Below are 45,404 nucleotides of genomic sequence, written 5' to 3'. Positions count from 1 at the left end.
TCCGGCGTCGGCACGTCCAGGAAGGCCTCGTGATCGGGTCCGCCGACCGTCGTGAACCCGTACGCCCGCATGGCTGCTCCCTCGCCTCGCCCGATCCACCTGCAGCACCGGATCGTCGCACCGGGCCGGATCCGGCGCTCTCAGGGCGGACCCGGGTCGACGACGGCGGGTGCGCGCGGCCGCGACCGCTCCGCACCCGCCGTCGGGGTCAGCCGGCCTGGGTGAAGTCGAACGCGACGGTGCCGCCGTCGACCGACGTCACGGTGGCCACCAGCTGGCCGGGCGCACCGTCGATCGTGCCCGAGCAGGTCATCTGAGCGCGGACCTGGGCCGGGAGCGAGCCGGGGCAGTTCACGTCGGTCACGCGACCGCCGGACTGGGCGGTGATCTGGGCCGCGACCTCGCCGTTGTCGACCGCGTTGCTGAAGCTCGCGGCCAGGGCGAAGATGCCGACGAGCGTCGCGATGGAGATCACCACGAACACGATGCTCAGGACCAGGCCGGCGGTCGCGAGCCCGCGGCCGCCCTCGCCGGTCCTGGCGGTCTGCTTGCGCCCGATGATGCCGAAGACGATGCCGAGCGGCGAGAACACGAACGCGAAGACGATCGCGAGGATCGCCATCGTGTTGGTGCCGCGGGCGGGAGCAGGAGCCTGCGGGGCCGCGCCGTACGGCTGCTGGGTCGGCTGCATCGGCTGCTCGGGGGACGCGGGAGGCATCTGCTGGGTCATCGGAGGTCCTCACGGGACGTGGGTGCGGACCGCCGCGGCGCCGGGCGACCGTGTGGGCAGTATCAAGTCACGGTCGGTTACATTGTAGCCAGAGCATTCACCCTGATGGGCTAATAAATAGGAGTGGAGTCGCAGACTCTCTCACTCCCTGTCGTTGTAGTCGCGTACACGGCCCGTCTGCCGCCGAGTCAGCGCATCATCATGCCGAGCGCGATCGGAGCCGTCATCGGCTCGTCGGCGGCGGCATGGCGGCCGGAGGTACGGGCCGCCGGGACGCGCGCTGCGGGCGCCGCGGGTCGTGCAGGCGTGGCGGTCGGTGCGGGCGATGCGGTCGGTGCGGGCGATGCGGGCGATGCGGTCGGCACGAGGACGGACATCGCGGCGGCCGGCGGACCCCACGACTGCGGAAGCGCGAGCGGAGCCGGGCGCGGCACGGGCGGGGCGGCGACGAGCCCGATCCGCGCGTAAGCCAGGAACAGCAGCGCGCTGACGACCTGGAGTACGACCCAGAGCACGGTGCCGGTGACCGGCGTCCAGTCGTTGAGTCCGTGCAGCAGGGCGGGGACACCGAGTCCGATGCCGGCCAGGGCGAACCATGGGCCCGCCGTCCGGTAGTGCGAGGCAAGGCCGAGGAAGTAGCCGGCCACGCCGGCCCACAGGGCGTGGCCCACGGGATCGGTGACGAATCGCCACACCGTGGTGATCGCGCCGCCCGTTCCCAGGTCACCGAGGATCGGCATGTAGATGGTCACGTAGATGACCGCCTCGACGGCACCGAACACGAGACCGCTCACGGCGCCGAGGAAGAGCATGTCCCGCGGTGCGAGTCCGCGGCGGCGATACGCCAGCACGAGGATGGCCACCGGGAGCATCTTCGCGAACTCCTCGGGGATCCCCGCGCCGAGGATGCTCGCGGCGAGGTTGTCGAAGTCGTCGCTGAACAGTGCCTCCATTCCCGACGCGATCGGGCCTTCCAGGAGCAGCGCCAGGCCGACGACCTGGGCGAGCATCGCTCCGCTCACGTTCTGCGGGCGGACGACGACCCAGAGGACGAGAAACCACGCTGCCGCGAAGTACGTCGCGAACATGATGGCGGGCCCCACGTGCCCGGCGGCGTCGCCGAACACCACGAGCGCAGCCGGCGGGACGGCGACGAGCGCGACGAACAACCACGTCGTCCACGCCCGCAGCGCGGGGTGGCGGAGCCAGGCGCGGAACGGGAACAGGACCGCGAGGTCGGGCAGGCGTTCGGCCGGGGGAATGGTCATCGTCGGCTCCGGGGCGGAGGTCGTGAGCGTCTCCGGCGCGCCGGTCACGGGAGAGCGGCCCCCGCGAGCTCGATCCCCTCATCGCTCCCGCGAACACGGCGTTACCGCTGATCGGAGCGTTCCGGGCGCTCGCACCCGAACGAGCGACACCGGCGTAACGCCGGCCCGCACGCGGGCGAGATGCCCGCCGACGGACCGTGCCGACGCGGCCGCGTGGACGCCCTCGGGGGAGCAGACCCATGACCCAGACCCACCCGGAATCCCGCACCGCGCCGTGGACGCCTGCCCCGCGTGGCGTGCACTGGGCCGACGGTCCGGCGCGACCGACCATGCCGGTCCCGCCGGCCGGTCTCGGCTGGTCGGGCTACGGGTGGGCAGCACCGCAGGCCGCTCCGCCGGGGCGCTCGGGCATGCGCTGGGGGTGGATCGTCCTCGGTGTCGTCGCGGCCGTCGTGGCCGTGGCGATCATCGGGAGCGTCGCGCGGCAGACCTCGAAGATGACCATCAACGGGTCGGTGACGGTGTACGGAGCGGCGGCGCAGTCGGGCGCGGCGTGCCAGAACACCTCGATGACGGGCAAGCCGATCTCGATCTTCGGCTCGAACGGCGACCTCGTCGGCACGACCTCGCTCACCGGCTACGGCGTCGCGGTCAACCAGTGGAACGTCTCCTCGTACGCCAATTACGCGGACTCGTGCCGGTTCTCCTTCACGCTGACGGACGTCACCGCCGCCGACGACTACTACCGCGTGACCGCCGGCAGCGACGTCTCGGACAGCGTGGGCTTCAGCAAGGAACAGCTCGAGGCCTCGGGCGCGAACATCACCTACGGCCACGGCTGATCCCGCGAGCTGATCAGGGAGTCACTGCGCGGCGAGACGAAGATCTGCTCAGCCCGCACCGGCTCCCTCGCCACCGGATCCGCCGCCGGGTCCGCCGCCCAGCCCGCCCCGCAAGCTGCCGCGCCGAGGACACCCACTTCGCCATCCGAAGGTGGGACCTCAGCTAACGGCACCCGCCCGAGCACCGAGAACCCGGTATGACGCAGGTCCAGCCGGAGGCGACCGAGACCACGCCGGGGAGCACTTCCCCGTGGTCACGCACCAGCAGCGCGACCCGGCTCGGCACGATCCGACCCTGGCTGGTGGTCGGGCTCCTGCTCGCGCTCGCCGCCGTCGCGGTCGTCGTGACCGCCGCCCGCCCGACCCCGCGGATGACGGTCCACGGCTTCGTGACGATCTACGGGCTGAGCGGGTTCGAGCGCCCGGGCGCCGAATGCGCCCAGCCGCTCTTCGCCGGCCGCCCCGTCACGGTCTTCGACGACGACGGCACCGCGGTCGGCGCCACTGCTCTCACCGGGCGCGGCACCGCCACCGACCGGTGGCAGACCTTCGCCGGCGGCTACGCCGACGCCTGCCGCTACGAGATCACCGTCCCCGACGTCTCCGCCACCTCGCAGCAGTACAGCGTCGCGGTCGGGACCCGGCCCGGCGAGGGCGTCGGGTTCGACCGCGACCAGCTGCTGACCGCGAACATCGACCTCCCCTACGGCCACGGCTGACGAACAGCGGGCAGCGCCCGACCCCGGTCACCAGGCATGCTGCGGGGAGGCAGCGCGGACGAGGTGAGGAGGTGGCACGGGGATGGCGACGCTCTACCGCAGCATCTGGGCCTCCGACGACCCGGACGCCGTGGATGCCGCCGACCGTGCCGTCGTCGGCTGGGCCGAGGGCATCGCGGCGCGCCATCACCGTCCGCTCCCGTCCGGTGACGCCCGCACCCGGGCGAGCGAGCAGTACCGGTTCGTCCTGCGCCGCGACGCCCACGACGACCCCGGCGACACCAAGATCGTCAAGGCGGTCCGGCTGGTCTTCGTCGAGTCCCACCGCGACGGGAGCCGGTGGACGACGACGGTGCGGGCCTGGTCGGGCGGCAGCTGCACCGGTGAGGGGGCGAAGGCCTGGACGTGGATCGACGTCGACGCCGACGCCCGGGACCTCACCGAACCGCTCTTCGCGAAGCCGCCGGGATTCATCGCCGACCTGCTCACGACGACGTCGGCCGCGCTCGGCGGGGTGTCGTTGCTGCCGCGGACGATGCGCTACCACGGCGAGGACGGCGCCGAGGACCTCGCAGGCCTGCTCACCCTGTCCGACCGGGACGTCCCGGTCGTCGTCTTCGGCGGGCTCGCGGCGGAGGCCGACGAGCGGGCCGTGCAGGTGTTCGACGCGGCGGTGCAGCGGACGACCCGGGACGTCGCGGGCCTCGCGACGGTCGCCGTCGTCGACGCGGCCGGGCTCGACGAGCTCGACGGGGCCCTCGGCGAGGGGTTCGGGGTGCACCGCGGCGCGATGCGGGTCTACCTCCCGGCCCTCGACCCCGCGGGGGACGCGACCACGCGGCACCTCGAGATCCGCGCCGAGCGCTTCCGGGACCGGCCTGCGCTCGCCGGGCGGATCGCGGTCAACCAGCTCGCCCCGGTGTCGAGCATGCGCCGCGCCCCGGACAGCTGGGACCGCGCTTCGGAGCGGCTCGACGACCGGACCCCCGGCGGCATGGTGGAGAAGGTCGCCCGGGAGTCGGCCCGCGTCACCGACCTCGAGTCGGAGCTCGTCGCGGAGCGGCGGACCGCGGAGGAGGTGATCGAGGAGTTCGGCGACCTGCAGCATGAGGTCACCGACCTGCGCGACCGCCTCGCGGTGGCCACCGCCGAGCTCGCCCGCGTGCGCGGAGAACGCAGCGAGGAGGGGCTCGAGGTCATCGACCTCGCCCCGTCGCACGCGCGGGACTGCAGCGACGCGGCCGCCCTCGCCCGCAAGCATCTCGGCGCCTACCTGGAGTTCCCGACGGAGGCCGGGGTCGACCTGGAGCTGCTCGACCGGCAGGCGGCGGGCCCGGCGTGGGGGGAGCAGTCGTGGCGGGCGCTGCGGGCGCTGGCGTTCTACTCCCGCGCCCGGTCCCGCGACGGGTACGACGGCGACTTCTTCGGGTGGTGCTGGAACTCCCGCCACCCGATGGCCTGGCCGGCGAACCCCCGCAAGCTCGCGATGCGCGAGTCGAAGACCGTGATGGAGCGCTGGCCCGAGTCGCGGACGTTCCCGGTCGACGGGGAGGACCTCGCGGTGCAGTCGCACATCAAGATCTCTTCGGCCGGCATGGCACCGCGGATCTACTTCACGTGGGTGGATCGCACCCGCACCGTCCACGTCGCCTACTTCGGACGCCACCTGCGCAACACCCGAACGTGACGTCCGGGCTTCGCCCGTGTGAGTGAATCTGGCCGCCAGGACGACCACGTCCGCTCACATGGGTTATCCACGTTCGGCGCAGATCGTCGGTCGGGGAGGCCCAGATGAGCAGCACGGAGTCCGAGGTCCGCACGGACACCGCCACGCCGGCGATCCCTCGCCCGCGCGAACCGGAGCGGCCCGACCCGTGGTCGCCCGACATCCCCGCCCCGCGCGGGATTCGGTGGCTCGACGAGCCCGCGCCGGTGTCCGCCGGGGCGGTCCGCGACGCGCCCCCGGCCGGGCTCGACACGCTCCCGGCGACCCGCCCCCGGTGGCTCCTCATCGCTCTGACGATCGGGATGGTGCTCGCCGTCGTCGGCGTGGTGGCCGTCGTGGGCATCGTCGCCGGGACCCACCGGACGATGACCGTGCAGGGCTCGCTCGTCGTCGCCGGCCGGGGGCCGGTCGCCCCGGGCGGTGGCTGCTCGGTGACGACGATGCCGGGACACTCGGTCTCGATCTTCGGTGCGGACGGCGCCGTCGTCGGCTCCGCGACCCTCCCGACGAGCGGCACGGCGGTCGACCAGTGGCACTCGGCCTCCCCGTGGGCCGACGCGTGCCGGTACGCGTTCACCGTCCCCGACGTGCCCGCGAGCGACGACTCCTACCGCGTCGGCCTCGACGGCAACGCCTCCGACACCGTCCCGTTCAGCCGCGACGAATTGACGTCGACGGGCGCGCTGCTGACCTACGGTCACTGAGGTCGAGGTGAGGGGAGCCGCCGATGAGCGCATGGCCGTTGTGGTGGATCGGTCTGGTGCTGATCGTCGGCGTCCCCGCGGTCGCCGTCGGGATCCAGCGGATCCTGCGCCGGTACTGGTCGGCGCTGCGCGAGGGTGACCACAACGAGGTCGCGGGCTTCATCATCGCGATCGTCGGCGTCATCTACGCGGTGCTCCTCGCGTTCGTGGTGATCGTCAGCTGGGAGCAGTTCACGAGCGCCGCCGACACCGTCGGCCAGGAGGCCAGCACGCTGCGCACGATCCAGCGGACCGGGGTGGCGTTCCCCGGCGACGCTCGCGAGCGGATCCGGGCCGACGTCGTGACCTACGCGCGCACCGTCATCGACATCGAGTGGCCCGCGATGGCGCGGGGCGAGCCGGGATCGCCCCAGGTGGCCGCGGTGCTCGACCGGATGTCGGCCGATCTCGCGTCGCTCCCGGCGGACACGCCCGCCCGCGCGGAGTTCGTCGGCGCCGAGTCCGAGCGCTTCAACGACCTCGTGACCGAACGGTCCTCGCGGCTGGACTACGTCGGACAGGGCCTGCCTGGGGTGCTCTGGGGAGCGCTCGTGGTCGGCGCGGTCGTGACGATCGGTTTCGCGATGATCTTCGCGATGACCAGTCCACTGCTGCAGACCCTCATGACGGCGAGCCTCGCCGTCCTCATCGGGGTCCTGCTGTTCGTGGCCGTGGCGATCGACCAGCCCTTCGTCGGCGACGTCGCCGTCACGCCGCGCCCGTTCGAGCGCGTCCTCCTCGACTTCGGGAGCCCGCCGGGGTGAGTCGCCCGGAGAAAGGGAGGCAGGCGGCTCAATAACCGGGGAACACGGCGCGCGCGTCGTCCAGCGAGACGTTCCCGGTGATCTCCACACCCCGCGGCGTGTGCTCGGCGTCGAGGCGCCCGCCGATCAACCGCAGCGCCGCCCCGGGCGGCCCGGTGAAGGTGGCGGTGGCGCCCTCGGTGCCCGACCGGACGCTCGCGGCGCCCTCGACGACGAGCGAGTGGGCCCCGATCGCGACCACGGCGGGCCGGTCGAGCCGTTCGGGCTTCGCGACGAAACCCAGCAGGAAGCCCACCCCGTCGGCGAAGTGGTCGAACATCACGGCCGCCGCGTCGGCGTCCACCTCGGCGTCGCGGTCCACGCCGACCAGGGCGTCCCAGCTGTGCAGGGCGATCTCGTTGAGGCGCATGCCGAGCGCGACGGACAACGGCGCGGGCTCGGGCAGGAACCCCAGGTCGATGCGCAGCGACGTGCGCTGGGAGTCCGAGAGGCCCTCCAGCACGGCCAGCAGGCGGGCGTCGTGCTCGACGAAGCCGTCCGCCTGCGCCCGTGGCGAGGCGGAGTCCCAGCGGTCCCACACGGCCTGGTTGTCGGCGGCGCCGACCTCGGTGCCGTTCGCCGCCGCGCGCACGGGACCGAGCATGATCTCCGACCCGCTACCCAGGTGGGAGAGCACCTGCGCGATCGTCCACTCCGAGGCGCCGCTGGGGCCGGCCAGTTGCTCGTCCGTCAGTCCTCCCACCCACGCGGTCAACCTGTCGTGGTGGGCACGGAGCGCGGCGATGGATCGATCGGTGAGGGTCGTCACGCCGAGGGCAACACCCGCACGGACGCGGTTCTTCCGAGGTGTCCGCCGCATGGTGAGGACCGGCCCGCCGGTCCATGATCGAGGGCATGGCGAGTGTGGTGGTCATCGGTCCCGGCGCGATCGGCGGCGTGCTCGCCGCCCTGGCCCACGAGCGTGGGCACGACGTGGCCCTCGCCGTCCGCACCCCGTTCGAGGTGCTGCGGGTGCGCTCGGGCGCCGACGGCGAGGAACGCCCGGTGCCCGCGGCCATCCTGACCGACCCGGCGACCGCCGCCCCGGCGGACTGGGTGATCCTGACGACGAAGGCCCAGGACACCGCCTCCGCGGCCGGCTGGCTGAAGGCCGCCACCGGGCCCGGGACCGTCGTCGTGGTCGCCCAGAACGGCGTGGACCAGGACCGTCGCGTCGAGGGCCTCGTCCACCCGGACGCGACCGCGATCCCCGCCGTCGTCGTGCTCGGTGCCGAGGCGGTGGAACCGGGCCGGATCCTCCACCACGGCTACGGGCGGCTCACCGTCCCGGACGGGCCGTGGGTCGAGGGGCTCGTCGGGCTGGTGGCCGGGGGAGACGACGGCGTCGAGGTCGTCGGCTCTGCGGACTACCGCACCGACGCGTGGCGCAAGCTGATCAGCAACGCCGTCGCCAACCCGATCACCGCGCTGACGATGCGCCGCAACGAGGTCCTCGCCGAGGGACACACCGCGGACCTCGTCCTCGGCCTCTCCCGCGAGGTCGTCGCGGTCGCGCGCGCCGAGGGCGCCGACCTCACCGAGGACGACGTCACGACGCTGCGCCGCCACTACGCGACGATGCCCGCAGGCACCGGCACCTCGATGCTCTACGACCGACTCGCCGGACGGCCGACCGAGCACGAGTACCTCACCGGCGCGGTGGTGGGCGCGGGGCAGCGGCACGGCGTCCCGACGCCCCTGAACGCCGCGATGCTGGCGCTGCTCCGCAGCATGTGAACGGAACTGGTCTCCCTAGCGACCAGATCCGTTCACCTGGACGAAGTCCATCGGCAGCGACCGCACCCGCACGCCGGTCGCGTGGTGCACGGCGTTCGCGATCGCCGCGGCCGCCCCGACGATCCCGATCTCGCCGATCCCTTTCGCGCCCATCGGGTTGACGTACGGGTCCTCCTCGTCGATCCATTCCGCCGCCATCTCGCGCACGTCGGCCTGCGAGGCGACGTGGTAGCCGGCGAAGTCGTGGTTGATCACGTGGCCGAACCGCGAGTCGACGACGCTCTGCTCGTGCAGGGCCATCGAGAGTCCCCACACCATCCCGCCGAGGAACTGCGAGCGCGCCAGCGTCGGGTTGAGGATCCGGCCCGCCGCGAACATCCCGAGCATCCGCGGCACCCGAATCTCGCCGGTGTCGGCGTGCACCGCGACCTCGGCGAACTGCGCCCCGTAGGCGGCCATCGCCAGCTCGCCCGCCCACGGGTTGTCCGGGGTCGCCGCGTCGGCCTCGGCGCCGTCCTCGGGGTCGTCGCCCCACTTGTCGCGGAAGCGGTCGGCGGCCTCCGCGATCGTCGAGCCCCACGACGCCGTGCCCGACGATCCGCCCGCCCCGGACCCCGGCGGCAGGTCGGTGTCACCGATCGCCACGGCGATCCGGTCCTCGGGCACCCCGAGCGCGTCCGCGGCGATCTGGGTGAGCACCGTCCGGGCGCCCTGACCGATGTCCGCCGCGCCGATCTCCACCTCGTAGCGGCCCCGGGCGAACCGGATCACGGCCGTCGAACCGGGGAAGCGGATCGTCGGGAACATCGCCGCGGCGACCCCGGTGCCGTGCCACCAGCCGTCGACCAGTTGCGCGCGCGGGGCGGCCGGACGCGACGACCACCCGAACCGCTCCGCCCCCTGTCGCAGGCACGCGATGAGCCCGCGCGACGAGAACGGCAGGCCGGACTCCGGGTGCACCGCGGGCTCGTTGCGGATCCGCAGCTCGATCGGGTCGATGCCCAACGCCACGGCGAGCTCGTCCATCGCGCACTCGAGCCCGAAGCTGCCCGGCGCCTCGCCGGGGGCGCGCATGTAGGTGGGCGGGTCGACGTCGAGCGGCACCACCTGGTGCGACGTGCGCCGGTGCGGCGCCGCGTACATGCCGCGGGTGCCGGTGGCGGTGGGCTCGCCGAACTCCTTGACCCGCGCGGTGGACTCGACGACGTCGTGGGTCAGCGCGTCCAGCCGCCCGTCGGTCGACGCCCCCAGCGCCAGGTGCTGGATCGTCGCCGGCCGGTGCCCCACGGTCTCGAACATCTCGCGGCGCGACAGCGCGCGCTTGACCGCCCGGCCCGGCACGGTGCGCGCCGCGAGCACGGTCAGCACCGTCCCGGCGTGCAGGAACCCCTTGGTGCCGAAGCCGCCACCGACGTGCGGGGACGCGACCTCGACGGCGTCCTCGTCGAGACCGAAGAGCGCGGCGACCGACGCCCGGGTGCCGCCGACGCCCTGCGAGGACTCGTGGAGCACGACGTGGTCGCCCTCCCAGCACGCGATCGTCGCGTGCGGCTCCATCGGGCTGTGGTGCTGCACCGGCGTGGTGTACGTGGCGCGCACGGTCACCGCGGCGGCGTCGAGCGCGCCGTCCGGGTCGCCGATCCCGCTCGCGGGCGGCTGGAAGTTCGCGAGCTGCGCCGCCGGGTGCCGATCGGGGGAGTCCTCGTGGAACTCCGTGACCTGCACGGCCTCGTCGTAGGTGACGACGACGAGGCCCGCGGCCTCGCGGGCGATCTCCGGGGTCTCGGCGAGCACGGCCGCGACGTACTGGCCGCGGTGGTGGATCTCGCGGTCCTGCAGCACGACGGTCTCGGGGTCGCCGATGTCGGCGAGCTGCGGCGCGTCGTCGGGGGTGACGACCCCGACGACGCCGGGCAGCGCCCGCGCCGCCGTCGTGTCGATCGCGGCGATCCGCCCGCGGGCGATCGTGGCCTGGACGGGGTGCAGGTGCAGCGGGGTGTCGACGGCCGCCTCGGCGGCGTACCGGGCGGTGCCGGTCACCTTGTCCGGGCCCTCGACCCGACGGACCGAGGTGCCCATGCTCCGGGCGTCGAGGACGGTCACGCGGTCTCCTTCGTGGGGCGGGCCTTCCCGAGGCGGCGCAGGGTGTCGGTGACGGCGCCGACGACCAGGTCGAGCTTGAACGCGTTCCCGCCGAGCGGGGTCTCGACCGGCTCGGCGTCGACGAGCTCGGCCCGCGCGGCGGCGCGGAAGGACTCGTCGGTGGCGGGGGCGCCGCGCAGCGCGGCCTCGGCGCGGGTGGCCCGCCACGGCTTGTGCGCGACGCCGCCGAGCGCCAACCGCACGTCGGCGACGACGCCGTCGCGCACCTCGAGCGCGGCAGCCACCGAGACCAGCGCGAACGCGTACGAGGCGCGGTCGCGGACCTTGCGGTAGGCCGAGTTCCGCGCGATCGGCGAGGGCGGCAGCTCCACCGCGGTGATGAGGTCGCCGTGGCGCAGGACGGTGTCGCGGGTGGGGTCGTCGCCGGGCAGCCGGTGCAGCTCGGCGACCGGGACGCTGCGAGTGCTCTGCCCGACCCCCTCATGGCCGGGCCCCAGCACCTGCACGGTCGCGTCGAGGGCGACGAGCGCGACCGCCATGTCCGACGGGTGCGTCGCGATGCACGAGGCCCCACCCGTCGACGACCCGGCGCCCAGGATCGCGTGGTAGCGGGCCCAGCCCCCGCGGGCGGAGCAGGGCTGGGTGAGATCGCGCTTGGTGCACGGCGTCGTGGGGTCGGCGAAGTACGCGCAGCGGGTCCGCTGGAGCAGGTTGCCGCCGGTGGTCGCCATGTTGCGCAGCTGCCCGGACGCGCCGTCGAGCAGGGCCTGCGCGAGGACCGGGTGGTCGCGGCGGACCACCGGGTGCGCGGCGACGTCGGCGTTGAGCGCCCCGGCCCCGATGACCAGCCCGCCGTCGTCGCGCTCGACGATGTCGGTGCTCGTCGCGCGCGCCACGTCCACCAGGGCGCTCGGGCCGGCGACCCCGAGCTTGAGGTGGTCGAGGAGGTTGGTGCCGCCCGCGAGGAACGTGGCGCCGGGATCGGCGCCGACGGCGGCGACCGCGGCCCCGGCGTCGTCGGGACGGGTGTAGGTGAACGGTTTCATCGGGCGGTCTCCTCGAGGGTCGAGCCCCGCTGCGCCGCGTCCTCGACGGCGCTGACGATGTTCGTGTACGCGGCGCAGCGGCAGAGGTTGCCGCTCATGCGCTCGGCGATCTCGGAACGGTCGAGCACGGTCGGGCCGGTGAGGTCGTCGGTGACCGCGCTCGGGCTGCCCTGCGCGGCCTCCGCGAGCACACCGACCGCGGAGCACACCTGCCCCGGCGTGCAGTAGCCGCACTGGTAGGCGTCGTTCTCGAGGAACGCCTCCGCGACCGGGTGGAGCTCGCCGTCCGGAGCGAGCCCGGCGGCGGTCGTGATCTCGGCGCCGTCCTTCGCGACGGCGAGCGTCAGGCAGGAGAGCACCCGGCGCCCGTCGAGGAGCACGGTGCAGGCGCCGCACTGGCCGTGGTCACAGCCCTTCTTGGGGCTGGTGTTGCCGAGCTGTTCGCGCAGCGCGTCGAGCACGGTGGTGCGGGGGTCGACGTCGAGGTCGTGGTGGTGGCCGTCGACGGTGAGGCCGATGGGGATGGTGGTGGTCACGTCCGCTCCCGTCCGCTGACGGAACCGATGCGGCTCCTCGACCCACCGTGGCACGACGCCGGGTGGGGAGCATGGGACCGCTGGTCCCAGGCTGCGCGGGTGAGCGGATCCGGGCGCTCCGGCGACGAATTCCGCTCACATGGACGCGGTCCTTCGCGGGCACCCTGACGACCATGAGCGAGACCCCCGTCATGCCCGCCCCGTCCTTCGCCGTCACCGGCGCGACCGGTCACCTGGGCCGGCTCGCGGTCGACGCCCTGCTCCGCCGCGGCGTCCCGGCCGGCAACGTGTTCGCCCTCGTCCGCGATCCCGGGATGGCCAAGGACCTGGCCGACCTCGGCGTCGGCGTGCGTGAAGCCGACTACGACCGCCCCGAGACGCTCGGCCCGGCCCTCGAGGGCATCGAACGCCTGCTGCTGGTGTCCAGCCCGACGCCCGGCGACCGGGTGCGCCAGCACTCCGCGGTGATCGACGCCGCGAACGCCGCCGACGTCGGCTTCGTCGTCTACACCAGCGTGATCCACGCCGACGAGACCGAGCTGGCCCTCGCGCCGGAGCACGCCGCGACCGAGGACCTGCTGCAGGGATCGGGGCTGCCCTTCGCCGTGGCCCGCAACGGCTGGTACACCGAGAACTACACCGCCCGCCTGGAGGAGTACCTCGCGAGCGGGGAGATCGTCGGCGCGGCCGGCCAGGGCCGCGTGTCCGCCGCGACGCGGGCCGACTACGCCGAGGCCGCCGTCGCACTGCTCAGCGGGGACATCGTCGACCAGCAGGGCTACTGGGAGCTCGGCGGCCCGGCGTTCACCCTGGCCGAGCTCGCCGCGACGATCACCGAGGTCACCGGGACGACCGTGACCTACCGCGATCTCTCCGGCGACGAGTACACCGACCTCCTCGTCGGGGTCGGCATGGATCGCTCCACCGCGGAGTTCGTCGCCTCGCTCGACCTCTCCGCCGCCCGCGGTGAACTGCAGACCGACAGCCCGGCGCTGACGAACCTGCTCGGGCGCGCCCCGACGTCCCTGGTCGACGCGGTCCGGGTCGCCAGGATGTGAACGGATCCCCGGCGCCGGAGCGAGCAGATCCGCTGACCGGGACCTAGTGTTCTCAGGGTGGTGGCGCGGGCGAGCAGTGTGATGACGCGCGGCGTCGTCACGGTGTCCCCGCGCGCGCCGCTCGAGGACGCCCGCGTCCTGCTGACCGGCAACCGGTTCAGCGCCCTGCCCGTGGTCGACGGCGGGCACCGGCTGGTCGGGATCGTCACGACGCTCGACGTGCTGCGCGCCGAGGTCGACGGCCGGGCAGGCGCGCCGGTGGGCGACATCATGACCCGCGAGCCGATGACGATGGGCCCCGACTCCCCGCTGACGGTCCTCTCCCACCGCCTGCGCCACTACGGCGAGAAGCGGGTGATGCCGATCGTCGAGCGCGGCCTGCTCGTCGGGATCGTGACCCGCGGCGACCTGCTGCGCCCGTCCGACGACCGCTCGTTCCTCGACCGGCTGCTGGGCACGGACCAGGACGACCCCGACGTGCCCCCGCCCGACGAGTCCCGCGTCGGGACCACCGCGGGCGAGGTGATGACCCCGGTCGCCGACCTCGTCGTCGCGACCCCGTCCACCCCGGTCGGGACCGCGGCCACCTGGCTCTCGGCGAACCGGCTCACCGCCCTGCCGGTCCTCGACGACGACGACCGGCTGCTCGGCGTCGTCAGCGAGGCCGACCTCATGCCCGACCGGCTCTCCGGGCGCCGCGGCCCACCGCCGACGCGGGTCGGGGACGCCATGACGACCGGCGCGACGGCGGTCCGGCACGACGTCCCGATCGTCAAGGTGGCGCGGGCGATGATCAACCATCGCTTCCGGGTGCTCCCGGTGCTCGACGACGACGGGCGCGTGGTCGGCATGGTCAGCCGCGGCGACCTGCTGCGCGCCGAGTCGCCGCCGTCGCCATCGCCGCCGCCGTCGCCATCGCCGTCGCCGTCGCCGTCGCCGTCGCCGGAGACCTAGCGGCGACGCCGTCCGGTCACCCGGGAGGGACTCCCACCAGGCCCCGCACCGGCTCGACACCGCCGCTGGCACTGGCCGCGTCGGCGGCTTCGAGCACCCGGACGATGTCGAGTCCCCGCTCACCGGGGGTCCGCGGCCGGGCTCCGGTGCGCACGCAGTCCACGAAGTGGTCGTCCTGGACCTGGAGCGGCTCCTGGAAGTACAGGTACGGCGAGACGATGTCCCCCGACCGGTAGGTCACCGGCATCGTGCGCGCCGTCCCCTCGGAGTCGAAGCCGCGGATGTCGACGCCGCTGTCGTAGATGCGCACCCGTTCGTTGTCGGACAGGTCGTTGTAGACCGCCATGCGCTGGTCGCCGACCACCGTCACCCGGCGCACCTTGCACGGGTCGAGCCAGCTGACGTGGACGACGGCGTGGGTGGCCGCGCGCTCGAAGTACATCCGCAGGTAGGCCACGTCGGCGAAGCGGTCGCCGATGTTGCGCTGCTTCCACACCGAGACCGCCGACGGGAGCTCGTCGAGCAGGTGCGAGAGGATCGAGATGTCGTGCGGGGCGAGGTCCCACACCACGTCGACGTCGGGCTGGTAGCGCCCGAGGCTCAGCCGGGCGGCGTCGATGTAGAGGATGCGGCCGAGCGTCCCCGAGCTCACCACCTCCTTGAGCTTCGCGACCGCCGAGTTGTACTCGAAGGTGTGCCCGGTCATCAGGGTCACGCCGCTCTCCGCCGCCTGGGCGACGAGATTCTCCGCGTCGGCCGCGGAGGTCGCGAGCGGCTTCTCCACCAGCACGTGCTTGCGCGCGTGCAGCGCGGTCAGCGCGAGCTTCGCGTGCGTCGTCGGGGGCGTCGCCAGGATCACCGCGTCCACGACGTCGAGAGCGTCCGCCAGGCACGACGCGGTCCCGATCCCGCGGTGGTGGGTGGCGGCGGCCTCCCGCCGCTCCTCGGACTCGTCGACGACGACGACCGACACGTCGTGCCGCCCGCTCAGCACCCGGACGTGCTTGGACCCCCAGTACCCGTAGCCGACGACCGCCACCGTCACGGGCCGCGTGTCGATCATGCCTTCCCCCCTCCGGCCGTGCGCTGCGCGTGAGGCGACGCCCGACCGCCCCAGCGTGGAGCGAGGAACGGCGTAGCTGGACGTGTATCCGACGTAGGCGGCGTACGTCGCGAGGGCGACGCCGCGGACCGATACCGGGAGCACCGTGATCGGTGTCCGGGGGTCGAGCGACCGCCGGCGCCGAGGAGGACTCCAGGATGAGCCGACCCGCACCGGCGGCACCCGCGGTGCCGTTCACCGACCTCGGCGCCATGACCCGCGACGTGCGCGACGACGTCGACGCGGCCTGGAAGGAGCTGCTCACCGAGAGCGACTTCGTGGGCGGGGCGCCGGTCGAGCGGTTCGAGGGCGAGTGGGCGCGCTACTGCGGGACGACCGAGGCGGTCGGCGTGGCGAACGGGACCGACGCCCTGGTCCTGGCGCTGCGGGCGCTCGGCATCGGCGGGGGCGACGAGGTCGTCGTGCCCGCCAACACCTTCGTCGCGACGGCCGAGGCGGTGGTGCTGGCGGGCGCGCGCCCGCGGTTCGCCGACGTCGACCCCGGCACGCTGCTCCTGACCGCCGACGGGCTCGCCGCGGCGATCACCCCGCGCACCGCCGCCGTGATCGTGGTGCACCTCTACGGCCAGACCGCCGACATGGACGCCCTCGACGCCGTCGCCGCCCGGGCCGGGCTGCCCGTGATCGAGGACGCCGCCCAGGCCCACGGCGCCACCTGGGCCGGCAGGCGGGCCGGCTCGATGGGGCGGCTCGGGTGCTTCTCCTTCTACCCGGGCAAGAACCTCGGGGCCTTCGGCGACGCCGGGGCCGTCGTCACCACCGACCCGCGGCTGGCCGACACCCTGCGGTCGCTGCGCAACCACGGCCGTGCCGGCGGGCACCACGAGCGACACGACCTCGTCGGGACCAACAGCCGGATGGACACCCTGCAGGCCGCCGTCCTGTCCGCCAAGCTCGCCCGGCTCGACGGGTGGACCGGCGCCCGGCGCGCGATCGCGGACCGGTACCGGGAGGCCGCTCCGGGCACGGGCGCGGTGCGGCTGGTCCGCGTCGACTCCCGCGCCGCGCCGGTCCACCACCTCGCGGTCGCCATGACCGATGACCGGGACGGGCTGCGGGCGTTCCTCGCGCAGCGCGGTATCGCCACCGCGGTCCACTACCCGGTCCCGTGCCACCTCCAGGCCGCGTTCACGCGCTTCGCCGACGGCCCGCTCCCCGTGGCCGAGGCCGCGGCGGCGCGGATCGTGTCGCTGCCGCTGTTCCCGCACATGACCGACGACCAGGTGGCCGCCGTGTGCGGCGCGGTCGCGGGCTGGGACCGGGGGAGGGGCGACGGTGCTCGATGACGTCGGCCGGGCGAGGCCCCTCGCCGCAGGGGTCGAGCGCCCCCGCGCGCGTCGGGTCGCGCAGCGGACCCTCGACGTCGTCGTCGTCGGCCTCGGCATCGTCGTGCTCTCGCCGCTGATGCTCGTCATCGCGGTGCTCGTCCGCGCCACCTCGCCCGGGCCCGCGTTGTTCCGGCAGACCCGCCTGGGCCAGTACGGGCGCCGGTTCCGCATCCTGAAGTTCCGCACCATGACCCTCGGCTGCAGCGACGAACTGCACCGGCGCTACGTCACGAGGTTGCTGCGGGACGGCGAGCTCTCGGCCGAGGGCGACGGCATCTACAAGCTCGGCGCGGACCCGCGGGTGACCCGGCTGGGGCGGGTGCTGCGCCGCACCAGCCTCGACGAGCTGCCCCAGCTGTTCAACATCCTCCGCGGCCAGATGTCCCTGGTCGGCCCGCGACCCATGCTCCCGTGGGAGTTCGAGCTCCTGCACCCGGAGCACCACGTGCGGTTCGCCGTGCCCGCGGGCCTGACCGGGCTGTGGCAGGCCGGGGGACGCAGCGCGCTGACGATGGCCCAGGCGCTCGAGCTGGACGTCCAGTACGTGCGGACCGGTGGGCTGCTGCTGGACCTCCGCATCCTGGTCCGGACCGTCGGCGTGCTGCTCCTGCCGCAGGGCCGGGCTCGGTGACCGGCGAGCTGGGCGCACGGCCCGTGCCCGCCGACGCCCCCGACCCCGAGCTCGCACGGCCCACGGGCGCCGTCGGCGACTCCGTGGTGGTGGCGTCGTGGACCCTGGTCAGCCGCGTCACCGGGTTCGTCCGGGTGGCCGTGACGGCGGCGGTGCTCGGCCCGACGTTCCTGGGCAACACCTACCAGGCGACCAACATGCTGCCCAACATCATCTACTACGGGCTGCTCGCCGGTTCCCTGGTCTCGTCGCTGCTCGTGCCCGCGCTGGTGGGGCACATCGACGCCCGCGACCGGGGGGCCTGCGAGCGCCTTGCCGGCGGCGCGCTGGGTCTGGCCCTGGTCGGCGTGGTCGCGGTGGTGCCGCTCGCCCTGCTGGTCGCGCCGTGGCTGATCGAGCTGGGCACGCTCGGTTCCCCGGCCGCGACGGTCGCCGGGCAGCAGGCCGTGCTCGCGCGGTGGTTCCTGCTCATGCTGCTCCCGCAGGTCGCGCTCTACGCCGTCGTGGCGTGCTCGCTGGCGGTGATGAACGCCCACCGCCGGTTCGCCCTCGGCGCGGCCGCGCCCGCGGTGGAGAACCTCGGCTGCATCGCCGTCCTGCTCGCGTGCGGTGCGCTGTTCCCGGCGACCGGCTCGCTCGACATCCCGACGGCGGAGCTGCTCCTGCTGGGTCTCGGCAGCACGGTCGCGGTCCTGCTCCACGCCGCGACCCAGTGGTTCGGGGCGTGGCGGGTGGGCGTCTCGATGCGCCCCCGCGCGGGCTGGCGCGACGTCGAGGTCCGGGCCCTGGGCCGCCGCTCGGTGCCCGCGCTCGCGCAGGCCGCCCTGGACGCCCTGCAGCTCGTGGCCGTGCTCGTGGTGGTGAACCGGGTCGCCGGCGGTGTGGTCGCCTACCAGCTCGCGGCGAACTTCTTCTTCCTGCCCATCGCGCTGGGTGCCACCCCGGTCGCGCTGTCGCTGCTGCCGCGGCTCTCGCGCCTGCACCGGGCGGGCGCCCCGGCGTTGTTCCGGGACACCGCGGTCCGCGGGCTGCGCTTCGCGGTGTTCCTCAGCGTGCCGGCCGCGGTCGTCCTCGCCGTCCTCGCGCCGGTGCTGGCCGCGGCGAGCTCGTTCGGGCAGATGGCCGACAACGGCGGCGAGCTGCTGGTGGCTACCGCCCTGGTCGTGCTGGCCCCCGGCGTGGTCGGCCAGACCGTCTACCTGGTGGCCACCTACTCCTGCTACTCGCGCGACGACACCCGCTCCCCGCTGCGCTCGATGGTGCTCAAGACCCTCGTCTGCCTCGTCGCGCTCGGCGCCGCTGTCACCGTCGAGGGGCCGGCCGTCGTCGCGGTCGCGGGCCTGGGGGTCTCGGTCGCGGCGGTGGCGGCAGCGGTGCACTGCGTGCTCATCCTCGGCCGCGGACAGCCCGCCACCGCGGAACGGCTCGGACCCGCCCTGCTCCGGTCGGTCGCCGCCGCGGCGGCGATGGCCGTCCCCCTGGTCGTGGCCGCACGGTTGCTCGCGCACACCGAGGGCCACCTCGCCGCGCTCGGGGGAGCGGTCGGGGCCTGCGTGGTCGCCGGTGCGTGCTACCTCGGGGTCGCCCGGCTGCTGCGCGCCCCCGAGGCGTCGTGGCTGGTCGGCGCCGTCCTGCGCCGTCCGACACCCGCGTTCGGCGCCGAAGGCGGTGCGTGATGACGACCTCCACGATGACCACGCCGCCGATGGCGGGCCCGCCGGCGAGCCCCCCGCTCCCGACCTCCCGGGGCGCCGGGCGGTTCCCGCTCTCGCGTCGCGACGCCCTGCTGCTCGCCGCCGCCGTGCTGGCCTGCCTGGCCGCCGGGGTGGGCACGGCGGCCTCGCCGCTGATCGCGCTGCTGGTCACCGCGGTGCTGGCGCTCGGGATCGCCATCGCGGTGCACCCGCCGCTGGCCGCCTACCTGCTCGTCGGCCTGACGCCGCTGATCGTCGGGATCGACCGCGGGCGCGTGGTGCCGCTGCTGCGGCCGAACGAGGTCCTCCTGGTGCTCTGCGCCGGGGCGCTGATCGTCCGCGCGGCCTGGGAGCTGCGCACCGGCGGCGTCCGGCTCCGGCCGCGGCTCGGGCTCGTCGCCGCCTCCCTGGTGCTCATGGCCTTCTGCAACTCGGTCGTCCCGCTGCTGTGGATGGCGGTGCGCCATCAGCCGATCTCCGCGGACGACCTGTCCTACGCCGCCGTGCTGTGGAAGTTCCTCGGCCTCTACGCCGTGGTCCGGTACGCGGTGCGCACCGAGTCCCACGCGATGCGGACCCTCTGGGTGAGCATGATCGCGGGCGCGGTCGTGGCGGTCGTCGCGATCCTGCAGTCGGTGCAGCTCTTCGGCATCGACACGCTGCTCCAGACGCTCTACGCGCCGTTCGGGGACACCTCGGTGCTCTCGGCCAGCCGGGGCAGCGCCACCCTCGGTCTCGCCGCCGCCACCGGCGACCTCATGATCTTCAACCTGGCGCTCGCCGCGGGCTTCTGGCGCCGCTACGGCTTCCGGCCCCTGATCATCGCGCCGCTGGCGGTGCTGTTCGTCGCCGGCATCGTCTCGTCGGGGCAGTTCTCGACCGTGCTCGGGCTGATCGTGGCGATCGTGGCCCTCGGCATCGTGTTCCGGCGCGCCGACATCCCGATCGCCATCGGCGTCGTGGGCCTGGGCGCCTGCGCCGCCCTCGCGCCCGTGGTGGCGACCCGGCTGATCGGCTTCCAGGGCGCCTCCGGCCTCCCCGACAGCTGGGTCGGCCGCCTGGACAACCTGCGCGGCTACTTCTGGCCGCGCCTGCTCGCCCACGACAACTTCCTGCTCGGGGTGCAGCCGAGCGCCCGCGTGCCGAGCCCCGACACCCTCGCGCTGCCCTGGATCTGGATCGAGAGCGGCTACACCTGGCTGTTCTGGGGTGGCGGGGTGCCGCTGTTCGCGGCCTTCGTGCTCTTCGTGATCGTCACCGCCCGGCAGAGCCTCGCCCTCGCGCGCCGACCCGGCGCCGTCGGGATCACGGCGACCGCGGTCTACGTCGCCGTGATCGTCGTCGCCGTCCTGATGCTGTTCGACCCGCACATCACCTATCGCGGATCCGCCGACATGCTCTTCGTCCTCCTGGCCGTCATGGCCTCTCTGGGGAGCGGCGCGGGAGCGGCCGGCCACGACTGTCCCGGGGGCCGACCCGACCCCTCCGTCTCGAGCACCGAGGTCGAGCCATGACCATGACCGAGCCGCCGACCATGCCGCCGACCACGCCGCCGACCAACCCGCCGCCGGCCTCACCCCCGACCGCGCCACCGGCCCGGAGCAGCCTCTTCCGGAGGCGGGCCCGGTGGGTCGCGGGGACCACCCTGCTCGTCGTGCTGGCCGCGGCGGTGTTCTCCCTGATCCAGACCCCGACCTACGAGGCCACCGCCGACGTCGTGGTCCTCCCGGTGGTGACCCCCAACGTCACACCGCAGACCCCGAACATGGGTACCGAGCGCAGCCTGGCGCTCTCCGACCTCGTCACCTCAGGGGCGGCGCGCAAGCTGGGTTGGACCGTGCCCGACCTGCTCGACGCGATCTCCGTGACGGTCCCGGCCCAGACCGAGACCCTGGAGATCACCTGCGCGACGAGCGACGCCGGCTTCTCCGCCCGCTGCGCGCAGGCGGTGGCGGAGAGCTACGTCGCGTACAAGGACACGCAGCCGATCGCGACCCTGCCCGAGCGCGGGCGGGTGATCAGCCCGGCAGCCCCGCCGCTGTCACCCACCACGCCGAACCTGGCGCTGAACCTGCTCGCGGGCCTGATCGTCGGGCTCGTGCTCGGCTTCGTCGTCGCCGCCCTGCGCGACCGCCTCGACACCCGGGTCCGGGTCGAGGGCGACATCGAGGCGCGGGGTCTGCGGGTTCTCGGGGTGGTCCCCGCCCGCGGGGCGGGTGCCGGTCGCGGTTCCGACGCCGAGGAGCGTTCGCGGGCGTTCGGGGCGCTCGCCGCGAAGCTCCACAGCACCGTGGGCGAACCCACCGGGCGGGGGGCGCCGGTGATCGTGGTGACCGCGCTCGCCGAGGAGGACACCCTCGAGGCGCCCGCGGCGGCCTCCGCTCTCGCGTCCGCGCTGGCCGCCTCCGGGGACCGCGTGGTGCTGGTGAACGCCGACACCGGCTCACCCACCGGATCGACGCCGGAGCCCGGCCTGCTCGACCTGCTGGCCGGGCGCATCGACGTGGAGACCGCCCTGAAGACCACCTCCCACCCCCACCTGCGGACGGTGTCGGTGGGCCTCCGCCCGCCGGAGCGGATCGGGCGGCGGGAGTGGAGCAGGCTCACGGCGCAACTGGCCACCGAGGCCGACCTCGTCGTCGTCGCCGCCGACCCGATGCTCGTCACCGCCAACGGCCTGAGCGTGGCGCAGGGCGCCGACACCATCGTGGCCGTCGCCGTCGCGCGGGCCACCACGCGGACCGACGTCGAGGAGTTCGTCCGGGAGTGCCGGGAGCTCGGCCTCCCCGTGGCCGGCGCCGTGCTGACCGTCGACAGCGTCCGCCGCGCGCGGCGCGGCGCCCGCACCGGGCAGACGGGCCACGACGGGTGGGGAGCCTGGGCCGAGGACACCGATCCGGCGTCGTCGACCCGCGCCGGGCAGCAGCCCGCGGCCGCCTCCGGGTCGTCGCGCGTCGTGCCCACGACCGTGGTCGGTCCCCGCGAGCCGTCGGAACCGTCGCGCGGCCAGCACGAGGCCAACGGCGCGGGCGCCCGCCCGGTGCCTCCGGCATGAGGGCGAACGCCCGCCGCCGGGGAGCGCGGTCCGCCGTCGTCGCGGCGGGCGCAGCGCTGCTGGTGCTCCTCGCCGGCTGCTCGGTGGCCACGCCACCGGCGCCACCGGTGTCCCCGGTGTCCCCGGCGGCCGCGGTGCCCCGGGTGCCCCCGGGTCCGCCCGCCCCGCGCACGGTCGTGTCGCTGACCTTCGACGACGGCAGCCGGCCGCAGTACCTGGTCCGCCCGATCCTGTCCGACCACGGGATGCAGGCGACGTTCTACATCATCAGCGGCTTCGTCGATCATCCCGACGGGTCGACGATGACGTGGGACCAGATCCACGGGCTGGCCTCCGACGGCAATGACATCGGCGGGCACACCCGTGACCACCTCGTGCTCCCGACGCTTCCCGCGGCCCAGCAGCGCAGCGAGGTCTGCGACGACCGCAACCGGCTGGTCGCCGAGGGCTTCAACCCGGTGAGCTTCGCCTACCCGACCGGCGTGTTCGACCCGAGCTCCGAGCAGGCCGTCAAGGACTGCGGCTACCGCACGGGCCGCTCGGCCGGGGACGTCTCGGTGACCGGCCCGGAGTACGCCGAGCGGATTCCCCCGGTCGATCCGTACGCCACGGACGCGCTCGCCACGCCGACGACCGGCCCGTTGACGCTGGAGTACATGCAGGCGGCGGTGCGGGCCGCGGCCGCCCATGGCGGCGGATGGGTGCAGATCGTGTTCCACCTCGTCTGCCAGCCCTCCGACCCGGACTACCAGACGTGCATGAACAGCGAGGGGCCCGTCGAGGTCGGCGTGTTCTCGAGCTTCGTCGACTGGCTGGCCAACGACGCCCCGGCCGGCACGGTCGTCGCGCCGGTCAGCGCCGCGACGGCCGCGGACTGAGGGCGGGTCCCGGGTGGGGGGAGTGCGACGGTGGTGGGCGGCGCTGCTGCTCGTCCTGGTGGTGGCGACCTCCTGCGGGTCCGCGTCGCCGTCATCGGGGGTCGCCCCGGTGCAGAACGGGCCCCTGGCGGTGAGCGTCGCGGGCAACCGCCTGGTCGACCAGCACGGGCGCACCGTGGTGCCGCGCGGGGTCAACCGGTCCGGGACGCAGTACGCGTGCACGTCCGGACCCGGCACGTTCGACGGGCCGACCGACCAGCCCGCGATCGACGCGATGCGCAGCTGGGAGATCAGCGCGGTGCGGGTCTCGCTCAACGAGCAGTGCTGGCTGGGCATCAACGGCCTCCCGGTCGGCGGCGACGCCGGGGGGTACCGGCGCGCCGTCACCGATTTCGTGAACCGGTTGACGGCCTCCGGCCTCGTGGTGATCGTCGACCTCCACTGGAACGCGCCCGGGACCCAGCAGGCCCGCGGGCAGCAGAAGATGCCCGACCGCGACCACGCCCCCGCGTTCTGGCAGAGCGTGGCGACGACCTTCGCCCCGAACCGCGCGGTGCTCTTCGACGTCTACAACGAACCGTGGCCCGCGACCGAGGACGTGACCCAGCCGGCCAGCGACGTCGCCTGGGCCTGCGTGCGCGACGGTGGCAACTGCCCGGGTGTCGGGTTCACCGCGGCCGGCAGCCAGGAGCTGGTGAACGCGGTCCGCTCCACGGGCGCGGTCAACCCGATCCTCGTCGGCGGGCCGCAGTTCGCGGGCGTGCTGGACAAGTGGCTGACCTACCGGCCCGACGACCCGCGCCACCAGCTGGTCGCCTCGATCCACATCTACGGCCCGCCGCCGAACGAGACGGCCTGCACCCCCAAGGCGTGCTGGGACGCGACGATCGCCCCCGTCGCCAAGGTCGTGCCCGTGGTCATCGGCGAGATGGGGAACATGGACTGCCGGTCCAGCCTGGTCGATCCGCTGATGGACTGGGCCGACCAGCACGGCATCGGCTACCTCGCCTGGGGGTGGGTGACCAGCGACTGCGCGTCCGAACCGGCGCTGATCTCCAACTACAACGGCACCCCGACCCCGTACGGGGCGGCGGTGCGGCGGCACCTCGCCAAGCAGTGACGCGGGCAGGCAGTGCTGATCACGCAGTGACGCTCAGGCGGTGACGGGGAGCGCTGCCGGCCGCAGGCCCTCGGGTCCCTCGAGGTACTCCTCGCCGGTCGCGGGGCAGCGGTGCCTGCCCCCGCCGAGGTCCTCCAGCGGCGTGCCCGCGCGTCCCACCCAGCCGCGCGCCCTGGCCGGGGACCCGGCGACGACGGCGTGGGCAGGTACGTCCCGGGTGACGACGGAGCCCGCCGCCACCAGCGCCCACCGGCCGACCGTCACGCCGGGCAGCAGGACGGCGCGGGCACCGATCGAGCACCCGTCCTCGAGCGTGATCCCGACGGCGTCCCAGTCCCCGACGTCCTTGCGGGCCCCGTCGACGGTCACGGCCCTCGGGTAGGGGTCGTTGGTCAGCACCACGGCCGGCCCGACGAAGACCCCGGACCCGATGCGGGCGGGCCGGTAGAGCAGCGCGTGGTTCTGGACCTTCACCCGGTCCCCGAGCACGACGTCCTCGTCGACGAACACGCCGCGGCCGATCGTGCACTCCGCCCCGAGGACGGCGCTGTGCCGGATGTGCGCGTACTGCCAGACGACGGTCCCGGCGCCGACGCGCGCGCCCGTCTCGATCTCGGCGGTCGGGTGGATCCCCGCCGCGGTCACCGCAGCTCGCCGAGGCGCAGGGGCGGTGCCGCGACGGTCGCGGCGCGTCCGGTGTCCGGACGTGCACCGCGCACCAGGGCCACGGCCGCGAGGGACGAGCTGACGTCGAGCTTGGTCAGGATGCTCTGCACGTGGGTGCGCACGGTGTTGGTCGACATCCCGAGGCGCTCCGCGACCGCCGGGCGCCCCAGCCCCTCGGCGAGGCAGAGCAGCACCTCGCGCTCGCGGGGGGTGAGCATGCCCAGCAGGGTCTCGACGGGATCCTCGGGCGGGCTCGACCACACCAGGGCGTCGAGGACCGCGGTGAGCGCCCGCGGCGGGAGCCAGACCCCGCCGCCGCCCGCGGCCCGGATCGCGGCCAGGAGCTCCTCGACCGTCGCGCCACGGGGGACCCAGCCGCGGACACCGGCGCGGACGGCCGGGACCAGGGCGGCGAACTCGCTGCGCTCGGCGACCAGCACGACCGTCGGGACCCCGATGTCGTCGCCGTCCCCGTTCCCGCACCGGGCACCGCCGGCGGGCCCCAGCCACGCCGGGTCGAAGAGGGTGACGTCGCCGAGCACGACGTCGAGCGCGGACCGGTCGAGCATCCGCCGCAGGGCGGGCGCGTCACCACCGCAGCGCAGCACCTGGATGTCGGGCTCGGCGCCGAGCCGGGCCGCGATGGCCTCGACGTAGAGGCGGCTCGCGTCGACGATGCCGAGGCGGATGATGTGTTCCGGCGCCGTGTCCACCGCGCCACCCCCTCCACCCGCCCAGCGGGCCCCTCGTCCTGCACCCCGTCGTCGGACGACGGTGTCGACGCCAGACCTCCCCACCAGAGGACGTCCAGCGCGCCGATGGGTTCCAGCATCGGACGCACCTCGTGCAACGGCCTCCGACGGCAGGACGAGACCGCCTACGTCGGATGAGCGTGCCCGAACGGACCGCTCCTCCCGACGATTACTGCACAGCGCCACGGGCGCGGTCGGCGTCGGTGCGGTCCGTGCGCAGGCGACGAGGCGCGACGGGGGAGTGCATGGCTGCGCAGGACGAGATCGGCCTCCTCGACGCGGCGTCCGACGTGGTGTCCCCGGCGGCGCGGCCCGTCCCGGAGCGCGACCACCCGGAGGGCAGTGGCCTGCACGTCCTGCTCATCGTCGAGAACGTGGCGCTCTGCGTCGACCAGCGCGTGCGCAAGCAGGTCCCCTCCTTGCTGGCCGCCGGTCACCACGTCTCGGTGATCACCCGCCGCGACCCCGGCAACGCCGCCTGGCGGGCCCGGCCGGGCCTGACCGTGTTCGAGTACCCGGCCCCGCCCGAACCGCGCGGGCTGGCGGGCTACGTCGTCGAGTACGGCCAGGCGTTCTGCGCCGCCGCGGTGCTCGCGGTCCTCGCCCACCGGCGGCGGCCCGTCGACGTGCTGCATCTCTGCCAGCCCCCGGACGTCTACTTCCCGATCGCCTGGTGGATGCGCAGTACCGGTGCGGCGGTGGTGGTGGACCAGCGCGACCTGATGCCCGAGCTCTTCGCCGCGCGCTACGGCGACCGGCGGCGGATGCGGCGCGTCCTGCACTGGCTCGAGCGGCGCACCCAGGGCGCCGCGGACCTCGCGATCGGGGTCAACCACTACCTCGAGACCCGGCTCCTCGCCGCCGGAGCCCGGTCCGTCGCCGTGGTGCGCAACGGCCCGCTCGCCGACCGCGTCGCCGCGGCCCGCCCCGATCCGTCCCTGCGCGACGGCGCCGACCACCTGTGCTGCTGGGCGGGCAAGATGGGCCGCCAGGACCGCGTGGACCTGCTCCTCGAGGCGATCCGCTACTTCGTGCACGTCCTCGGGCGCCACGACACCCGCTTCGTCCTGCTCGGCAACGGCGAGTGCCACGACGAGCTGCGCGCTCGGGCGACGGCGCTCGACCTCGCCGGGTGGGTGCGCTTCCCCGGGTGGCTCTCCGAGCAGGATCTCTTCACCCACCTGGCGACCGCCGACGTCGGGCTGGACGCCTCCCTGCAGGTCGAGGTGTCCCCGGTGAAGGTCATGGAGTACATGGCCTTCGGGGTGCCCGTCGTGGCGTTCGACCTGCCCGAGACCACCGCGCTGCTGCGGGGCGCGGGCGTCGGTGTCCCGGCCGGCGACGTCGTCGGGCTCGCCGAGGCGCTGAGCGCGCTGCTCGACGACCCCGACCGCGCCCGTGCCCTCGGGGACGTGGGCGCCCAGCGGATCGCCGACGAGCTCGGGTGGGAGCACCAGGCGGCGGTCTATCTCGCGGCCATCGACCGCGTCGCCGCCCCGCGACGAGCGGCACCGGGACGCCGGCGGACCTCCCGCCGGCGCGACGACAGCCGAGGAACGGAGTGAACATGACCGACTGCGAGGTCGCCATCGTGGGAGCCGGCCCCTATGGGCTGGCGGCCGCCGCCCATCTCGGGCGGGCCGGAGTGGCGGCACACGTCCTCGGCGACCCGATGTCCTTCTGGCGGGGGATGCCCGCGGGCATGCTGCTGCGGTCGAGCCACACCGCGACGAGCATCGCGGAGAGCGTCGGGCCGCTCAGCCTCGAGAGCTACGAGCGGTCCGGGGGACCGGTCGGCTCGCCGGTGCCGCTCGAGCGGTTCATCGACTACGGCGACTGGGTCGCGGCTCAGGTGGCACAGGTCGACCGGCGGCGCGTGGTGCACCTCGACCGCGACGCCGACGGCTTCGCCCTCCTGCTCGGTGACGGGGCGCGGCTGCGCGCCCGCCGGGTGGTGATCGCCTGCGGGATCGCGGACTTCGTGCACCGTCCGGGCGGGTGCGAGGGACTACCGGCCGACCTGGTGACCCACACCAGCGAGCACACCGACCTCGCGTCGTTCACCGGGCGGCGCGTGCTCGTCGTCGGCGGCGGGCAGAGCGCGCTCGAGTCGGCGGCGCTGATGTCCGAGCACGGCGCGCACGTCGAGGTGGCGGTGCGCGCGGCCCACGTCAACTGGCTGCACGGCGGGCGCTACCAGCGGCTCCTGGGTCGCGCGGCGCCGCTGATGTACGCCCCGACCGACGTCGGGCCGATGGGCCTCTCGCGCCTGGTCGCGGTCCCCGAGCTCTTCTCGAACCTGCCGCGCTCGGTCCAGGAGCCGCTGGCCCACCGGGCGATCCGCCCGGCCGGGGCGGCGTGGCTGGAGGACCGGCTGCAGGGGGTCGGCCTGACGTTCGACACGCAGCTCCGCGGGGTGACCCCGATCCGGGGCGACCGGCTGCAGATCGAGCTCAGCGGAGGCGACATCCGCGTCGTCGACCACCTGATGCTCGGCACCGGTTACCGGGTCGACGTCACGCGGTACGCGTTCCTCGACCCCGCGCTGCTGCACGCGATCGCGCTCCACGACGGGTACCCGGTGCTCCGCGCAGGCATGGAGACCTCGATCCCCGGGCTGCACATCGTCGGGGCTCCCGCCGCCCGCAGCTTCGGCCCGACGATGCGCTTCGTGTCCGGGAGCTGGTACACCGGGCACCACCTCGCCCTCGGCGTGGCCGGGCACCGGCGCACCCGCTCGCACTACGAGCCGGCCGCGTGAGCGCCGTCGCGACCCCCGGCCCGACCACCTGGACCGACCCCGGACCCGGGCCGCCCGCGTCGCCGCGCCGCACGCCCGGGGCGGTGGTGCTCGGTGGCGACTACCAGGGCCTGGGGATCGCGCGCAGCCTCGGCCGCCGGGGCGTCCCGGTGTGCGTCGTGGACGACGAGCGCTCGCCCGCCGCGGCGTCGCGGTACGTCTCCCACCACGTGCGGGTCGCCGACCTGCACGCCGACGCGGCCGCCCTGGACGCTCTCGACCGGCTGGCGGGCGCGGTCGACGTCGAGGGGTGGGTGATCTACCCGACGCGCGACGAGAACGTGGCGATGCTCGCCCGGTACGCCGACCGGCTCGGGCGCACCTACCGCGTGCCCACACCGGGCTGGGACGCGGTGCGGGTCTGCTGGGACAAGCGGGAGACCTACCGGCTCGCCGCCGAGCTCGGGGTGCCCCATCCCCGGACCTGGGTGCCTGCCGACGAAGCGGGCCTGGAGCTCGTCGAGGCCTCGGCGCCGCTCGTCGTCAAGCCGGCGATCAAGGAGCACTTCTTCTACACGACCGGGGAGAAGGCCTGGCGGGCGGACGGCGCCGCCGAGCTCGCGGACGCCTACCGGCGAGCGGTCGCCGTGACCGGCCCCGGCGAGATCCTGGTGCAGGAGCTCGTCCCGGGCGGCGGGTCCGAGCAGTACTCCTACTGCGCCTTCGTCAAGCGGGGCCGGCCGGTCGCGGTGATGACGGTGCGTCGGCGCCGCCAGCACCCCTCGGACTTCGGCCGGGCCAGCACCTTCGTCGAGACCGTCGAGGTCCCCGAGATCGAGGGCCCGTCCGAACGCTTCCTGGCCGCCCTGAAATTCGACGGCCTGGTGGAGATGGAGTACAAGCGCGACCCCCGTGACGGGGTCCACAAACTGCTCGACGTCAACGCCCGGACCTGGGGTTATCACACCCTCGGCGGCGTCGCGGGCGTCGACTTCCCGTACCTGCTCTACCGGGACCAGATCGGCGCAGGCGTCCCCGAGGTCCCGGTGCGCGCCCGGCCGGGGGTGCGCTGGGTCCGGCTGGCGACCGACCTGCCCAACTCGGTCCGCGACATCGCGGGCGGGACGCTGCGCGCCCGCGACTACCTGCGGACCCTGCCGAGCGCCCACGCCGAGGCCGTGTTCTGCGCCAGGGACCCGCTGCCGTGGTTCTACGAGGCCGCGCTGCTGCCCTATCTCGCTCTGACGAAGGGTCTGTGATGACCGCTCCCCGCGTGGCGTTCGAAACCACCGCCCCGTTCGGGTTCTTCGACTACTTCCGCGTGCCCCACCGCACCGGGGCGGCGCTCCCAGCCGGCGTGGTGCCGCTGCCGGGCGCGGGGTGCCTCTGGTCGGCGACCGACTCTCCGGTGCTGACGTGGGCCCGCCCCGAGCGGCGGCCCGCCCGCGAGCGCCTCACCGGCCGGTTCGACCTCGACGGGGTCCCGCTGGCCGGGCACGTGCTCCGCGACGAGGTGATCGACCGCGAGCTCGCCGACCGTGGCGGCTGGCAGCCGGCGGAGGCGGTGACGGGCGCGGACGGAACCCGGTGCTCGTCGGTCTGGCGGCATCCCGACGGGAGCGTGCTGCTGCCGTTCGACCCGGGTGAGGTGATGACGACGCTGTGGAGCGAGCGCTACCTGACCCTGGGTCGCTCGCCGCTCCCGGCGGCGCTGCGCGCGCTGGCGATCCGCGGCTACTACCTCGTCCGACCCGCCCTCCCGCGCCCGGTCCAGCTGCGCCTGCGCCAGGCCTTCACCAAGGTCCAGGGCCGCGCCGAGTTCCCCCGCTGGCCCGTCGAGGACGGACTGGCCGACCTCTACGGCTGGCTGTTCGCCCGGCTCGAGGAGATCGCCGGGGCGCCGGTGCCGTGGCTCGACCTCTGGCCGGACGGCCGGGACTGGGCGTTCGTCCTCACCCACGACGTCGAGACCCGGGTCGGGTTCGACGGCCGGGAACTGCTGCGGGGTCCCGAGCGCGATCTCGGTCTGCGGTCGTCGTGGAACCTGGTCGCCGAGCGGTACGAGGTCGACGACGACGTCGTCCGGGCGCTGCAGGACGAGGGCTGCGAGATCGGCGTGCACGGCCTGCGCCACGACGGCAAGGACCTGGGCTCGCGCCGGCTGCTGCGCAGGCGGCTGCCCGCGATGCGCCGGGCCGCGCAGCGGTGGGGCGCGCGGGGCTTCCGCTCGCCCGCCACCCAGCGCCGGTGGGAGTGGATGCCGACCCTCGGGTTCGACTACGACACCTCCACCCCGGACACCGACCCTTACGAGCCGCAGCCCGGCGGGTGCGCGACCACGCTGCCGTTCCTGCACGGCGAGATGGTCGAGCTCCCGATCACGCTGCCCCAGGACCACACGGTCTTCGCCATCCTCGACGAGCCCGACGGCGGGCTCTGGCTGGAGAAGACCGGCCACATCCGGGACCGGCGCGGGATGGCCCTCGTGCTGACCCACCCCGACTACGCCGTCGACCCCCGGGTGGTGGCGGCCTACTCGACCCTGCTCGCCACCCACCGCGACGACCCGACGGCCTGGCACGCCCTGCCCGGCGAGGTCGCGACCTGGTGGCACCGCCGCGCCCACTCCGAGCTCGCGCCGGCCGCTGACGGCTGGGAGGTCGTGGGCCCGGCGGCCGGGCGCGGACGGGTCCGGCTCGGGTCGCACCCGGCCGCCGACCCGATCACCCTCGCCGACTGACGCCGGAGCCGGGCTCGGCCAGCTCCGCCCACACGCCCTCGTCCGGGGTGGCCGCCAGCCGGAGCAGGACCCCGCCGACGCCGATCGCGGCGGCGCCCCGCAGCTTCACGGCCACGCTGCGGGCGTCCTCGAACCACACCTCGTGGGCGGTGCCCGCCGGGTCGAGGTAGCGGAACCACGGGGTCTCGGCGAGCGGGTCGACCTCCACCCGGCCCGAGGCGTGCCGGACCGCGAGCCCGATCGCCTCCGCGTGGCTGACCGGGACGGCACCCTCCCGCGTCCAGTCGTACCCGGACCCCGTCACCCCGACGAGGAGCTTCCCGGCCGGGACGTGCTCGGCGGCGTGGGCGAGTACGTCCCTGACCCACCCCGAGGGCGCGGGCGGCCCGGCCACGGTCGTCGGGTCGTGGTAGTCCCAGCTGGTCAGCCGTACCTCGTCGGCCGCCGCACCGAGCGCGCCGTAGTCGTCGACCAGCGTCGGCGGCTCGTCGGGGTGCTCGTCGGCCTTGGCGTACACCGTGACCGAGAGCCGCCTGCCGTGCTCGTGCAGGGCGTCGGCCAGGCGCGCGACGAACCGGCTGAACGCCTGCCGGTCCCCGCGGTGCAGGCCCTGGTAGTCGATGTCGATGCCCGCGTAGTCGTCCCCGACGACGAGGTCGCGGATCGCCAGGACATGGCGCCGGGTCCGGTCCGGATCGTGGAGCGTCGCGGACACGACGTCCCGGGAGCGGCGGCCGCCGAGGAGGTTGGAGACGGTCGGCATCAGCGCGAGCCCGGTGGAGCGCAACGTCGCCACCGCGCCCGCGTCGTCCCGGGCCACCATGGCGACGCCGCCGTCGTGCCGGATCCGGTGGGTCCCGGGCGAGACCTCGTCGAGCGTCACGGCGTGGGCGGCGACGTCACGAGCCCCCGGGCCGAGGTTCCAGGACGGGATGGTGACGGCCCGCAGACCCGGCGTCGTGCCCGCGGATCGCATGTCACGCAGCCGGTGCCGCCGCCCGCACCACGCGGGTTGGACGACGTGACGACTGGGAGGCCATGTCGAGAAGGGTGGCGGGATCTTGGCGTCCGGTCTTCATCCATCTGCCGCAGACGACCCCATTGTCGGCGTCGCTCCGTGTGCGCGGTCCTCAGGCGCGACGCTCGAGGGTCTCCGTCGACGCCAGGCCGTGACGCACTGCGTAGGCCGCGGCCTCCAGCCGGGTGTGGACGCCGAGCTTGGTCATCAACGCCTGCACGTGCGAGCGCACGGTGTTCGCCCCGACGCCCAGCCGGGCCGCCATCTGCGCGGTACTCGACCCCTCGACCAGGAGGCCGAGGCATTCTCGCTCGCGCGCGGTGAGCGGCGTGACCGGCGCCCGGGCGGTGGTCGGGGGCCGCTCCCGCCCCGGCGCCCAGCGAGGCGGGAGCTCGAGGGCGACGTCCCCGGCGACGACGCGATCGAGCGCGTCGAGGAGGGCCGACACGCCCCGTGTCTTGTGCACGAACCCGCGCGCCCCGCCGTCGAGCGCCCGCTGGGCGGCATCCCGGGCGGTGTCGGCGGTCAGCACGACGATCTTCGTCGTCGGTGCGACCGCCTTCAGCTCCGGGAGTGCCGTGAGGACGTCCCCGTCCTCGAACCACCGGTCGGCCACGCACAGGTCGGGCCGCCACCGATCGGCACCGGACACGGTGTCACGGAGGGTGTGCTCTACCGCCAGGACCTTCAGACCGTGATTCTCCAGCACGGCGGCGAGAGCATCGGCGAATGCGGCATGGTCGTCCGCCAGGACGATGCCGGTCATGGATCACGCTCCTCAGGGAAAAGGAACTGCCGATTCCGCCTCACGGTCCAGGGACGGGTTCATGGGTTCGAACGAGATTCGGGCGATGGTCCCGCCGCCTGCGGCGGGAACGTGGGACAGAACGGCGCCGCACTGCGCGGCCAGGATGCGCGACGTCGGGAGACCGAGACCCCGGTGGCCGCTCGGACCCCGGCCGAACCCCGGCCCGTCGTCGCGGATCTCGATCACCGGGACCGGGCCGCCGCGCACGAGGACGCGGACGGTGCCCCGGGCGCCTGCCGCGCGGACGGCGTTGGTCGTCAGGTTGGTCACGAGCCGCCAGAGCGACCGGACGTCGACCGCGAGCCGGACGTCGTCCGCCGAGGTCACGACGACGGTGGTCGGGCCGGCGAGCGCCAGCGGATCGATGACCTCGGCCAGCAGGGCGGCCAGCGACACCTCGCCGTCGACGGTCTCGTCGACCCGCAGGCCCACCAGCCCCTGGAGCCGCTCCACCTCGCGCTCGATCAGCGCCAGGCGTCGGTGGCTGTCGGGGTGGAGTGCGGGATCCATGCGGACGGCCGAGACGAGGCACGACAAGGTGGCGAGCTCGTGCCCGATGTCGTGCGCCAACGCGTCATCCACGGTCATCTGCAACCCGCTGCCCCCTGCGGTTCGCTCGCGATCACCCCACACCCGTCACGCGAGCCTCGTCCATTCATCGTAGAGAGGCAAGCACGGGAAGTGATTCGGCCGAACGGGGCCAGTTCGGCCCGCGCCCTCCCGTTCGGAGCAGTAGGGGTTTCCTCCGGGTAGCGATCATTCCCCGAGACTCATTCTGATGACGGTTCCGCGACACCATCGACACCGCGACGTGGATCGTGGGGTCACGGACGGGTCGCGGGCCCGCTCGGTGCACTCAGATGCTGTGCGCGCGGATGTGGGCGATCATCGCGTCGAGCCCGGTACGCAACGGCTCGGTACTGCGGCGGGTCTGGGTCAGCAACAGCCCGCCCTGCAGGGCGGCGAGCAGCGCGAGGGCGAGTCCGTCGGTGTCGGTGTCGGCGCGCAGGTCGCCACGCTCGCGCATCCGGGCCAGGCCGGCGCGGATCGGGGCCTCCCACCGCTCGAAGCCCGCGGCGAGGTCCTCACGGGCCCCGGGGTCGTCGTCGGCCAGCTCGGCGGCGATCGAGCCGATGGGGCAGCCGCCTGCGCAGTGGCGCTGCTCCTGGAGGCCGACGAGCATGTCCCGCCACTGCTCGAGCGCGGCGAAGCTGTCGAGGTGGTCCAACAGGGGCTGCTGCGCGTCGAGCACCCCGTCGGTCTGGTGCGCGATGACGGCGCGGACGAGATCGTCCTTGTCGCTGAAGTAGTGGTAGAGCTGCGACGCGCTGACGCCGGCCGCGCGCCGGACGTCGTCGATGCCCGTCCGGGCGACACCGTGGGCGAAGACGAGCTCGGACGCCGCCGCGACGATGCGCGCCCGCGTCGCGCGGCCCTTGGCCGTGAGCGTCCGTGCCCCGCCGGTCGTGGGTGTCGCTTCGCCTGATCCCTCCACGTCACGATCCTACGTCAGGAATGGAGTTGACACTCCAAAACTCGGGGAGCACAGTTTGGAGAGAACCATCCAATCTTGAGGAGGCTCCCCATGACCGCCGACCTGACCGGCTCCACCGCCCTCGTGACCGGGGCGACCAGCGGTATCGGCAAGGCCACCGCGCGGCAGCTCGCCGCGCGCGGTGCCCACGTCCTCGTCTCGGGGCGGGACTCCGAGCGCGGGGACGCGGTCGTCGCCGCGATCCGGGCCGACGGCGGGCGGGCCGACTTCGTCGCGACCGACCTGCACGACGACGCGAGCATCCGGGACCTCGCGGAGCGCGCCACCGAGATCGGCGGCGGCCACGTCGACATCCTGATCAACAGCGCGGGCGTCTTCCCGTTCGGCTCGACCCCGGACACCAAGGCGGACGAGGTCGACGATGTCCTCGCGGTCAACGTCAAGGCGCCCTATCTGCTGGTCGGGGCGCTGGCCCCGGCGATGGCCGCACGGGGTCACGGCTCGATCGTCAACGTCAGCACCATGGTCGCCGAGTTCGGCATGGCCGGAACCGGCCTCTACGGCGCGAGCAAGGCCGCGCTCGTGCTGCTGACCAAGTCGTGGGCCGCCGAGTTCGGTCCCGCGGGCGTGCGGGTCAACGCGGTCAGCCCGGGCCCGACGCGCACCGAGGGCACCCTCAGCATGGGCGAGGGGCTCGACGCGCTCGCCGCCGCCGGGCCGGCCGGACGCCCCGGCCTGCCCGACGAGATCGCCGCGGCGATCACCTTCCTCGCCGGGGAGGACGCGAGCTTCGTGCACGGGGCGGTGCTGCCGGCCGACGGCGGACGCATCGCCGTCTAGGGGCACTCCGTGCTCGATCCGTGCCATGGAACGTGTCGGAGATTGTCGAGTGGGCCCTGGGGGTTGTGGCGGTAGCCATGGGGGTCCACTCGGGCTCGGGCCCGGCCAGATTCCCGGCCGAGTGGACCGTGGGGGTTGTGGCGGTAGCCGTGGGGCCCCACTCGCCGGCCTCGACCCCGCCGGCGAAGCGGATCAGCGACGGCGAGCCCGGTCCAGGAGCCCGAGGAAGCGCTCCGCCCGGACGGGCAGGCGTTCGGGGTCATGGTGCACCCGGGCCGGGCGCACACGCACCGCGACATGTCCGTCGTCGCCGCTCGCCGCGTCCTTCTCGGAGCGCCGAGGGGCCGGAACCCGTCCGGAGACGTCGGCCCCGCGCTGGGACTGCTCGGTCATGTCGAACCCCCGATCGTCGCGGACGGAGCCGTGTCGGCCCGGATCACCCGGCGCGGCGTGGCAATGGACGCCCCCCGCCCCCATTGCCACGCCTCCCCCTACTGCCCGGCGCCGGACCGGAACAGCCACGACCCAGAGTGCTCACTGCGGGTGCGGGGCGGCCATCAGCAGAAGTGACTAGTGACGCCGCGACCGGTCCAGAACGCCTGGACGGCCTCCCGGACTGCCTCTAACGTCCATATCGTGGCTGGTCAGAGCGCTGTGGACGACGATCTGTGGCGCCGCGCCGAATTCGCCGCGATCGCCGGTTCCTGGAGTTCCGTCCGCTTCGGCGGCCCGGCCACCGTGCTGTTGCGCGGGGAGGCGGGCGCAGGCAAGAGCCGGCTCGTCCGGGGCCTCGTGGAGCGTGCGGAGTCCGAGGGCGCGTTCGTCCTCACGGGAGCGTGCATCGACGTCGGCGACCAGTTGCCGTTCTGGCCGCTGATCTCGGCGTTGCGCGGTCTGCTCGCCCCGGGCTCCGCGACGGGCGAGGTCGCCCGGACCGCGCTGGCCCCGATGGCGGGGGAGCTGCCCGGTCTCCTGGACCCGGCGCCGGGGCGGGCGGTCGATCACGGCGGGCCGGGGCTGGACCTGATCCGCCGGGTCCTGACGACGCTCGCCGGCACGGCGCCGGTGCTGCTGGCCGTCGAGGACCTCCACTGGGCGGACCCCGGGACCCGCGACACCGTCGTGACCCTGGCGGCCCACCTGCGTCACGAGCCGGTCCTCGTCGTCCTCACCCTGCGGCCCGAGGCCCTCCGGCCCCGGCACCCGTTGCGGACGATGGTGGCCGAGCTCGGCAGGCATCCCCGGGCGACCGTCCACGACCTCGGCCCCCTGGACCGGGCCACCGTCGCCCGGCTGGTCGCCGCGACGGCCGGTGACGATCCGGAGCTGGTCGACCGGGTGTGGCAGCGCTCCGGGGGCAACGCGTTCATCGTCGCGGAGACGCTGCGCGCGGTCGGGGCGGGCGAGCCCGGGGCGCTCACCGGGCGGCTGCGCGACCTCGTCCTCGGGCGGCTCGCTCCGCTGGGCGCGACGGCGGGCACCGTCGTGCAGGCGCTCGCGCTCGGGACCGAGCCCGTGCCGCACCGGCTGCTCTCCGACGTCGTGCAACTCTCCGAGCCCGCCCTGGTCGCCGCGCTGCGCGACGCGGTCACGGCCGCCGTCGTGGTCGTCCACGGCGCCACCGAGGGCTACGCCCTGCGCCACGGGCTCATCCGTGAGGTGATCGCCGACGAGCTGATGCCCGGCGAGCGCCGTGAGCTGCATCGTCGCTACGCGCTCGCGATCGACCGGCTGCTCGACGAGCTCTCCCCGTATCCCGACGCGATGAACGGGAGCCGTTCGGCCGACGTCCGCACGGACCTCGTCCTGCGCCGCGCCCACCACTGGTACGCCGCCGACGACGTCACCTCCGCGATGCACGCCGTCGCGGCCGCCGCCCACGTGACCGAGCGGCTCCTCGACTACGGCGGCGCCCACCGGCAGTGGACCCGGGTCCTCGAGCTGACCGATCGCCGTGCCCTGCCCGCGGGCCCGATCCGGCGGGCGCTGGCCCCGTCGGGTGCGGCGGACCGGGCCGAGTCGCGCCGGGTGGACCCACGCCGGGACGCCGCGGACGACGAGGGGGTCACCGACGACCGGCAGGACCGCGCCGAGCTGATCAGCCGGGCCGCGGAGGTCGCCCACCTCGCCGGCGAGCACGACCGGGCCGTCGACCTGCTCGAGCGGCTCGCGCCGCGGTCGGACGTCACGCTCTCCACGCGCCTGGGGCGCTACCTGCTCGACGCGGGCCGTCCCGCCGACGCCGTCCGCGCCCTCGACGCCGAGCCGGTGCGGCAGATCGAGGGTGCCCTCGCGGTCCGGGTGGAGGCCGGTCTCGCCGTCGAGGTCACGCGTTCCCGACAACTGGCGGCCCTGCACGCCGTGCGCGCCGACGCGCTGCTCGCCGACGGCGACGTGCGGGAGGCCCAGGACCAGGCCCAGCGCGCGCTGACGCTGTCGCGGCGTGGCGGGGACGATCCCGAGCAGGTCCCGATGCTGGTGACCCTCGGGTTCGCGCTCGCGTACCGGGAGAACTCCGAGGCCGGGCTGGCCGCCGTGGCGGAAGGGCTCGCCGTCGCCGAGCGGCTCGTCGACGCGGAGGGGGTCGGACGCGCCTACCTGCACTGGGCCGAGCTGCTCGTCGGCCCGCTGGGCGAGATCGCCGAGGGGGTGGAGCTCGCGCGCCAGGGCCTCGCCCGGATGCGCGACCTCGGCCTGGCCCGCAGCTTCGGGGTGAGCTTGTTGGCGACCGCGGCCAACGGGCTGTTCCGGCTCGGGCGCTGGGCCGAGGCCCAGGAAGCGGTCGACGAGGCCTGGGCCCTGCGACCGACGGGCGCCGAGGCCCTGGAGATCCGGCTGGCCCGGATACGGTTGCTGGTCGGACGGGGCGAGTTCGGAGCGGCCGACGAGGACATGGGGGCGGTCGAGCTGCTGTCCGCGACCGCCGGGGAGCGCCGGCAGGTCCCGCTGGTGACGCTGCGCTCCGGGCTGCAGATGTGGCGCGGACGCCCGCAGGACGCGCGCGACGCGGTGGCCGTCGGGCTCGACCTCGCGGCCCGGCACCCCGACGACGTCTTCCTCGTCGCCCCGCTGCTCTGGCACGGGCTCCGGGCCGAGGCGGAGGCCGCGGTGCACGGCGACCGCGACCAGGAAGCGGTCCGCCGGTTGGTGGACCGCCTCCACGACATCGAGCGGCGGGTCCCCACGATCGTCCCGGCCCTGCGGCGCACCGTGATCGCCTACGCGCGGATGTGCCGGGCCGAGCTGGGGCGCGTGCAGGGGACGCCCGATCCGGAGGCCTGGCGCGACGTCGCCGAGCGGTGGAGCGCCCTGCTCAACCCCTACCCGGCGGCGTACGCCCAGCTGCGGCGGGCCGACGCCCTGCTGACCGTCGCCCGGCGCCCGTCGAGCGAGGTCACGGCCTGTCTCCGCGCGGCGGCGGGCACGGCCCGCGAGATGGGGGCGGCACCGTTCCTGCGCGAGGTCGAGGCGGTCGCCGCCCGGGCCGGACTGACGCGCAGCGAGCTCCTCGACGGCGCGGAGGACGGGCCCCTGGCCACGGCGGAGTCCCGTGCCCCGGAGCTCTCCGCCCTGACGCCCCGCGAGCACGAGGTGCTGGGCGCGGTGGCCGAGGGGTTGACCAACCGCCAGGTCGGACGGCGTCTGGGGATGCAGGAACGGACGGTCGCGGTGCACGTGTCGAACGTGCTGCGCAAGACGAACACGCGCTCGCGCACTCAGGCCGCGGCGCTGCTGCAACGGGTTCGGGCGCGCTAGGCGCCCGCCGACGAGGGGGATGGCATGGGAGTCAACGACGCACTCAAGGCTGCGGTGAGCGAGGTACCGGGCGACGTCCCGGCGGTGATCAGGACGCTCGATGCCGTCAAGGCGGCGGCGGTGCAGGTGGATCCGCGGGGGAAGGAGGACGGCATCGCCTCCTTCACGCTGCTCTACCACGAGATCACCTGCGGCGTGCTGGACGCGGTGACGGCCGGGTCCTTCGAGGCCGGGACCTTCATCATCGACCTCGACGTGGCCTTCGCGTGCCGGTACCTGGCCGCGATCCGGGCCCTCACGGACGGCGTCGGGCGCGTGCCGCGGTGCTGGGAGGTGCTGTTCGACGTCCGGTCCGACGACTCGGTGCCGACCCTCGAGTACGCGGCGGCCGGCGTGAACGCCCACGTCAACTACGACCTGGCGTTCGCCCTGCTCACCACCTGGGACTCCCATTCCTCGCCGGCCGAGCGGGACGCCCAGCACCGGGACTACTGCCGGATCAACGACATCTTCTACGCGAAGATGAACACGCTGCGCCACGAGTTCCACTCACCGTTCTCGTACTTCGGCGACGGTTCGTTGGCCAACCGGCTCGGCAACGTGTTCGGCGACCTGCTGGTGCGGGACACCCGCGACCTCGCCTGGGACGCGGCGATGGCGATGTGGGCCCATCGCAACGACAGCGACTGGGAGGAGTACCGGGCCGCCGAGGAGGAGCGCCGCGACCACCTCGCCGCGCTCGTCGGGTTCGGCATCCTCCACGCCCACTTCTGACCGGACGAGGCCCCCGCCCCCGGCTCGGGGCGGCGGGCCCGCTCAGTGCGCCCCGAGCAGGTTCGTGCGGACGTCGACGAGGTGCCCGCGCATGTGCTCGCGCGCCGCGTCGGGATCGCGCTCGACGAGCGCCGCGACGATCTCGGCGTGGCAGCGCTCGTACTCGCGGCGCCGCTCGGCGGTCGCCGTCCGCCGCTTGAGACTGCCCCAGACCGGGAGGTCGCGGGCGGCGTTCATGGTGTCGAAGAGGCGCAGCAGCAGGCCGTTGTGCGCCGCGGCGGCGATGGCGCGGTGCAGCGCGGAGTCCCAGGCCTCGAACTCGTCGTAGGTGGTCGTCGCGTCGCCGCGGCGCAGGCAGTGCCGGATGTGGTCGATGTCGGCCTGCGTGGCGTGCCGCGCGGCGAGCGCGGCGATCTCCGGTTCGAGGACGAGGCGGGTCGCCATGATCTCGGCGGGGCTGGTCTGCACCGCCCCGCGGGCGACGGCGGGCAGCCCGGGGTCGGCCTCGAGCTCGGCGAGGAAGGTGCCCCGCCCGACGTGCCGGGTGATCCGGCCCTCGCGCTCCAGCTCGGCCAGCGCGGAGCGCACCGCGGTCCGGGAGGCCTGCAGCGTGTCGCACAGCGCCCGCTCCGTCGGGATCTTCGCGCCCGTCCCGAGCGTGCCTGCGGCGACCGCCTCGTCGAGCAGCGCGCGCAGGCGGACCGCGAGTGGGCCCGACGTCGTCGACCCACTGGTCACCGGTGCGGCCATGTCACTCTCCCCTCGTCGGTTGGCGACCAATATTAGACCAATGACGACGCCGCGACGGTATTGGCAGCCGAAACGCGGCGTCGTACGGTCGAGCCAGGGCCGCGATGTGAAGCACCACACGCTGCCAATGGACCGGATTGGTCGCTAATGGTGCGCTTCGCGCCCGTGAGCACTTTCCGGGCCTATAGCCCCGGAAAGTGCTCACAAGGCCGAAGGCCACCTCCCGAGGAGGGCTCGTGAAACTGGTGACGTTCGCCGTCGGCGGCCGTGAGGCCGTGGGGCTGGTGGCTCCCGACGACGAGGCCGGCGTGCTCGACCTGGCGCCGGTGGTGGGGGAGCGGTCGCTGCTCGAGGTCATCGAGAACTGGGACCGCCTGGGTCCCCGGATCGCCGAGGCCCGCGACCTCCGGCGCGTCGAGCGCCCGACCCTCCGCGCGCCGATGCCCACCCCCCGCCGGGACCTGTTCGCCGTCGGCAAGAACTACCGCGAGCACGTCGCGGAGTTCGGCCGCTCCGGCTACGACACCCCGCAGCGCTCGGAGGACGTGCCGGACAAGCCGATCGTCTTCTCCAAGGCGACGACGAGCGTGACCGGCCCGTACGACGACATCGAGGCCCACCGCTCGGTCACCTCCGAGCTCGACTACGAGGCCGAGCTCGCCGTGATCATCGGACGCGGCGGCCGGGGCATCTCCCGCGACGAGGCGATGCGGCACGTCTGGGGCTACACGATCGTCGACGACGTCACCGCCCGCGACGTGCAGCGCGACCACAAGCAGTGGCTGCTGGGCAAGTCCCTCGACACCCACGCGCCGATGGGCCCGTGGGCCGTGACCGCCGACGAGATCCCCGACCTGGACGCCCTCGAGGTCTCCTCCACCGTCAACGGCGAGCCCCGCCAGAAGGCCCCCGTCGCGGACCTGATCTTCGATGTGCCCGAGCTGATCCGCGTGATCTCCGCCGGGATGACGCTGCTGCCGGGCGACGTCATCGCCACCGGGACCCCCGCGGGCGTCGGGATCGGGTTCGACCCGCCGCGCTTCCTGGGCCCCGGCGACGTCGTCGAGTGCGCGATCACCGGCCTCGGCGCGATCCGCAACACCGTCCGCTGAACCACCAGAACGCAACCCCCCTCGAAGGAGGACCAGCACGTGAAGGTCAACGGCAAGGAACTCGCGGTCGAGATCACCGGCGACGGGCCGGTGGTCCTGCTGGTCCACGGCCTCGGCGGCACCTCGAACTTCTTCCAGCCGCAGGTCGCGGCGCTGGCCGAGCGGTTCACCGTCGTGCGGCCCGACATGGAGGGCTCCGGGCGGTCCCCGGTGACCAGCACGCCGACCATCGCGAGCTTCGCCGACGATCTCGCCGACCTGCTGCCGCAGCTCGGAGCGGGCCCGGCCCGGGTGGTCGGGCACTCGATGGCCACCATCACCGTCCGGCTCCTCGCGGCGACAAGGCCCGACCTGGTCTCCCACCTCGCGCTGCTCGGCGCCGTCCCCGCGCCCCTGCCCGAGGCGGGGCAGCAGGGCCAGCACGACCGCGCCGCCAAGGCGCGCGCCGGGGAGATGCCCGCGATCGCCGACGCCGTCATGGGCAACGCCACCGCCGAGGCGACCCGCCGCGACCACCCGGGCACGGCCGCCGCGGTCCGCGAACTGGTGCTGCGCCAGGACCCGGAGGGCTACGCCCGCTCCTGCGAGGCGCTCGCCGGCGCACCCGACCCGGGCCCCGTCGACCCGGAGCTCCCGCTGCTGCTGCTCACCGGGGCCGACGACGGCGTCGGTCGGCCCGAGATCAGCCAGGGCCTCGCCGACGCGCACGGCGCCGCGACCCTCGATGTCCTCGACGACTGCGGCCACTGGACCGCGCTCGAACGCCCGCACGAGGTGACCGAGCACCTCCTCAAGTTCTTCTGACCCACCTGTCCGTTCGACCGATCCCACACCACAACTCGATCCCTCGACGACGAGGAGCCCCTCATGAGCAAGGTCCTGTTCCGTGACGTCTCGATCCTCGACTGCACCGGCGCCGATCCGTATCCCGGAGATGTCCTGATCGAGGACGACCGCATCGCCGCCGTCGGCACCGTCGAGGCGAACCGCGCCGAGGGTGCCCACGTCGTCGAGGGGCGCGGGCGCACGCTGATGTCCGGGCTGTGCGACGCGCACACCCACTTCACCTGGAACAACTCGGCCGACCTCGACGGGCTCGGGCACACCCCCGTCGAGGAGCACCTGCTCTTCGCCCTCGAGTCGGCCAAGACCTACCTCGACTCGGGTTACACGATGTGTCTCGGGGCCGCCTCGGCGAAGGAGCGGCTCGACGTCGTGTGCCGCGACGCCATCAACGCCGGGCGCATCCCCGGCCCGCACTACCTCGCCAACGGCCCCGAGATCGCCACCACCGGCGGGGCGATCATCAAGTCGATCACGAAGTTCGCCGACGGCCCGGAGGGCATGCGCAAGGCCGTCCGCGAGCTGATCGACATCGGGGTCGACCAGATCAAGCTCTCGATGACCGGTGAGGAGATCACCGGCACGATGCGCGCGGAGGACACCTACTTCTCCGACGAGGAGGTGGCGGCCGCCGTCACCGAGGCCCACCGCCGCGGCAAGCGCGTCTGCGCCCACGCCCGCTCCGCGGAGAGCGTGAAGATGTGCGTCCGGAACAAGGTCGACATCGTCTACCACGCGAGCTTCACCGACGCCGAGGGCATGGACATGCTCGAGGCGAACAAGGACTGGGTGTGGGTCGGGCCCGGCATCAACTGGCTCATCGCCACCCTCTACGAGGCGGAGGCGTTCGGGTTCCCGCAGGAGGCCGCGGAGGCCGTCGGGTACAAGAAGGAGCTCGAGGTCGCGATCGAGGGACTCCGCGAGATGCACCGTCGTGGCATCAAGCTGGTGCCCGGTGGCGACTACGGCTTCGCGTGGACCCCGCACGGCACGTATGCCCGCGACCTCGAGCACTTCGTCGAACTGCTCGGGTTCACGCCGATGGAGGCGATCCTCTCGGCGACCAAGCGCGGCGGCGAGATCATGCTGCGTCCCCACGAGCTCGGGCAGGTCCAGCCCGGTTACCTCGCGGACCTGATCCTCGTCGACGGCGACCCGCTCGCCGACATCACGGTGCTCCAGGACCACGACCGCATCCAGGCGATCATGAAGGAGGGCCGCTTCCACAAGGAGGACGCCGGGGCCCGCGCCTGACCCGCTCGAGGAGCCGGGCGGCGATCTCCTCCCCGGCGCCCACTCCGCTCACCCGGGTGACCGCGACGTGGGGGGCGTGCCACCCGAGCGCGTGCAGCTCGCCGTGCGCCGGCCGGATCGCGGCGTCGGCGGCGAGCAGCAGGTCGGTGTCCAGGCGGGAGTCACCGGCCGCGAGCAGGCCGTCGTCCGGACCGCACCGGCGCCGCACCTCCGTCACCGCCGCGACCTTGGACAGCCCGGCGGGGACGAGGTGCAGCTTCCGCTCGCCCGGCAGTGCCTCCCAGCCCCGGTCGGCGGCGAACGCGGCGAGCTCGTCGCCCCATCCGTCGGGCACCCTCGCCGGGTCGAGCCGGGCGACCAGGAAGAGGTCCTCCGCGCGGCGGACCGGGCCGGCGATCCCGACCGGCAGGACCGCGATCCGCCGGTCGAGCCCGGCCGCGACCTCGTCGAGCGACGCGACCCGCGCCAGCCGTCGGCGGACGTCCCCGGCCCAGGCCGCGTCGGGAACGCCGTCGTCGAGCAGGACACCGCCGTGCGCGCACACCGCCCACCGGTGGGCGCCGGGGAGCCGCAGACGCTGGAACTGCTCGCGGGTGCGCGTCGTCGCGGGCACCCAGGTCGCGGCGTCACCCAGCGCCGTGAGCAGCTCGGCCGCGCGCCGGGTCGTCCACGTCGTGGCGACGCCCTCGCGGTGCTCGACCGCGTGCAGGCCGGCCAGGTCCACGCCGGCGGAGCGCCGCGAGTAGACCAGCGTCCGGTCGAGGTCGGTGGCGACGAGCACGGTCACCCGGGCCCCCGGCCCCGGACGAGCCCGACGCTGCGGTAGGGGCACGGGAGCCCGCCGGCCTCTCCGGGGAGCTCGCGCACCGGGACACCGCGGGCGTGGCACATCGCGCGCAGGTGCTCGGCGTCGGGGCCCGCGTCGGGCGCGAGCAGGACGGCCTCGGGCGCCCGGCGCAGCAGCATGCGGGTGGTCTCGCCGAGCCCGGGCTTGATCCGGTGCCGGTCGCCCACCCCGAGCTCACGGGCCAGGGCCGCGACGTAGGCGGGTCCGCGCCGGTCGCCCGGTCCGTCGGGCGTCACCGCTGCTGCCATCCCCGGAGCGACCTCGCCCGCCACCGTCTCGAAGCGCGCCGACACCGCGTCGAGGAACGTCGCGGTCCGGTCCCCGCCGGCGAGCGCGGGGTAGTACTTGGCGCCGTCGTACCCGCCGTCCGGCACGAGGTCGGGCCGCCGGACGGTGCGCGAGACCAGCCCGCACACCGTGGCGGTCAGGCACGCCGACGGGACGAGCAGGTCCTCGCGGGTGCCCGCCAGGGTGGCGACGTGGGCCGGGTCGCTCAGCGCGACGACGTACGCCGGGACGGCGTGCGCGGCCAGCCCGGCCGTCAGCTCGTCGACGATCGCGCCCTTGCCGGTCCAGCCGTCGACGAAGACCAGCGACGCCGGGTCGTGGCCGGAGGTCAGCGCCGCGAGGGCGTTCGGGTCGACGCCGCGTCCGCGGACGACGCTCATGGCGTAGTGCGGCAGGTCCACCCCGCGCACGAGGGCGGCCCAACGGCGGACGAGGACCCCGACCGGGGTTCCCCCTCGGGCCAGCGACACCAGCACCGGTCGGGGACCGACGGTGGCGAGCAGGCGGTCGGTGACGTGCCCGACGAGCCGGGCGACGGTCGTCGCCGACCTCGCGAGGGCCCGGTGGAAGTGCTCCTCGTGCACCGGGGACGGCACGTGCTCCTCGGGCAGGGCCTCGGAGTAGTGG

The 45,404-nt window shown here is 74.3% G+C and carries 42 protein-coding genes; 25 read left to right on the top strand and 17 right to left on the bottom strand.

Going from position 1 to position 45,404, the window contains the following annotated elements:
• Positions 1 to 208: 208 nt before the first annotated feature.
• Both VGI02_RS24300 and VGI02_RS24295 read right to left on the bottom strand, forming a co-directional pair.
• Complete coding sequence (locus VGI02_RS24300; RefSeq protein WP_331631737.1) at positions 209 to 730, bottom strand: DUF4190 domain-containing protein; 522 nt, start codon at positions 728 to 730, stop codon at positions 209 to 211.
• A gap of 188 nt (positions 731 to 918) precedes the next feature.
• On the bottom strand, positions 919 to 1,998 hold the full coding sequence (locus VGI02_RS24295) for a PrsW family glutamic-type intramembrane protease (protein WP_331631735.1): 1,080 nt from the start codon (positions 1,996 to 1,998) through the stop codon (positions 919 to 921).
• 239 nt (positions 1,999 to 2,237) lie between these two features.
• Here VGI02_RS24295 and VGI02_RS24290 point away from each other — a divergent pair, with 239 nt between their 5' ends.
• The 5 genes from VGI02_RS24290 to VGI02_RS24270 all read left to right on the top strand — a co-directional run bounded on the left by VGI02_RS24290 (position 2,238) and on the right by VGI02_RS24270 (position 6,792).
• The gene (locus VGI02_RS24290) at positions 2,238 to 2,840 is read left to right on the top strand and encodes a hypothetical protein (RefSeq protein WP_331631733.1); all 603 of its coding nucleotides are present in this window, start codon (positions 2,238 to 2,240) and stop codon (positions 2,838 to 2,840) included.
• Between the two features lie 197 nt (positions 2,841 to 3,037).
• Positions 3,038 to 3,559: a hypothetical protein gene (locus VGI02_RS24285; RefSeq protein WP_331631731.1), complete on the top strand. Its 522-nt coding sequence runs from the start codon at positions 3,038 to 3,040 to the stop codon at positions 3,557 to 3,559.
• An 82-nt stretch (positions 3,560 to 3,641) separates the two neighbouring features.
• Positions 3,642 to 5,246, top strand: coding sequence for a hypothetical protein (locus VGI02_RS24280; protein ID WP_331631729.1), 1,605 nt, complete (start codon positions 3,642 to 3,644; stop codon positions 5,244 to 5,246).
• A gap of 104 nt (positions 5,247 to 5,350) precedes the next feature.
• Positions 5,351 to 5,989: a hypothetical protein gene (locus VGI02_RS24275; protein ID WP_331631727.1), complete on the top strand. Its 639-nt coding sequence runs from the start codon at positions 5,351 to 5,353 to the stop codon at positions 5,987 to 5,989.
• A 23-nt stretch (positions 5,990 to 6,012) separates the two neighbouring features.
• A complete protein-coding gene (locus tag VGI02_RS24270) occupies positions 6,013 to 6,792 on the top strand; it encodes a bestrophin-like domain (protein ID WP_331631725.1) in 780 nt (259 codons plus the stop codon).
• Positions 6,793 to 6,820: 28 nt separating this feature from the next.
• On the opposite strand, the gene VGI02_RS24265 is transcribed toward VGI02_RS24270, so the two are convergent.
• Complete coding sequence (locus tag VGI02_RS24265; protein WP_331631723.1) at positions 6,821 to 7,651, bottom strand: maleylpyruvate isomerase family mycothiol-dependent enzyme; 831 nt, start codon at positions 7,649 to 7,651, stop codon at positions 6,821 to 6,823.
• Positions 7,652 to 7,686: 35 nt separating this feature from the next.
• On the opposite strand from VGI02_RS24265, the gene VGI02_RS24260 reads away from it, so the two are divergent.
• Positions 7,687 to 8,568, top strand: a complete 882-nt coding sequence (locus VGI02_RS24260) for a 2-dehydropantoate 2-reductase (protein ID WP_331631721.1) — start codon at positions 7,687 to 7,689, stop codon at positions 8,566 to 8,568.
• Positions 8,569 to 8,583: 15 nt separating this feature from the next.
• Here VGI02_RS24260 and VGI02_RS24255 read toward each other — a convergent pair whose 3' ends face one another.
• From VGI02_RS24255 to VGI02_RS24245, 3 genes are read right to left on the bottom strand one after another with little or no spacing between them, the layout of a single operon-like run.
• Positions 8,584 to 10,647 carry a xanthine dehydrogenase family protein molybdopterin-binding subunit gene (locus VGI02_RS24255; protein WP_331631739.1) on the bottom strand — a complete coding sequence of 688 codons (2,064 nt, stop codon included), beginning with the start codon at positions 10,645 to 10,647 and terminating at the stop codon, positions 8,584 to 8,586.
• A 20-nt stretch (positions 10,648 to 10,667) separates the two neighbouring features.
• Complete coding sequence (locus VGI02_RS24250; protein WP_331631719.1) at positions 10,668 to 11,717, bottom strand: FAD binding domain-containing protein; 1,050 nt, start codon at positions 11,715 to 11,717, stop codon at positions 10,668 to 10,670.
• Positions 11,714 to 12,253 carry a (2Fe-2S)-binding protein gene (locus VGI02_RS24245; protein WP_331631717.1) on the bottom strand — a complete coding sequence of 180 codons (540 nt, stop codon included), beginning with the start codon at positions 12,251 to 12,253 and terminating at the stop codon, positions 11,714 to 11,716. The genes VGI02_RS24250 and VGI02_RS24245 overlap by 4 nt, the downstream gene beginning before the upstream one ends.
• A gap of 173 nt (positions 12,254 to 12,426) precedes the next feature.
• Here VGI02_RS24245 and VGI02_RS24240 point away from each other — a divergent pair, with 173 nt between their 5' ends.
• Positions 12,427 to 13,311 (top strand): SDR family oxidoreductase, encoded by an 885-nt coding sequence (locus VGI02_RS24240; RefSeq protein WP_331631715.1) that lies wholly within the window; start codon positions 12,427 to 12,429, stop codon positions 13,309 to 13,311.
• Positions 13,312 to 13,392: 81 nt separating this feature from the next.
• Positions 13,393 to 14,265 (top strand): CBS domain-containing protein, encoded by an 873-nt coding sequence (locus VGI02_RS24235; RefSeq protein ID WP_331631713.1) that lies wholly within the window; start codon positions 13,393 to 13,395, stop codon positions 14,263 to 14,265.
• Positions 14,266 to 14,281: 16 nt separating this feature from the next.
• Here the strand turns inward: VGI02_RS24235 and VGI02_RS24230 are convergent, their stop codons facing one another.
• On the bottom strand, positions 14,282 to 15,328 hold the full coding sequence (locus VGI02_RS24230; protein ID WP_331631711.1) for a Gfo/Idh/MocA family protein: 1,047 nt from the start codon (positions 15,326 to 15,328) through the stop codon (positions 14,282 to 14,284).
• A 197-nt stretch (positions 15,329 to 15,525) separates the two neighbouring features.
• On the opposite strand from VGI02_RS24230, the gene VGI02_RS24225 reads away from it, so the two are divergent.
• Genes VGI02_RS24225 through VGI02_RS24195 form a run of 7 tightly spaced genes read left to right on the top strand, consistent with a single transcriptional unit; the run spans position 15,526 to position 24,094 of the window.
• Positions 15,526 to 16,674, top strand: a complete 1,149-nt coding sequence (locus VGI02_RS24225; RefSeq protein ID WP_331631709.1) for a DegT/DnrJ/EryC1/StrS family aminotransferase — start codon at positions 15,526 to 15,528, stop codon at positions 16,672 to 16,674.
• Complete coding sequence (locus tag VGI02_RS24220; RefSeq protein ID WP_331631707.1) at positions 16,664 to 17,347, top strand: sugar transferase; 684 nt, start codon at positions 16,664 to 16,666, stop codon at positions 17,345 to 17,347. The genes VGI02_RS24225 and VGI02_RS24220 overlap by 11 nt, the downstream gene beginning before the upstream one ends.
• Positions 17,344 to 19,023, top strand: a complete 1,680-nt coding sequence (locus VGI02_RS24215) for a lipid II flippase MurJ (protein ID WP_331631705.1) — start codon at positions 17,344 to 17,346, stop codon at positions 19,021 to 19,023. Before VGI02_RS24220 ends, VGI02_RS24215 begins: the two co-directional genes overlap by 4 nt.
• Positions 19,023 to 20,555, top strand: a complete 1,533-nt coding sequence (locus VGI02_RS24210) for a hypothetical protein (RefSeq protein WP_331631703.1) — start codon at positions 19,023 to 19,025, stop codon at positions 20,553 to 20,555. Before VGI02_RS24215 ends, VGI02_RS24210 begins: the two co-directional genes overlap by 1 nt.
• Entirely contained in the window at positions 20,552 to 22,096 is a 1,545-nt protein-coding gene (locus VGI02_RS24205) for a hypothetical protein (RefSeq protein WP_331631701.1), read from the top strand. Before VGI02_RS24210 ends, VGI02_RS24205 begins: the two co-directional genes overlap by 4 nt.
• Positions 22,093 to 22,974, top strand: a complete 882-nt coding sequence (locus VGI02_RS24200) for a polysaccharide deacetylase family protein (RefSeq protein WP_331631699.1) — start codon at positions 22,093 to 22,095, stop codon at positions 22,972 to 22,974. The genes VGI02_RS24205 and VGI02_RS24200 overlap by 4 nt, the downstream gene beginning before the upstream one ends.
• A gap of 13 nt (positions 22,975 to 22,987) precedes the next feature.
• Positions 22,988 to 24,094 carry a glycoside hydrolase family 5 protein gene (locus VGI02_RS24195; protein WP_331631697.1) on the top strand — a complete coding sequence of 369 codons (1,107 nt, stop codon included), beginning with the start codon at positions 22,988 to 22,990 and terminating at the stop codon, positions 24,092 to 24,094.
• A 33-nt stretch (positions 24,095 to 24,127) separates the two neighbouring features.
• Here VGI02_RS24195 and VGI02_RS24190 read toward each other — a convergent pair whose 3' ends face one another.
• Both VGI02_RS24190 and VGI02_RS24185 read right to left on the bottom strand, forming a co-directional pair.
• The gene (locus tag VGI02_RS24190; RefSeq protein ID WP_331631695.1) at positions 24,128 to 24,739 is read right to left on the bottom strand and encodes an acyltransferase; all 612 of its coding nucleotides are present in this window, start codon (positions 24,737 to 24,739) and stop codon (positions 24,128 to 24,130) included.
• A complete protein-coding gene (locus VGI02_RS24185; RefSeq protein WP_331631693.1) occupies positions 24,736 to 25,473 on the bottom strand; it encodes a helix-turn-helix transcriptional regulator in 738 nt (245 codons plus the stop codon). The genes VGI02_RS24190 and VGI02_RS24185 overlap by 4 nt, the downstream gene beginning before the upstream one ends.
• Before the next feature lie 284 nt (positions 25,474 to 25,757).
• On the opposite strand from VGI02_RS24185, the gene VGI02_RS24180 reads away from it, so the two are divergent.
• Genes VGI02_RS24180 through VGI02_RS24165 form a run of 4 tightly spaced genes read left to right on the top strand, consistent with a single transcriptional unit; the run spans position 25,758 to position 30,992 of the window.
• Positions 25,758 to 27,077, top strand: a complete 1,320-nt coding sequence (locus tag VGI02_RS24180) for a glycosyltransferase family 4 protein (RefSeq protein ID WP_331631691.1) — start codon at positions 25,758 to 25,760, stop codon at positions 27,075 to 27,077.
• A gap of 2 nt (positions 27,078 to 27,079) precedes the next feature.
• A complete protein-coding gene (locus tag VGI02_RS24175) occupies positions 27,080 to 28,273 on the top strand; it encodes an FAD-dependent oxidoreductase (protein ID WP_331631689.1) in 1,194 nt (397 codons plus the stop codon).
• Positions 28,270 to 29,511, top strand: a complete 1,242-nt coding sequence (locus tag VGI02_RS24170) for a carboxylate--amine ligase (protein WP_331631687.1) — start codon at positions 28,270 to 28,272, stop codon at positions 29,509 to 29,511. Before VGI02_RS24175 ends, VGI02_RS24170 begins: the two co-directional genes overlap by 4 nt.
• A complete protein-coding gene (locus tag VGI02_RS24165) occupies positions 29,511 to 30,992 on the top strand; it encodes a polysaccharide deacetylase family protein (RefSeq protein ID WP_331631685.1) in 1,482 nt (493 codons plus the stop codon). Before VGI02_RS24170 ends, VGI02_RS24165 begins: the two co-directional genes overlap by 1 nt.
• On the opposite strand, the gene VGI02_RS24160 is transcribed toward VGI02_RS24165, so the two are convergent.
• The 4 genes from VGI02_RS24160 to VGI02_RS24145 all read right to left on the bottom strand — a co-directional run bounded on the left by VGI02_RS24160 (position 30,976) and on the right by VGI02_RS24145 (position 34,313).
• Positions 30,976 to 31,968 carry a glycosyl hydrolase family 18 protein gene (locus VGI02_RS24160; RefSeq protein WP_331631683.1) on the bottom strand — a complete coding sequence of 331 codons (993 nt, stop codon included), beginning with the start codon at positions 31,966 to 31,968 and terminating at the stop codon, positions 30,976 to 30,978. The two genes, VGI02_RS24165 and VGI02_RS24160, sit on opposite strands and share 17 nt — an antisense overlap.
• 154 nt (positions 31,969 to 32,122) lie before the next feature.
• Positions 32,123 to 32,776, bottom strand: coding sequence for a LuxR C-terminal-related transcriptional regulator (locus tag VGI02_RS24155; protein WP_331631681.1), 654 nt, complete (start codon positions 32,774 to 32,776; stop codon positions 32,123 to 32,125).
• 12 nt (positions 32,777 to 32,788) lie between these two features.
• Positions 32,789 to 33,406 carry a sensor histidine kinase gene (locus tag VGI02_RS24150; RefSeq protein WP_331631679.1) on the bottom strand — a complete coding sequence of 206 codons (618 nt, stop codon included), beginning with the start codon at positions 33,404 to 33,406 and terminating at the stop codon, positions 32,789 to 32,791.
• 268 nt (positions 33,407 to 33,674) lie between these two features.
• Positions 33,675 to 34,313 (bottom strand): TetR/AcrR family transcriptional regulator, encoded by a 639-nt coding sequence (locus VGI02_RS24145; RefSeq protein ID WP_331631677.1) that lies wholly within the window; start codon positions 34,311 to 34,313, stop codon positions 33,675 to 33,677.
• A gap of 90 nt (positions 34,314 to 34,403) precedes the next feature.
• On the opposite strand from VGI02_RS24145, the gene VGI02_RS24140 reads away from it, so the two are divergent.
• The gene (locus VGI02_RS24140; protein WP_331631675.1) at positions 34,404 to 35,153 is read left to right on the top strand and encodes an SDR family NAD(P)-dependent oxidoreductase; all 750 of its coding nucleotides are present in this window, start codon (positions 34,404 to 34,406) and stop codon (positions 35,151 to 35,153) included.
• Between the two features lie 192 nt (positions 35,154 to 35,345).
• On the opposite strand, the gene VGI02_RS24135 is transcribed toward VGI02_RS24140, so the two are convergent.
• Entirely contained in the window at positions 35,346 to 35,546 is a 201-nt protein-coding gene (locus tag VGI02_RS24135; RefSeq protein ID WP_331631673.1) for a hypothetical protein, read from the bottom strand.
• A gap of 243 nt (positions 35,547 to 35,789) precedes the next feature.
• Between VGI02_RS24135 and VGI02_RS24130 the strand changes: the two genes are divergently transcribed.
• Positions 35,790 to 38,909 carry a helix-turn-helix transcriptional regulator gene (locus VGI02_RS24130; RefSeq protein ID WP_331631671.1) on the top strand — a complete coding sequence of 1,040 codons (3,120 nt, stop codon included), beginning with the start codon at positions 35,790 to 35,792 and terminating at the stop codon, positions 38,907 to 38,909.
• Between the two features lie 24 nt (positions 38,910 to 38,933).
• Positions 38,934 to 39,683, top strand: a complete 750-nt coding sequence (locus tag VGI02_RS24125) for a DUF5995 family protein (RefSeq protein WP_331631669.1) — start codon at positions 38,934 to 38,936, stop codon at positions 39,681 to 39,683.
• Between the two features lie 42 nt (positions 39,684 to 39,725).
• On the opposite strand, the gene VGI02_RS24120 is transcribed toward VGI02_RS24125, so the two are convergent.
• Positions 39,726 to 40,433, bottom strand: coding sequence for a FadR/GntR family transcriptional regulator (locus tag VGI02_RS24120; RefSeq protein ID WP_331631667.1), 708 nt, complete (start codon positions 40,431 to 40,433; stop codon positions 39,726 to 39,728).
• Positions 40,434 to 40,669: 236 nt separating this feature from the next.
• On the opposite strand from VGI02_RS24120, the gene VGI02_RS24115 reads away from it, so the two are divergent.
• From VGI02_RS24115 to VGI02_RS24105, 3 genes are all read left to right on the top strand, one after another.
• Entirely contained in the window at positions 40,670 to 41,545 is an 876-nt protein-coding gene (locus VGI02_RS24115; RefSeq protein WP_331631665.1) for a fumarylacetoacetate hydrolase family protein, read from the top strand.
• 39 nt (positions 41,546 to 41,584) lie between these two features.
• Complete coding sequence (locus VGI02_RS24110; RefSeq protein WP_331631663.1) at positions 41,585 to 42,349, top strand: alpha/beta fold hydrolase; 765 nt, start codon at positions 41,585 to 41,587, stop codon at positions 42,347 to 42,349.
• A 63-nt stretch (positions 42,350 to 42,412) separates the two neighbouring features.
• Complete coding sequence (locus tag VGI02_RS24105) at positions 42,413 to 43,642, top strand: metal-dependent hydrolase family protein (protein WP_331631661.1); 1,230 nt, start codon at positions 42,413 to 42,415, stop codon at positions 43,640 to 43,642.
• Here VGI02_RS24105 and VGI02_RS24100 read toward each other — a convergent pair.
• Together VGI02_RS24100 and VGI02_RS24095 are read right to left on the bottom strand one after the other, a co-directional pair.
• Positions 43,593 to 44,429 (bottom strand): HAD family hydrolase, encoded by an 837-nt coding sequence (locus VGI02_RS24100; protein ID WP_331631659.1) that lies wholly within the window; start codon positions 44,427 to 44,429, stop codon positions 43,593 to 43,595. The two genes, VGI02_RS24105 and VGI02_RS24100, sit on opposite strands and share 50 nt — an antisense overlap.
• On the bottom strand, positions 44,426 to 45,404 hold a 979-nt coding region (locus VGI02_RS24095; RefSeq protein ID WP_331631657.1), incomplete at its 5' end, for a cysteine protease StiP domain-containing protein. The genes VGI02_RS24095 and VGI02_RS24100, both read right to left, overlap by 4 nt.

It is taken from the genome of Actinomycetospora sp. (genome assembly GCF_036497245.1).
Lineage (GTDB): Bacteria > Actinomycetota > Actinomycetes > Mycobacteriales > Pseudonocardiaceae > Actinomycetospora.
Note: the sequence above shows the minus strand (reverse complement) of the source record. Positions and strands in the feature narration are given on the sequence as shown.

What these genes read in the sequence shown, in the direction of transcription:
- VGI02_RS24300 (WP_331631737.1), bottom strand. Translation starts at nt 730, where the DNA reads ATGACCCAGCAGATGCCTCCCGCGTCCCCCGAGCAGCCGATGCAGCCG.
- VGI02_RS24295 (WP_331631735.1), bottom strand. Translation starts at nt 1,998, where the DNA reads ATGACCATTCCCCCGGCCGAACGCCTGCCCGACCTCGCGGTCCTGTTC.
- VGI02_RS24290 (WP_331631733.1), top strand. Translation starts at nt 2,238, where the DNA reads ATGACCCAGACCCACCCGGAATCCCGCACCGCGCCGTGGACGCCTGCC.
- VGI02_RS24285 (WP_331631731.1), top strand. Translation starts at nt 3,038, where the DNA reads ATGACGCAGGTCCAGCCGGAGGCGACCGAGACCACGCCGGGGAGCACT.
- VGI02_RS24280 (WP_331631729.1), top strand. Translation starts at nt 3,642, where the DNA reads ATGGCGACGCTCTACCGCAGCATCTGGGCCTCCGACGACCCGGACGCC.
- VGI02_RS24275 (WP_331631727.1), top strand. Translation starts at nt 5,351, where the DNA reads ATGAGCAGCACGGAGTCCGAGGTCCGCACGGACACCGCCACGCCGGCG.
- VGI02_RS24270 (WP_331631725.1), top strand. Translation starts at nt 6,013, where the DNA reads ATGAGCGCATGGCCGTTGTGGTGGATCGGTCTGGTGCTGATCGTCGGC.
- VGI02_RS24265 (WP_331631723.1), bottom strand. Translation starts at nt 7,651, where the DNA reads ATGCGGCGGACACCTCGGAAGAACCGCGTCCGTGCGGGTGTTGCCCTC.
- VGI02_RS24260 (WP_331631721.1), top strand. Translation starts at nt 7,687, where the DNA reads ATGGCGAGTGTGGTGGTCATCGGTCCCGGCGCGATCGGCGGCGTGCTC.
- VGI02_RS24255 (WP_331631739.1), bottom strand. Translation starts at nt 10,647, where the DNA reads ATGGGCACCTCGGTCCGTCGGGTCGAGGGCCCGGACAAGGTGACCGGC.
- VGI02_RS24250 (WP_331631719.1), bottom strand. Translation starts at nt 11,717, where the DNA reads ATGAAACCGTTCACCTACACCCGTCCCGACGACGCCGGGGCCGCGGTC.
- VGI02_RS24240 (WP_331631715.1), top strand. Translation starts at nt 12,427, where the DNA reads ATGAGCGAGACCCCCGTCATGCCCGCCCCGTCCTTCGCCGTCACCGGC.
- VGI02_RS24235 (WP_331631713.1), top strand. Translation starts at nt 13,393, where the DNA reads ATGACGCGCGGCGTCGTCACGGTGTCCCCGCGCGCGCCGCTCGAGGAC.
- VGI02_RS24230 (WP_331631711.1), bottom strand. Translation starts at nt 15,328, where the DNA reads ATGATCGACACGCGGCCCGTGACGGTGGCGGTCGTCGGCTACGGGTAC.
- VGI02_RS24225 (WP_331631709.1), top strand. Translation starts at nt 15,526, where the DNA reads ATGAGCCGACCCGCACCGGCGGCACCCGCGGTGCCGTTCACCGACCTC.
- VGI02_RS24210 (WP_331631703.1), top strand. Translation starts at nt 19,023, where the DNA reads ATGACGACCTCCACGATGACCACGCCGCCGATGGCGGGCCCGCCGGCG.
- VGI02_RS24205 (WP_331631701.1), top strand. Translation starts at nt 20,552, where the DNA reads ATGACCATGACCGAGCCGCCGACCATGCCGCCGACCACGCCGCCGACC.
- VGI02_RS24200 (WP_331631699.1), top strand. Translation starts at nt 22,093, where the DNA reads ATGAGGGCGAACGCCCGCCGCCGGGGAGCGCGGTCCGCCGTCGTCGCG.
- VGI02_RS24180 (WP_331631691.1), top strand. Translation starts at nt 25,758, where the DNA reads ATGGCTGCGCAGGACGAGATCGGCCTCCTCGACGCGGCGTCCGACGTG.
- VGI02_RS24175 (WP_331631689.1), top strand. Translation starts at nt 27,080, where the DNA reads ATGACCGACTGCGAGGTCGCCATCGTGGGAGCCGGCCCCTATGGGCTG.
- VGI02_RS24165 (WP_331631685.1), top strand. Translation starts at nt 29,511, where the DNA reads ATGACCGCTCCCCGCGTGGCGTTCGAAACCACCGCCCCGTTCGGGTTC.
- VGI02_RS24160 (WP_331631683.1), bottom strand. Translation starts at nt 31,968, where the DNA reads ATGCGATCCGCGGGCACGACGCCGGGTCTGCGGGCCGTCACCATCCCG.
- VGI02_RS24155 (WP_331631681.1), bottom strand. Translation starts at nt 32,776, where the DNA reads ATGACCGGCATCGTCCTGGCGGACGACCATGCCGCATTCGCCGATGCT.
- VGI02_RS24150 (WP_331631679.1), bottom strand. Translation starts at nt 33,406, where the DNA reads ATGACCGTGGATGACGCGTTGGCGCACGACATCGGGCACGAGCTCGCC.
- VGI02_RS24140 (WP_331631675.1), top strand. Translation starts at nt 34,404, where the DNA reads ATGACCGCCGACCTGACCGGCTCCACCGCCCTCGTGACCGGGGCGACC.
- VGI02_RS24135 (WP_331631673.1), bottom strand. Translation starts at nt 35,546, where the DNA reads ATGACCGAGCAGTCCCAGCGCGGGGCCGACGTCTCCGGACGGGTTCCG.
- VGI02_RS24125 (WP_331631669.1), top strand. Translation starts at nt 38,934, where the DNA reads ATGGGAGTCAACGACGCACTCAAGGCTGCGGTGAGCGAGGTACCGGGC.
- VGI02_RS24120 (WP_331631667.1), bottom strand. Translation starts at nt 40,433, where the DNA reads ATGGCCGCACCGGTGACCAGTGGGTCGACGACGTCGGGCCCACTCGCG.
- VGI02_RS24105 (WP_331631661.1), top strand. Translation starts at nt 42,413, where the DNA reads ATGAGCAAGGTCCTGTTCCGTGACGTCTCGATCCTCGACTGCACCGGC.